Source organism: Rhodococcus sp. NPDC058639, from assembly GCF_042717545.1.
Classification (GTDB): Bacteria; Actinomycetota; Actinomycetes; order Mycobacteriales; family Mycobacteriaceae; genus Rhodococcus.
In genome coordinates, this window is record NZ_JBHXRF010000003.1 from 1 (window position 1) to 56650 (window position 56650).

Consider the following 56650-nt stretch of genomic DNA (forward strand, 5'->3'; position numbering starts at 1 on the left):
ATCCACCAAAAGCGGATGATCGCACCAAAATAATTGGCACTGACATTCATCGGCACACTGTTGAGTTCTCAAAGAACACGCACACACCATCACTCGCAAGTTTCTCAACTTGTTCGATCCGGGGTTTGTTGTCCCACCGGGTTCCTCATCGGCTCCCTGGGGGCGAACACCAACCTTACCAGAAGATTGTGTGTCGTGTAAACGTGCAGGCGCCTTCGTCCAACCTCGTTTTCCCAGTCCCTCAGGTCCGGGTCGGTGTCCGTGTCGCTCTGACTTGAACTAAGTTACGCGACGATGAACTGCCCTGCAAATCCCCTGGTCAGCGACCATCCGAGGGAAGAAACCCCAGGTGAACGGACGTTGCGGCTACCCCGCACACCGAGATCTTCAATCGTGACGCCGGACACATGCCGCGCTGCGCCTCATCCGCGCAGGAGAGTGGGCTCGCCGGCCCCGACACGCTCGATGTTTCCGCCCAGCTCCTGCATGATTTCCACGAACCTCGGGTAGCCACGATCGATGTGGTAGACGTCGTGCACTTCGGTCACCCCGTCCGCGCAGAGTCCCGCAAGCACCAGTCCGGCCCCTGCACGGATGTCCGACGCCCATACCGGAGCGCTCGACAGTTCCTCCACCCCGCGGATCACCGCGTGGTGTCCGTCCGTCCGCGCGTCGGCGCCCAGACGCACCATTTCCTCCACGAAGCGGAACCGCGCCTCGAAGACGTTCTCGGTGATCATCGACGTGCCGTCCGCCACCGCGGCGAGCCCGATGGCCATCGGCTGAAGATCGGTAGGGAAACCGGGGTACGGAAGTGTCGCGAAGTTGACCGCCCGCGGACGCTCCCTCTGGACAACGCGGAACCCGTCCACGAGCGGAACGACTTCGGCGCCGGCTCCCCGCAGCTTGTCGAGCACGAGCGCGAGGTGCTTGGGATTGACTCCGCGCACCGTCAGATCCCCGCGCGTCATCGCCGCCGCGATCCCCCACGTTGCCGCAACGATGCGGTCACCGATGCAGCGATGACTCGTCGGCGACAGGGCCGGAACGCCGGAGATTCGGAGCGTCGTGCTCCCTGCCCCGGTGATCCGGGCGCCCATCTGGACGAGCATGGTGCACAGGTCCACGATCTCGGGTTCACGCGCGGCGTTGTCGATGGTGGTGTCGCCCTTTGCGAGGACAGCAGCCATGAGGATGTTCTCCGTGGCACCGACGGACGGGAAGGCCAGCCGGATCGTCGCGCCGTGCAGTTCGTCCGCCTCGGCAACGACGCAGCCGTGCTCGATGGTGCTGTGCGCCCCCAACAGACGGAGACCGGACTGGTGCATGTCGAGCGGACGGGAGCCGATCGCGTCTCCACCCGGTAGGGCGACCACCGCGCGGCGGCACCTCGCGACCAAGGGCCCGAGAACACAGACGGAGGCGCGGAACTGCTTCACCGCGGCGAAGTCCGCGTGATAGGACGGCTGGGCCGGTGTCGTGATCCGTACCTCGTCACCGTCGAGTTCGACCTCGCAGCCGAGGCCCCGCAGGACCTCCGCCATCAAGGGCACGTCGAGGATGTCTGGACAGTTCGTAATCGTCGTGGTGCCCTCGGCGAGAAGCGCGGCAGCCATCAGCTTGAGCACGCTGTTCTTGGCACCACCGACGACGACATCACCAACGAGCCGGTTTCCCCCGGTGACAAGAAAGCGTTCACTCACAACGACACAGCCTAACGTCGTGTCTGTCTCTACAGCCGAACCGGTACCGTGGCGGCCATGGCAGTGCACCTCACCAGGATCTATACCCGTACCGGAGACGACGGTACGACGGGCCTCAGTGATTTTTCCCGGGTATCGAAGAACGACCCGCGATTGATCGCCTACGCCGATTGCGACGAGACGAACGCGGCGATCGGGGTGGCACTCGCACTCGGTTCTGTCCCGGAGCGGCTCGTTCCCGTGCTGCAGCAGATCCAGAACGATCTGTTCGACGCGGGCGCCGATCTGTCGACGCCGATCGCGGAGAACCCGAAATACCCGCCACTGCGTATCACCCAGCCGTACATCGACCGGCTCGAGGCGTGGTGCGACGAATTCAACGAAGAGCTGGGACCGCTCGATTCGTTCATTCTTCCGGGCGGAACCCCGGCGGCCGCGCTGCTGCACACCGCACGCACGGTGGCGCGCCGGGCAGAACGTTCGGCATGGGCCGCGGTGGACGCCGCACCCGAGACCACGACGGTCTTGCCGGCGAAGTACCTCAACCGCTTGTCGGATCTGTTGTTCATCCTCAGCAGGGTCACCAATCCGGAGGGTGACGTCCTGTGGAAGCCCGGAGCGGGCGCGTAGGTAGGTCGATCTAATAGGGACGGCGGCGCTGCGAGCGTCCCGACGGCCTGGACTCCACCCAGGACAGGAACGCCGTCTTCGCGCCGCTGTCCAGAGCGATCTCATAGGATCGGTCGCCGTCGACGATCTCGAGGATCACGATGTCCTCGGTCATGATGTCCGTCTCCGCTGTCGTGGGGTGCCGGCGCGAACGCACCTCGATGCCCTGGCGGGAAATCCGGGTATCCGGCCCGGGGCGCAGACTCGAGAGCTTGTAGAAGGCGAGCGTCTCCTCGCCGTAGCGGATGATCCCGTGGCGCCATCCGGCGCAGTCACTGCGCGGGAGAATCCTCACGATCGCGGCGGTGCCCCCTCCGCGAAGGGAAAAGGCACGATAAACGAGAGCCGCGACGGCAGCCGCAAGCAGCACCACAAGGATGATGAGAACAATCAATCCCAGTGACACTGCTTGTCGGCTCCGTCGCGGCTCTTCGTTGTGTATTCCGACGATCAGGCCCGTTCGACGGCCCGCAGGCGGCCCTTGGCCGCTGCGACTGCCGCCTCGTCCTGACTTTCGGTCAGGGTCGACTTCGCTGCCTCGACGTCGATGTGTTCGGCAAGAACGGCCGCTTCGGCGAGAACCGTCACGGTCGTGGCGGTCACCGAAAGGAATCCGCCGTCGACTGCCATGACGATACGCTCCCCGTCGACGGTCTTGACCGACACGACACCGCCCTCGACGAGCTGGCCGAGGACCGGCTCGTGTCCGGGCATGACGCCGATTTCGCCTTCGGTGGTCTGGGCGGTGACGAGAGTCGCCTCTCCCGACCAGACACGCTCCTCGACGGCAACGATGTCTACGCGCATCTCAGCCACGCCGGCCTACTTCCCGGAGATCTTCTTGGCCGCGGCCTCGACATCGTCGAGTCCACCGCAGCTGTTGAAGGCCTGCTCCGGAAGGTGGTCGAACTCGCCCTTGCAGACGCGGTCGAACGCCTCGATGGTGTCGCTGAGCGGCACGACCGAACCGGGCTGACCCGTGAACTTCTCGGCAACGATGAAGTTCTGGCCGAGGAACTTCTGAAGACGACGGGCACGGTTGACCGTGACCTTGTCCTCTTCGGAAAGCTCGTCCATACCGAGGATGGCGATGATGTCCTGCAGTTCCTTGTACTTCTGAAGGATCCGCTTGACCTCGTTGGCGACACGGAAGTGATCCGCGCCGACGATGCCGGGCTCGAGGATGCGCGAGGTCGACGTCAGCGGGTCCACAGCGGGGTAGATACCCATCTGCGAAATCGGACGCGAGAGCTCGGTGGTCGCATCGAGGTGCGCGAACGTGGTGGCCGGCGCCGGGTCGGTGTAGTCGTCGGCGGGGACGTAGATCGCCTGCAGCGAGGTGATCGAGCGACCACGCGTCGAGGTGATGCGCTCCTGGAGCTCACCCATCTCGTCGGCCAGCGTCGGCTGGTAACCCACGGCCGAAGGCATACGACCGAGAAGGGTCGACACCTCGGAACCGGCCTGGGTGAACCGGAAGATGTTGTCGATGAAGAGCAGCACGTCCTGGCCCTGCACATCGCGGAAGTACTCCGCCATGGTCAGTGCGGACAGGGCGACGCGCATACGCGTGCCCGGCGGCTCGTCCATCTGGCCGAAGACAAGGGCGGTGTCCTGGAGGACGCCCATCTCTTCCATCTCGAGGTGGAGGTCGGTGCCCTCACGGGTGCGCTCGCCGACGCCGGCGAACACCGACGTACCGGAGAACTCACGCGCGATACGGGTGATCATCTCCTGGATCAGAACGGTCTTGCCGACACCGGCGCCACCGAACAGACCGATCTTGCCGCCCTTGACGTACGGGGTCAGCAGGTCGATGACCTTGATGCCGGTCTCGAGGATTTCGGTCTTGCCCTCGAGCTGATCGAAGGCCGGGGGCTTGCGGTGGATGCCCCACTGCTCACCGTCGCGACCCGTTCCGGGTGCATCGAGGCAGTCGCCCAGGGCGTTGAAGACGTGGCCCTTGACGACATCGCCGACCGGCACGGAGATCGGGCGGCCGGTGTCGGTGACGGAGGTGCCGCGCACCAGACCGTCGGTGGGCTGCATCGAGATCGTGCGGACCAGGTTGTCGCCCAGGTGCTGCGCGACCTCGAGGGTCAGGGTCTTCGCCACGGACGGCAGAGTGACCTCTGCGTGCAGGGCGTTGAACAGTTCGGGTACGGCGCCACGCGGGAATTCCACGTCGACGACGGCGCCGATGACGCGGACGACGCGCCCGGCAAGGGCCGACGCCGCTCCGGCGTTTTTGTCGGTAACTGCTGCGGTCATTGTGGTTCAGTCACTTCCTGCACTCGAGGCGAGCGCACCGGCACCGCCGACGATCTCGCTGATTTCCTGGGTGATCTGGGCCTGGCGGGCCTGATTCGCCTGACGGCTGAGGGTGTTCACCAGATCCGTGGCATTGTCCGTCGCGGCCTTCATCGCCGTACGACGGGCAGCCGACTCGGAGGCCGCGGCCTCCAGCAGCGACGCGAAGATTCGCGTGCCGATGTACTTCGGCAGAAGCGCGGACAGAAGCGTCGACGCCTCGGGCTCGAAGTTGTAGTCGGCCGTGGGTCCCTCGGATTCACGATGACCGTCGCTCAGCATGTCCGAGCCCAGTTCGATCTCGTCCTCGGTGACACTCACCTCGAGCGGCGCCATGCGGCGCACCTCGGGGATCTGGGTCAGCATGGACACGAACCGGGTGTAGACGATGTGCAGCTCGTCGACGCCCTCGATGGTGCCTTCGCCGTTGGGGGCGGGCACCTCGGAACCGGATCCGGCCATGAACAGCTCGACCAGGTGCCGGCTCGCCTTCGCGGCATCCGTGTAACGGGGTTCCTGCGAGAAACCTGTCCAGGCACCCGCGACGGGGCGCTCACGGAAGGTGTAGAACGACAGGCCCTTACCGCCCAGCACGTACAGCACGGGCTCTTTGCCCTCGCTGACGAGCAGCTTCTGCAACTCCTCCGCCTCCTTCAAGACGTTGGAGTTGTAACCACCGGCCATACCGCGGTCGCTGGTCACGACCAGCACTGCGGCACGCTTCGGGTTCTCGCGCTCGTTGAGCAGGGGGTGATCCAGCGACGAGGACGCGCTGGCCAAATCCGAGAGGACCTGGGTGATCTTCTCGGCGTACGGCTTCGATGCCGCCACTCGGGCCTGGGCCTTCGTGATACGCGACGTCGCGATCAGTTCCTGCGCCTTGGTGATCTTCTTGGTCGAGTTGACCGACTTGATCCGCGAGCGCAGCTCACGCAAGTTCGCCATTCGTCGATCACACTCCCTTCACTGGACGCTGGGTCATGGCCGCCCCGCTCACTTGCGGACGGAGGTGCGCTTGACGGAGACCTGTTCCTGCGTGACCTCGTCGGCGTCGAGAGTCTCGCCCCCGTCGTTCACGACACGGCTGCCGTCGGAATCGAGGAAGCCCTCCTTGAACTTGGCGGTCGCGACGTTGAGGGCCTCGATCGACTCGTCGGTCAGAGCCTTGCCACCGGCGATCTGCTCGTAGACGCCCGAGGCATTGCGGTGCAGATCCTCGAGAAGTTCCCGCTCGAACCGGCGGACATCGCCGACCGGGACGGAGTCGTAAACGCCTTCACCTGCAAGGTAGATCGAGATGATCTGATCCTCGACAGCGATAGGCGAGTACTGATCCTGCTTGAGAAGCTCGACGAGTCGCTGTCCACGCTCGAGCTGCGCCTTGGACGCGGCATCGAGATCGGAAGCGAAGGTCGCGAACGCCTCGAGCTCGCGGTACTGAGCGAGTTCCAGACGCAGGGAACCGGAGACCTTCTTCATGCCCTTGGTCTGCGCGGCGCCACCGACTCGGGAAACCGAGATACCGACGTTGATCGCCGGCCGGACGCCCTTGTTGAAGAGGTCCGACTCGAGGAAGACCTGACCGTCGGTGATGGAGATGACGTTGGTCGGGATGTAGGCCGAGACGTCGTTCGCCTTGGTCTCGATGATCGGCAGAGCCGTCAGCGAGCCGCCACCGAGCGCGTCGGACAGCTTGGCCGAACGCTCCAGCAGACGCGAGTGCAGGTAGAAGACGTCACCGGGGTACGCCTCACGTCCCGGCGGGCGACGCAGCAGCAGCGAGATGGCACGGTATGCCTCGGCCTGCTTGGTCAGGTCGTCGAACACGATGAGGACGTGCTTGCCCTGGTACATCCAGTGCTGGCCGAGGGCCGAACCGGTGTACGGGGCGAGCCACTTGAAGCCGGCGGAGTCGGAGGCCGGAGCTGCGACGATGGTGGTGTACTCCATCGCGCCGTTCTCCTCGAGGGCCTGCTTGACGCCCGCGATGGTGGAGCCCTTCTGGCCGATCGCGACGTAGATGCAGCGCACCTGCTTCGACGCGTCGCCGGACTCCCAGTTGGCCTTCTGGTTCAGGATCGCGTCGATGCAGACCGCGGTCTTGCCGGTCTTGCGGTCGCCGATCACGAGCTGGCGCTGGCCACGCCCGATCGGGGTCATCGCGTCGATGGCCTTGATGCCCGTCTGGAGCGGCTCCTCGACCGGCTGGCGCTCCAGCACGGAAGCGGCCTGCAGCTCGAGCGCACGGGTCTCGTCGGCTTCGATGTCGCCGAGGCCGTCGATCGGCTGACCGAGCGGGTTCACGACGCGTCCGAGGAAGTTGTCGCTGACCGGGACGGACAGAACGTCGCCGGTCCGCTTGACTTCCTGGCCTTCCTGGATGGTCTGGTAGTCGCCCAGGATAACGGCACCGATTTCGGTGGCTTCGAGGTTCAGGGCCACGCCCAGAACGCCGCCGGGGAATTCCAGCAGCTCGTTGGACATCGCCGACGGGAGGCCGCTGATGTGCGCGATGCCGTCACTGGTGTCGACGACCACGCCGACCTCTTCGCGGGAGGCCTCCGGGGAGTAGCTCGCGGTGTAATTGTCAATCGCGCTACGGATCTCGTCGGAGGAGATCGTCAGCTCCGCCATGTTCTTCCTGCTCTCGGTATCAGGTCTTCGGAAAGATCTATGTGTGTGTTCGGAAGTGGACTACGTGAGGCTCTTGCGCACTGCCGCGAGTCGACCCGCAGCACTGCCGTCGATGACCTCGTCGCCCACCCGGACGACCAATCCACTGAGAAGCTCGGGATCGACCTCGACGTGCACCGTCACGGCCTTCCCGTAGATACGGCCCAGGGTAGCGGCGAGCCGCTCTTCCTGCGTCGCATCGAGGGGTGCCGCGCTCTGGACGTGCGCAACGGCACGATCGCGCTGGGTTGCGGCGAGCGCCGACAGTTCGTCGAGCGTCTCGGCCGGCGGCTTGCGGAGCCGACCGACGGCATGAACCGCCAAGGCTTCGGTGATCGCGGTCACCTTGCCGTAGAGCAGACGTGACAGCAGCTCCCGCTTGGCCGTAACCGTGGTGCTGCGGTCGGAAAGTGTCCGCTCGAGGTCCGGGTTACCGGCCACGATGCGTCCGAGGCGGAAAAGCTCGTCCTCGACGGTGTCGAGCTGGTTCTGGTCCGCTGCCGCCTTCAGCAACGCCTCACGACCGAGCTGGACGAGAGAGTTGGTCAGGTCGGACTGTGCCGACCAGTCCTGCCCCGCCGCGGCTTTGACAGTCGCGAGGGTCGAGGCCGAAACCTTCCCCCCGAAGACCTGCTCGGCCAGCGTCACCCGAACAGCGACCGGGGCCGAGGCGTCTGCCAGCGCGCTCCGGAGAGCACGGTGGCTGTCGAGCGCCTCGACCACCGAGAACAGTTCGGAACCGGCCTGAGCCGCAGCGGCAGTCGCGGCACCCGAGCCCAGGGCGGACTGCAACGCGGAACGCGTATGAGCGAGTGCCTCACGGCTTGCTGCGTACATGGTGCTCACTTTCCGGATGCAGAGTCAGCGCTGAGGGAGTCGAGTTCGTCGAGGAATCGATCGATCGAGCCGGCACGCTTCACATCGTCGGCGAGTGCCTCGCCGATGATCTTCTCGGCGAGATCCACCGAGCTACGTCCGAGATCGGTGCGCAGTTCGGCCACGATCTGCTGGCGCTGGGCCTGCAGCTGGTTGTGACCTGCAGCGACGATGCGGTCGCTCTCTTCCTGGGCCTGTGCCTTCATGTCGGCGATGATCTGCTGGCCCTGCGTACGGGCCTCTTCACGGATCTGCGCCGCCTCGGTACGGGCTTCGGCGAGCTGGGCACGATACTGCTCGAGCGCGGCCGCAGCCTCTGCCTGAGCTTCCTCTGCCTTCTTGATGCCGCCTTCGATCAGCTCCGAACGCTCGTCGAGAACCTTCTGGAACATCGGAAGTACGAACTTCCAGAAGACGATGCCGACGATGATCAGGGCGACGAGCGACCAAACGATGTCGTATGTCGCGGGCAGCAGGGGATTGGGTGTCTCCCCTTCCGCTGCCGCGAGAATCAGGATGCTGTCAGCCATGGTTGTCGTCGAATCAGAAGATGAAGCCGGCGACGATACCGATCAGCGCCAGTGCCTCGGTGAATGCGATACCGAGGAACATGGTGGTACGCAGCTGACCGGCCATCTCGGGCTGGCGAGCCATGCCCTCGATCGCCTTACCGACGACGATGCCGATGCCGATGCCGGGGCCGATCGCAGCGAGGCCGTAGCCGACCGCGCCGAGACCCTTCAAGGTGGTCTCCGACTGGGCGAGGACGTCTGCTGCCTGAAGCGCAACGCTCATTGGTGTTCCATTCCCTTTCTTGTGGCCCGGCCCCGGGGATCGGCGACCGAGTCAGTCTGTGTGTAGAGATGTAGGTCGTGCAGTTCGGGGAGCTAATGCTCTTCGGCGTGCAGCGCCAGATCGATGTACACCGCTGTGAGCAGCGCGAAAATGTAGGCCTGCAGGACGATCACCAGAAGCTCGAAGAAGGTGAACGCGACTCCGCCGATGAGCGAACCGATACCGAAGAACCTCATGATGCCGTCGGAGTCGAAGAAGAAGAACTGCGTGGCGCTGAAGAACAGCACCAGCATGATATGTCCGGCCAGCATGTTCGCCATGAGACGAATGGTGAGGGTGAACGGCCGCAGCAGGAATGTCGAGACGAACTCGATCGGGATCACCAGAAGGTGAAGAGCCGGCGGCAGGTTCGGAATGACGACGCTGCTCTTGACGTAACGGAAGAACCCGTACTTCTTGATGCCTACGTAGTTGAAGACGACGTAGGCGAGCGCAGCGAGGACGATCGGCATGCCGATTCGCGCATTCGACGAGATGTTGAGGAAGGGGATGATCGAGGTCAGGTTGAGCCCGACCACCAAGAAGAAGATGGTGACGATCACCGGCAGGAACCGGCGCCCCTGCTCTTTGCCGAGGATGTCCTCGGCAATGTGGATACGAACAAAGTCGAGCATGATCTCGGCGACGTTCTGCACGCCTCGCGGCACGATCTTCGGACTCCGCATGGCGAAGAAGAAGAAGACCGCGACGAGCAGTGCGACGACGACGCGGATAAGCATCAGTCGATCCATCTCGAAGGGGGTGCCCTCGAAGAGGATTGGCGGTGGGAAAAAATCAGCAAGTGACGGCGCGTGGAATTCTCCGGCTGCCAAGGTGGTGACGCTCAGCGCTCTCTCCCGTAGTCGGCCGCAGGCATTGCCGTCTGCGGTTCGATCGGACATTGACGATCCAACAAGTCGACCAGGTCGGCTCGCGTATTCGCCAGTGTTCCGAACCGCCGAAGCGGTCCCGCGTCCTGCCGGTGTCGGCGACTCTCGTCGACTCGGCGGTCATTGAACACGACCGCCTATGAAGTCACAACCGCGTGCTCGGCCGAGGCCCTCGCGTGCAGTGTCACCTTCGTGAAAACCACACTACCAACTGCTCTACGACAGTGCGTAGGTGGGTACCCTACCCGCGGGTAATTGACACACGTATCTACTACTGGTCGTCGTTTCCGGTGCCGCCCGACGGCTTCGGGTCGACGTAGAGCGCGCGCTGGGACACCACGCCGTACGTTTCCGCTCCGAGCACGATCACCAACGCCAGGACGATCGTCAGGACGAGCGCGTTCCGGTTGTAGAAGTCCAGCGGATCGAGCGTCGCCATCACCACGATGGCGAGGATGAGCTTGAGTAGCCACGTTCCTAGCAGTACCGCGCCCGCGGTCATCGCCGGGAGTTTCGCGGTCAGCAGCACGCCGAGCGCGGTGAACAGGATGAACCCGCCACCGACGGCCGCACCGATCAGCGCTCCCCACAGGCCGGGCGTTCCCGCGACGAGCACGGACACGATCGACGCCACGACGGCCAGCGCGAGCAGTCCGAGTGCGCCGTACCGGACGGCCGCGCGCATGGGTGCCGACGCGTCGGGCAGGGTGGGCAGGGAGCGTTCGGGTTCGGGAAGATCCGGGGAGGTCACAGTAATCGAGCCTAACGGACCCAGCGGAAGCGCTTCGGCGGTGCATCCCCGTCACCGTCGTGATGCCGCAGCGATGGGACGGCGGTCACCACGAGCGCGAACAACAGGCCGGCGGCCGTCATCAGCACGACCACCCTGCGGTCGAGCAGCGACGAGCCCACGGCTCCGAAGGCCAGGACGCCGACCCACAAGTAGAGGAGCAGCACCACACGCCGATGCGAGTGGCCGATCTGCAGCAGCCGGTGATGCAGGTGCATTTTGTCCGGGCTGAACGGGCTCACACCGGCGCGCGTGCGCCGGACGATCGCGAGGAGGAGGTCGAGAATCGGGATGAACATGACAGCGCCGATCAGGATGAGCGGCGACAGGAGACCGAGAAGGTCGCGGGAACCATAGGCACTGAGGGGAATTCGACCCGACGCGCTGGTCGAGATGGCCGCGAGCATCAGGCCGATCAACATCGACCCCGAGTCCCCCATGAAGATCTTCGCGGGCTGGAAATTGAACGGCAGGAACCCGAGGCACGCGCCCGCCAGCGCAGCCGCGATCAACGCCGGCGGATACGCCGAGACGTCACCGCCCTGATCGAGCAACAGTCCCACCGAGAACACACAGATCGCCACCGCGGCGATCAGTCCGAGACCGGCCGCGAGGCCGTCGAGGCCGTCGACGAAGTTCATCGCGTTGATCATCACGGCGGCCACCGCGACCGTGATGAGACCCCCTTGCAGCTGGTCCAGCACGAGCGTGGAACCGCTGAACGGGTCGTAGATCACGATCCAGCTCACGCCCATCACCACCAGCACCCCGGCAGCGGTCACCTGACCCACGAACTTGGTGAGGGCGTCGAGTCCCCACCGGTCGTCGATGATGCCCACGAGCACGATGATCGACGCCGCCACCAGCGCGGCGCCCATTTCGGTGGTGTACTCGAAACCTCTGGTCAACGCCGGTAGATGCTGCGCGAAGACGATGCCCGCAACGAGTCCGATGTACATCCCGACCCCGCCCAGACGCGGCGTCGGTGTGACGTGCACGTCACGATCGCGAGGGATCGCCACCGCACCGAACTTGATCGCGAGGATGCGGACCACCCCGGTGGCGAGAAAGGTCACCACCGCAGAGGTGAGAAGCACCAGAAGCAGTTCCCTGATGGGTACGCCCGCGCCACGTCCCGCCTGCGCGAGCAGTACGACCGCTGAGTCGGCTGAAGTCACGTGCTCCGTTCCCCCGCCCGCTACTCCCCGCCGGAGCGCAGGCGTTCGGGATCATCGCCGAGAACCTCGGCGACCTCCTCGGCCGACACCGCGCCTTCGCGCAGGATCCGGGGGCGGTCACCGGTGAGATCGACGATCGTCGACGCGACGCCGTGTTCGGCCGGCCCTCCGTCGAGATACACCCCGACGGATTCCCCGAGCTGTTCACGCGCCTGACCGGCGTCCGTGGCGGGCGGGCGACCGGAAATGTTGGCGCTCGACACCGCGAGCGGTCCGACCTCGCGCAGCAACTCGAGGATCACCGGGTGCAGCGGCATGCGCAGCATCACCGTCCCGCGGGTGTCGCCGAGATCCCACGCGAGCGACGGTGCCTGATGCACCACCAGGCTGAGGCCGCCGGGCCAGAACGCACGGATGAGTTCGCGGGCTTCGGGGCGCACATTGCTGACGAGGCCGTCGATCGTCGTCCACGATCCGACGAGGATGGGCACCGGCATGTCCCGTCCGCGTCCCTTCGCCCTCAGCAGCGCGGAGACCGCGGAACTGTCGAATGCGTCGGCTGCGAGGCCGTACACCGTGTCGGTGGGCACGACGACGAGGCGTCCTGCCTTGAGCGCGCCGCGCGCCGCGTTCAATCCGGCGGCGCGCGAATCTGGTTTGTTGCAGTCGTACACGGTGCTCACGTCCTCATCCTTCCACTAGCGCTCGAGTATTCCGACGCGGGGCTCGGCGCCCGGGCTAGCCGCTCGCCGAGGAACGGACTGCCGCACGACTCGCTTCGACGTCGGTCGGCACCCGGTGCGCGACCACGAATCGGGGCTTGCCCGCCAGGTCGTAATGCTCGACTACGTCACCGAAGACGCGGCGCTGCGCGAACAGCTCGGCGACGAGCATGCCGTTGGTGTCGTCGTGTTCCACCGCCGCCGCTCCCCCGATTCGCAACCAGCGCGCGATGTTCGAGATCATCGGTTTGATGACGGACAGCCCGTCCGGGCCGCCGAACAACGCAGAATGCGGGTCGTGCTCGGCGACTTCGGGTTCGAGGACGGTTCCCTCGGGGATGTACGGCGGGTTGGACACCACGATGTCGACAGCGCCCTCGAGCGCGGCGAGCAGGGTGCGGTCGGTCACGTCACCCTGGTGCAGCACGATCGGCGTGTCGCCGTCGTTCGCACGGGTCTCGGCGTTCTGCCGCGCCCAGGCGAGCGCCCGCGGTTCGAGTTCCACGGCGTGCACGACGGCATCCGGCCGGGCATGGGCGATTGCGAGCGCGAGCGCGCCCGATCCCGTACACAGATCGAGCACGACGGGATTGCGGCGTCCGTGGCGTTCGAGAAATGCCAGTGCCCAACCGAGGAGCAGTTCCGTCTCGGGCCGGGGTACGAACACGCCGGGCCCGACAGCGAGGTCGATCTCGCCCATCGGCGACGTGCCGAGGATGTATTGGAGGGGAATGCGCTTGGCGCGCTGGTCCACCATCGCGCGGTAGGCCTCGATCATGGCCGAATCGACGAGGGGCACGAGCCCGAGCCGGCCTCGCTCGATTCCGAGCAGGTGCGCGGCAAGCAGTTCGGCGTCGACACGCGGGCTCGCGACACCCGCTTCCTCGAGCACCGACGCTGCTTCGATGATGGCCAGGCGCAGGGGTTGACGACTCACGCAGTACAGCGTGCCATGCTCACGGCCGGTCCGATGCCACGAGGTCCCCCACGCATACCTCGCACAGGGGACTCGCCACCGACGCAGCGGGGCACGCGCTTATTCGGCGGCGAGCCGGGCCTGCCGGTCGGCGGCCGCGAGCGCGTCGAGAAGCGCATCCATGTCTCCGTCGAGCACAGCGTCGAGGTTGTGCGCCTTGTAGCCGATGCGGTGGTCGGTGATGCGGTTCTCGGGGTAGTTGTAGGTCCGGATGCGCTCGGAGCGGTCGACGGTGCGCACCTGGCTCGCACGACCCGCCGAGGCCTCTGCGTCCGCTGCTTCTTCGGCTGCGGCCTGCAGGCGCGCGGCGAGAACCTGCATCGCGCGGGCCTTGTTCTGCAACTGCGACCGCTCGTTCTGGCACGTGACGACGATCCCGGTCGGCAGGTGAGTGATCCGGACGGCGGAGTCGGTCGTATTGACGCCCTGTCCGCCCTTGCCGGACGAGCGGTACACGTCGATGCGCAGATCGCCCTCGTCGATCTGCACCTCTTCCACCTCGTCGGGTTCGGGATAGACGAAGACGCCGGCCGCGGAGGTGTGCACGCGGCCCTGCGATTCGGTGACCGGGACGCGCTGCACCCGGTGCACCCCACCCTCGAACTTGAGCCGTGACCATACGCCGTCCCGCACGTCGGTCTTCGACTTGATGGACAAGGTGACGTCCTTGTAGCCGCCGAGATCCGAATATGTCGCGCCGAGGACTTCCACACGCCAGCCGGAGTTCTCGGCGTTGCGGGTGTACATGCGCGCGAGATCGGCCGCGAACAGAGCGGACTCCTCGCCGCCCTCCCCGGACTTCACTTCCAACACCACGTCGTCCCCGTCGTGCGGATCGCGGGGCGCGAGGAGATCGGTGAGCGTGCGGTCGAGTTCGGCGACCTGCTCTTCGAGTTTGTTCACTTCGTCGGCGAAAGCGGAGTCGTCGGCGGCCAGTTCGCGAGCGGCTCCGAGGTCGTCGCGTGCGGCCGTCAACTTGGTGTACGTGGCCATGACCGGGGCGAGCTCGGCGAACCGCTTCCCTACCCTGCGCGCAATCGACGGATCGTTGTGCAGCGCCGGGTCGGACAATTGCTGTTCCAGACCCGCGTATTCGGCCAGGATGTCGTCGATGGCCGACGGCTTGGTCTGCCCCGCCATGGGTCGCTCCGCTCTGTGATGCTGTGTGCTTCGGTGCCGTGCGCCTGCTTCGGTGCTGCGGCGCTCGACGCGTGTGTATCGAGGGGTGCCCGGCCGCGCCGGTACACCGGTGGAACAAAAAAGCCGACGCCCGGCCTGTGACGAAGACAGAACCGGGCGTCGGCGTGACAGCTAGCTGTCGGCGTCGGCCTTCTTGGAAGGACGCTTGCCGTAGCGAGCCTCGAAGCGGGCGACGCGGCCGCCGGTGTCGAGGATCTTCTGCTTGCCGGTGTAGAACGGGTGGCACTTGGAGCAAACTTCGACGGTGATCCGTCCCGACTCCTTGGTGCTGTGCGTTTCGAACGTGTTGCCGCAACCGCAGACGACGGTTGTCGCCACGTAGTTGGGGTGGATTCCTGCCTTCATGGTGTCCCTTTCGTGGCCGCCGGGTCGCCTTCGCGGATCGAAGACGTGAACCGGAGCCGGACTGAGCCGTTCGATTATGCCAAACACCTGGCCCCGGGAAAAATTCCCGGGCCCCGATGTCAGTCTTCCAGAGCTCCCGGGGCGGTCTTCGCGACCGTCATCAGGAACTCGATGTTCGTCTTGGACTTCTTGAGCCGATCGATGAGCACATCGATCGCCTGGTGAGAATCCAGACCGGAGAGCACGCGGCGCAGCTTGTGCACGACCGCAAACTCGTCGGGGCTCATGAGGAGCTCGTCCTTACGAGTGCCCGACGGATTGACATCCACCGCCGGGAACACGCGACGCTCGGCGATCTTGCGATCGAGCTTGAGCTCGGCGTTACCCGTGCCCTTGAACTCCTCGAAGATCACAGTGTCGCCCGTGGAGCCGGTCTCCACCATCGCGGTGGCGATGATGGTGAGCGACCCACCGTTCTCGATGTTGCGTGCCGCACCCAGGAACCGCTTCGGCGGGTACAGCGCGGTCGAGTCGACACCACCCGACAGGATGCGTCCCGACGCGGGCGACGAGTTGTTGTACGCGCGGCCGAGGCGAGTGATCGAGTCGAGCAGCACGACGACGTCGCGTCCCATTTCCACGAGGCGCTTGGCGCGCTCGATCGCGAGTTCGGCCACGGACGTGTGGTCTGACGGCGGACGGTCGAAGGTCGAGGAGATGACCTCGCCCTTCACCGAGCGCTGCATGTCGGTGACCTCTTCGGGGCGCTCGTCGACGAGCACCACCATGAGGTAGCACTCGGGGTTGTTGACCGCGATCGCGTTCGCGATGTCCTGCAGGACCGTCGTCTTACCGGCCTTGGGCGGCGAGACGATGAGCGCGCGCTGTCCCTTGCCGATCGGCATGACCAGGTCGATCACACGAGTGGTCAGGATGTTCTGCTGCGTTTCGAGGCGCAGTCGCTCGTTCGGGTACAGCGGTGTGAGCTTGTTGAACTCGGGACGATGCTTGGCCGCCTCGACGTCCCCACCGTTGACCGTGTCCAGACGCACGAGCGGATTGAACTTCTGGCGCTGGCTGCCGGCCTGCTCACCCTCGCGGGGCACACGCACGGCACCGGTGATGGCGTCGCCGCGGCGCAGGCCGTTCTTCCGCACCATGTTCATCGACACGTAGACGTCGTTGGAGCCGGCCAAGTAGCCGGAGGTCCGGACGAACGCGTAGTTGTCGAGCACGTCGAGGATGCCCGCGACGGGCTGGAGCACGTCGTCCTCGCGGATCTCGGGCTCACGATCGGCACTGCCGCCGCCTTCGCCGCGCTCGCGTCCGCGACGGCGCTCGCGGAAGCGACGCCCACGACGGCCGCGGCCGCCTTCCTCGTCGTCGCCCGCCCGGTTGTCCTGACGCGGACCGTTGTTGCCGTCACCCTGGCTGCGATCACCCTGGTCACGATCGTTCCGGTCACGGTCCTGATGGCGGTCGTTCCGGTTGCGGTCGCCCTGGTTGCGATCGCCTTGGTTGCGATCGCCTTGGTTGCGATCACCCTGGTTGCGATCACCTTGGTTGCGATCGCCTTGGTTGCGATCACCTTGGTTGCGATCACCTTGGTTGCGATCACCCTGGTTGCGATCGCCCTGGTTGCGATCACCCTGATTGCGATCGCGCCGGTTACCACCGTCACCCTCGGAGCGGTCCTGCGACTTGTCACGAGAATGACCGTCGCCGCGCTCCTGAGAGTCGCGGTCGTGGCCTTCGGACGCCGGTGCGCCGGCATCGGTCTGACCCTGCTCGTTCTGATCCGCGCCGCGACGGCCGCGTCGGCCGCGTCCACGCCGCGGTCCGTCGGACTCGCCTTCGGAATCTGAACCGGTCTCGGCGTTGCGCTCCGGCTTCGTGTCGGTGGCGACAGTGCCGGTCTCGGCAGGCTTGTTGCCCGCAGGCTCGGTGCCGGCGACCGGAGTCACGGCAGCATCATCCTGCGCGGCGGCGCGGGCACGGCGAGCACGCGCGGGGCGAGCCGAGGCGTCGTCGGACGTCTCGGTCGCGGGCTGTGCTGCAGCGGGGGCGGGCTTGGCGCCTGCGCCCTGCCGCTCCTTGATCGCAGCGATGAGATCGCCCTTGCGCATACCCGAGGTTCCCTTGATACCGAGTTCCGCGGCGAGAGTCCGCAACTCGGCGAGCACCATGCCCGACAGGCCGGTTCCGCGCCGACCGGCGCGAACCGGAGACTGTGCGGAATCTCCGGCCGGACCTCCGGCAGACTCGGTGGTGTCGGGAGCGGATGTGGCGATCAGGTCCGTATCTGTCACGGAGATCCTTTCCTTCCCTCGTTGCTCTACGCAGAGCCGAGGGTTCGTTCCGCAGATCAGTTCCTTGCACTGAGCTGGGATTGCCGTACGAGTTCATGAATCGAACGGTCGGCACGTCCGCCACCACACCGATCCGGTGGGTGCGGCCTGGCCCTCCCCCTGAATCGGGAGCAGGTGAGGATAGACCCGGGATCGACGCCCCATGGAGCTGGAGTGAGTGTCCTGGAGAATCCGGCGACTTCGGACGCACGACGTGCGGACTTCCCACAGGATAGCGACGAACTGGACGCAGGGCAAGAATCGACGCGCGCACAGCAGCGCGCGGTGTGACACGAACCGCGTCAGTCGACCTGCACTCCCTCGGCCACGTCGAGAGGAAGGACAGTGAGGTCGTCCGCCTCCGCCGCAGCCCGCAATTCGTCGGGGAACGGCTCTGTGGTCAGCGCGAGCACAGTGGGGCCGGCACCCGAGACCATGGCGGGAATCCCGGCAGCGCGCAGTGTGGTCACCCACTTGGTGGTCAGCGGCAGCGCGGGAGCACGCTGGGCTTGGTGCAGCAGATCCTCGGTGGCCGCCATCAGCAGATCCGGCCGCTCGGTCAGGGCGACCACCGCCAGGGCGGCGCGGCTGACATTGAACGCCGCATCGCGGTGCGGAACGAGGGCCGGAAGCAACCCGCGCGTGTGCGCGGTCGACGAGCGAACCGACGGCACCAGGGCGACGGCCGTGATGTCGGGGTGCACGCTCAGCGACACCGCGCGGAACCGCCGCTGTTCGCAGCCGTTGTCGAGTTCGCTCCACGAGACGACCGCACCACCGAGCACACTCGCCGACGCATTGTCGGGATGCCCCTCGAATTCGGAGGCGAGCTGAACGAGCTGGGCGTCGTCGAGCACCCGCTCAGGCGCGACCTTGCGCACCAGACCGTTGGCGGCGGCGAGTCCACCGACCGCAGCCGATGCCGACGACCCCAGGCCGCGGGAGTGAGGAATCACATTGCGGCACACCACGTCGAGACCGTCGGCCCAGATGCCCGCCGCTTCGAGACCGCGCTCGACGGCGCGAACCACGAGGTGCGACGGGCCCCACGGGACCTCTTGGGCACCTTCCCCTTCGACGCGCACGTCGAGACCGGAACCGGTTGTCGTCACGGTGATCTCGTCGTAGAGCCCGAGTGCGAGGCCGAGGCAGTCGAACCCGGCCCCCAGGTTCGCACTCGAAGCGGGAACCCGGGCGGTCACCGAGACCCCTACGGGCAGCGTTTGCGTCATGTTCTGATTCCCAACAGAGGAAGGCGTGGCGGTCAACTCAGACCAACTCGAGCGCCGACGCCACTGCGACGGGGTCGACCGAAATCGGCTCGACGACGGGAACGTCGCGCAGCGCGGTGTCCGGGTCCTTGAGACCGTTGCCCGTCACCGTGCACACCACTCGAAGCCCGCGCGGCAGCCATCCGTCCTTGGAGGCCGCGAGCAAGCCGGCGATCGACGCTGCCGAGGCAGGCTCGACGAAGATCGACTCGGACTTCGCGAGCAGGTGGTACGCCTCGAGGATCTCCTCGTCCGTGGCCGCGCGGAACGCACCGTTCGACTCGTCCTTCGCGGTGACCGCACCGTTCCAGGACGCGGGCGCACCGATCCGGATGGCTGTGGCGATCGTCTCGGGCTCCTTCACCGGGTGTCCGAGCACGAGCGGGGCGGCACCGGCTGCCTGGACACCGAGCATCCGCGGCTTGCGCGAGCTCAGGCCGTCCGCGAAGTACTCGGAGTAGCCCTTCCAGTACGCGGTGATGTTGCCTGCGTTGCCCACGGGCAGCACGTGCACGTCGGGCGCATCGCCGAGTGCGTCGACGATCTCGAACGCCGCGGTCTTCTGGCCCTCGATACGAACCGGGTTGACGGAGTTGACGAGCCCGATCGTCGGGAACTCGGCGGTGGTCTTGCGGGCGAGTTCGAGGCAGTCGTCGAAATTGCCCTCGACCTGAACGATCTTCGCGCCGTGCATGACTGCCTGTGCGAGCTTGCCCATCGCGATCTTGCCCTGGGGCACGAGTACTGCGCAGCCGATCCCGGCGCGCGACGCGTACGCCGCCGCCGACGCCGACGTGTTGCCGGTGGACGCACACAGCACCGCCTGCTTGCCGGTCGCGAGCGCTTCGGTGACGGCCATCGTCATGCCGCGGTCCTTGAACGACCCCGTGGGGTTGAGGCCCTCGACCTTGATGTACACGTCGCACCCGGTGATCTCCGACAACCGGGGGGCTGGGAGCAGCGGCGTCCCGCCCTCGCACAGCGTCACCGTCTTCCAGCCGTCACCGATCGGGAGTCGACTGCGGTACGCCTCGATCAGCCCGGGCCACGGGGTGTGCACGGGAGCAGTGTTTTTTTCGACCGCACTCATTCGGCGGATCCCTCCAGTCTCAGGACGCTGGTCACAGCAATAACGGATTCGAGCTTGTCGAGCGCGGCGATGGTGTCCGCCAGCGCCCGATCGGTGGCGCGGTGCGTGAGCACCACCAGGCGGGCGCTTTCTGCGGCACCCTCCTGTCGCACGGCGGAGATGCTGACGCCGCGGTTCGCGAACTCGGCAGCGACGGCCGAGAGCACACCGGCACGATCGGCGACCTGCAGATTCACGTAGTACCGCGTCACGATGTCGCTCATCGGGGCGATGTCGAGCTTGGCGTATCGGGACTCGCGCGGTCCGCGGCCGCCATGCACACGGTTCCGGGCGGCCATCACGACGTCGCCCATCACGGCGGACGCGGTCGGGGCGCCGCCTGCTCCCTGGCCGTAGAACATGAGCCGTCCCGCGGACTGGGCCTCGACCACGACCGCGTTGAACGCACCGCTCACCGTCGACAGGGGATGCTCGCGCGGTACGAGCGCGGGGTACACCCGTGCCGAGACGCGGTCCTTGCCGTCGGGATCGGAGACCCGTTCGCAGAGTGCGAGCAGCTTGATGGTGCAGTTCAGGGCACGGGCGGAGGTGAGGTCCGCTGCCGTGATGGTCGAGATGCCTTCGCGGTATACGTCGCTGGCGGTCACGCGCGTGTGGAACGCGATCGAGGCGAGGATCGCGGCCTTGGCCGCGGCGTCGTAGCCCTCGACGTCGGCGGTGGGGTCCGCTTCGGCATACCCGAGGCGGCCGGCCTCGGCGAGTGTCTCGGCGTAGTCGGCGCCCGTGTCGTCCATCGCGGAGAGGATGAAGTTGGTGGTGCCGTTGACAATGCCGATGACGCGGTCGACCCGGTCACCCGCGAGCGACTGCGTCAGAGGGCGGATGACGGGGATCGCACCGGCCACCGCGGCCTCGAAATAGAGGTCGACGTTGTGCGACTCCGCGGCTTCGGCGAGTTCGCCCGTGTACGCGGCGAGCAGCGCCTTGTTCGCGGTGACGACCGACTTACCGGCGTCGAGTGCCGCACGCACCAGAGTGCGGGGCAGTTCGATTCCGCCGATCAGTTCGACGACGATGTCGACGTCGTCGCGCGTGATCAACGCTTCGGCGTCGGTGGTGAGAAGTTCCGCCGGCACGCCCCGGTCGTAGGACAGGTCCCGCACCGCGATTCCTCGCAGTTCGAGCGGGGCGCCGATGCGCTCACGGAGGTCCGAAGCATCATCACGGATGATCCGCACGACCTCGGCTCCCACCGTGCCGTGGCCGAGCACCGCTACACCGACGGGGCGCTGCCCCGGTGCATCGGTCACCGTTGAGTTGGTCACTCCGTAACCTCCAAGCTGAGCAGATCTTCGACGGTTTCCCGACGTAGCAGGACACGCGAGACGCCGTCCTTGACAGCCACGACGGCGGGACGAGGCAGCAGGTTGTACCTGCTGGACATCGAGTAGCAGTATGCACCCGTCGCCGCTACCGCCAGTAAATCACCGGCGCCCACGTCGCACGGCATCCACGCGTCGCGAATCACGATGTCACCGCTCTCACAGTGCTTGCCCACGACGCGTGCGACGACGGGTTCCGCGTCGCTCACCCGCGAGACGAGCCGCGACTCGTACTCCGCCTGGTAGAGCGAGGTGCGGATGTTGTCGCTCATGCCGCCGTCGACGCTGATGTAGCGGCGGGTGTGGCCCGTCCCCACTCCGACGTCCTTGACGGTGCCCACCTCGTACAGGGTCACGGTGCCCGGGCCGGCGATTGCACGTCCGGGTTCGACGGCAATCGTCGGTTCGGGCAGGCCGGCGAGGGCCGACTCGTTGCGCACGATGTCGGTGAGCTTCGCCGCGAGGTCCGCGACCGGCGGCGGGTCGTCGCTCGGGATGTACGAGATGCCGAGACCACCGCCGAGATCGACGATGCTCATCTGCGCGGTCTTGTCCAGGCCGAACTCGGCGACGGCGTCGCGCAGCAGCCCGATCACGCGATGCGCGGCGAGTTCGAATCCGTCGACGTCGAAGATCTGCGAGCCGATGTGGCTGTGCAGCCCGACGAGACGGAGGTTGCCGGTGGTGAACACCCGGCGGATCGCACGCATGGCCGCGCCACCGGCGAGCGACAGACCGAACTTCTGGTCTTCGTGCGCCGTGGAGATGAATTCGTGGGTGTGTGCCTCGACACCGACGGTGACCCGGATGAGGACGTCCTGCACGACACCCAGCTCACCGGCGATCTCGTCGAGGCGGTCGATCTCGGCCATCGAGTCGAGCACGATGTGTCCGACACCGGCGCCCACGGCGCTTCGCAGTTCGTGCACGGACTTGTTGTTGCCGTGCATGGCAATCTTGTCGGCGGGAAAGCCGGCGTGCAGCGCGACCGCCAGTTCACCGCCGGACGCCACGTCGAGCGACAGCCCCTCCTGGTGGACCCACCGCGCAATCTCGGTGCACAGGAATGCCTTCGACGCGTAATGCACCCGTGCCGTCGGGCCGAAAGCCTCGGCGATCTCGCGGCACCGCGACCGGAAGTCGTCTTCGTCGACGACGAACAGCGGCGTGCCGTACTTCTCGGCGAGGTCGGTGACAGGCACTCCCGCGATCTGCAGGACACCGTCGTCGCCGCGACTCGCGTTGCGGGGCCACACGTGCGCGTGCAGCTTGTTGAGTTCACCCGCGTCACGGGGACGTTCGGCGAGGGTCGGGGCGTGGGGAATCTCTGCGTGCCGGGGCCCAGCGGGGTGCGCGTTCACATCCGCTCCGGAGCGGAGACGCCGAGCAGTCCGAGGCCGTTGCCGAGCACCTGGCGCGCCGCGGCGCACAGCGCCAGGCGCGCGGTGTGCAGGGCGCCGGGTTCTTCGTCACCCTGGGGCAGGATGCGACAGGCGTCGTAGAACCGGTGGTAGGTGCCGGCGAGTTCCTCGAGGTAGCGGGCCACGCGGTGCGGTTCGCGCAGTTCGGCGGCCTTGGCGAGGACACGGGGGTACTCGCCGATGGTGCGGATGAGGTCGCCCTCGCGCTCGTGGGTGAGCAGCGACAGGTCGGCGCCTTCGGTGCCGAGCCCGAGGTCGGCGGCGTTGCGTGCGATCGACGACAGCCGGGCGTGTGCGTACTGCACGTAGTACACCGGGTTCTCGCTGGTGGTGCTCGTCCACAGCTCGAGATCGATGTCGATGCTCTGATCGACCGAGGAGCGCACGAGCGCGTAGCGGGCAGCGTCGACGCCGATCGCCTCGACGAGGTCGTCCAGGCTGATCACGGTGCCTGCCCGCTTGCTCATCTTGACGGCCTCGCCGCCGCGCACCAGGTTGACCATCTGACCGATGAGGACCTCGACGGTGTCGGGATCGTCACCGAACGCGGCGGCGGCCGCCTTCAGCCTCGCGATGTAGCCGTGATGGTCGGCGCCGAGCATGTAGATGCACAGGTCGAAGCCTCGCGACCGCTTGTTCTGGAAGTAGGCGATGTCGCCGGCGATGTAGGCGGCGTTGCCGTCGGACTTGATGACGACGCGATCCTTGTCGTCTCCGAAATCGGTGCTCTTGAGCCACCACGCGCCGTCCGAGAAGTACAGGTTGCCGGACCCCTTGAGCGTCTCGACCGCCTTCTCCACCGCTCCGGATTCGAACAGCGAGTTCTCGTGGAAGTAGACATCGAAGTCGACCCCGAATTCGTGGAGGGTCCGCTTGATATGGGCGAAAATCAGCTCGACACCGATCGAGCGGAAGACCTCGTCGCGCTCCGCGTCGGGCAGATCCAGCACGTCCGGGCGCTGCTTCAGCACTTCACCGGCGATGTCACCGATGTACAGACCGGCGTATCCGTCCTCCGGGGCGGGCTCGCCGAGCGCCGATGCGATCAGAGACCGCGTGAAGCGGTCGATCTGGGTGCCGTGATCGTTGAAGTAGTACTCCCGCGTGACCTCCGCACCCTGCGCGGTGAGGATCCGGCCGAGCGCGTCACCGACGGCGGCCCAGCGGGTGCCACCGAGGTGGATCGGTCCGGTGGGGTTCGCCGAGACGAACTCGAGATTGATCTTCTTGCCGGCGAGGTCGTCCCCGGCGCCGTACGCGTCGTTCTCGTCGAGGACCTTCGCGACGATTGCCCCCTGCGCGTCGGCAGCGAGGCGGATGTTGAGGAAGCCGGGACCGGCGACGTCGGCCGAGTCGATCCCGTCGGCGGCGGTGAGCGCCTCGGCGAGCCACGTCGCGAGCTCACGGGGGTTGACTCCGGCCTTCTTCGCGACCTGCATGGCGACATTGGTCGCGTAATCGCCGTGCTCAGGGTTGCGCGGGCGTTCGACGGTAAGGGTCTCGGGAAGGACGGACACGTCGAGACCACGATCGGCGAGGACGGTCGCGGCGGTTCCGTGGAGCAATTCGGCAAGGTCGGAAGGAGTCACAGGTGTTCATCCTATTGGCTCGTCCGAAGGGCCGCCGACGCTCCCCCATAGCCGACGCCGGGGCCGCTGTCACCGCGACGCCCGTAGAGTTGTCTTTGCGTGCGCGCTTCGGCGGCTCGCATCTTCTTTGTCCGCCCGTCGAAAGAGCAACCAGCGATGCCCAGCGGTTCTGTCAGTGGTGGGTCCGGTAACAAGAAAACCGGAGCCAAATCGTCGAAGGCCATCCAGGCCGCCAAGAAGCAGAGCCGCGGTTCGCGCGGCGTGCCCTCCCAACGCCAGATCCCGTGGGTGATGATCGGAGGCGTCGCTGTCGTCGTCCTCCTGATCGCGGTCATCGCGGTGAGCGTCGTGCCGAAATACCAGAATCAGCAGGAGATGGCGGCGTGGTCGCCGTCCGAGTCCAATCAGGATCCCTCCTCGGCGATCGACGGTGTCGTCACGGTCGACTACGAGGCGGGCCAGCACGTCGACCCCACGCAGCGGGTGGCGTACGACTACTCGCCGCCGTTCGGTGGGCCGCACGACTCGGTGTGGGCAACCTGCACCGGCACGGTGTACGACCAGCCCGTCCGGACCGAGAACATGGTGCACTCGCTCGAGCACGGTGCCGTGTGGATCGCCTACAACCCGGATCTGGTCGACGACGCCGCGCGCGACGCACTCGCAGCCAAGGTCGACGGCCGCACCTACACGATGATGTCGCCGTACCCGGGTCTCGATTCCCCGATTTCGTTGCAGTCGTGGGGTCACCAGCTCAAGGTCGACAGCGCCGATGACGAGCGCATCGACCAGTTCATCGCCTCGCTGCGCCTGAACCAGTACGCCTATCCCGAGGTCGGCGCCAGCTGCTCGACGCTTCCCGCGTCGTTCGATCCCGCGAACCCGCCGCCGTTCGATGCCTCCGAGCCCGGCGCGGATGCGGTCCCGATGGATGGCGGCACCGTCGACGGCACCGAGCAGATCCCTGCCGGCGGTGCCGGACAGTTCCCCACCGACATGCAGGTACCGGCCGGGAGCTGATCATGAGCGACGTCACTGCCGACCCGACCGAACAGAGCACCGACCGCGGGCACGGGCGCTTGTTTCTGGCGCTCCTGACCGTGGCTGCTGTCGCCGTGGGATTTCTCGCCGGGTTCCTCGCACGGATCCCGCTCGAGGACCGCGCGCCTGCGACACCGGCAGCGGATTCGGTCGACGTGGGGTTCCTGCAGGACATGTCGGTGCACCACAACCAGGCGATCGAGATGGCCGCGGTCGCGGTGACTCGGTCCGAGGACAACCGGGTGCGCAGCCTCGCGTACGACATCCTGACCACCCAGCAGAATCAGGTCGGTCAGATGCAGGGCTGGCTCAGCTTGTGGGGTCGTCCGCTGCTCCCGGTCGGCGACTACATGACGTGGATGGCCGAGAGTGAGGGACACAGCCACGGGTCGGACGCTGCTGCGCACGCGGCGGGCGGGGCGAGCAGGATGCCGGGCATGGCATCGTCCGAGGAGCTCGCCGCACTGCGCGCGGCACGCGGCGCCGAACTCGATGTGCTGTTCCTCCAGCTGATGCTGCGCCATCACCAGGGTGGCCTGCCGATGATGGAGTACGGAGCGCAGTACGCGAGCACGGACGTGGTGCGCAACATCGCCCAGAAGATGGTCGACACCCAGCAGGGTGAATCCGAGTTGATCACGTCCATGCTCACCGAGCGCGGCAGTCGACCGTTGCCGATGAACTGATCATCGTCGGCGCCTCGGACCTGGATTATCGCGCTGACCTGCGGATGTGGAGTTGAGCGCGCAATGCGCTAGGCTAGCTCCGCACCGCCGGTCAGCCGGTGGGCCCGGATTGCCCTCGTAGCTCAGGGGATAGAGCGCTTGCCTCCGGAGCAAGAAGTCGCAGGTTCGAATCCTGCCGAGGGCACCACCACGACGGCCCCGCTTCGTTTTCGAAGCGGGGCCGTCGTCGTTCTGTCGCCGGGTGGCGGCGTGTTTCGTCAGGCGCGCGCGAACCGGGCCGGATCGGTTCCGGGCAGTCGGCGGACCCGGCCTCGTTCGATGAGCTGCCGCACGTGCGCGGACCCTTCCGCGAGTGCCATCTTCTTGCCCTGCATGGGCGTCTCGTCCCACGGCCGGTACCAGCGCATCCTCGACGTGGCCTCCCAGAGCGTGAGTTCTTCGTCACCGAACGCGTCGTAGAGGTCGTCGAGGCGCTGGTCGTGGTGCGCGATGAGTTCCCCGGCCCTGCGGGGCAGGTCGTCGATCTCCTGGCGGTGCGCGGGCAGGGTCCGCCGGACGGGCAGCGTCGACACGGCCCGCAGCGAGTCCAGATATTCGCCGAGCGCATCGCGCTCCGGAAGCGGGAAGTCGAATTCACCGACGTGCGGGGTGGTGGTGGCAAGCACGTGATCTCCGCTGAACAACACGCCGTGGTCCTCGAGAAGGAAACACGCGTGGCCCGCCGTGTGACCCGGAGTCAGGACGGTGCGCAACGAGCGGCCCGTCAGGGGGATCACCTCGTCCGCCGCGAGTTTGCGGTCGGGAAGGATGTCCGGGCGGCCGGGAGGGTAGACCACCGATTCCAGATGCCGGTCGATGTCGGATTCGGGCGCCCCGGCGCGGCGCAGCAACTCCGCCTCCTCCGCGCTCCGGTCGGCTCCCGAGGTCATCGCTTCGAGATGCGCGAAGTCTGCATCGTTCATCGCGACCCAGCACCCTGACGCCTCGCGGATTCTGCCGGTGAGTCCCACGTGATCGGGGTGGAAGTGGGTGACGACCACGCCTTCGACGTCGGTCACCGACAACCCGGCGACCGCCAGCCCGTCCTGCAGCGCCGCCCAAGACCTGTCGTCGTCCCATCCGACGTCCACGAGGACCACACCGCCAGGGGATTCCATCACGTAGACCTGGGTGTCTCCGACGGGCAGGTCTGCCACCGGGACCGGTACGACATGTATGCCGTCACCGATATCGCGTGCTTCGGTCATCCGTGATTCCTCCCAAAGAAATGTGACTTCCGATCGAAGCTACACAAAAGATTCAACTATTTTGAGGAAGGGGTTCGATGATCGCCACGATCGAACGGATCTCCCCCGCCGGAATTTCGAAGTGCTCGGTGACCGACACGGACGTCTCGGATGTCGGACCCGCCGCGACATCGAGCACGAAGCGTGCGACGACGCTGTGATGCCACTCGTGGAACTGCAGGTCGCGCACCCTCCGAATCGGCAGATATTCGGCGCCGTGTTCGAGGCGATGGCGGATCTCCTCGCCGCTGTCACCGGTGCGCTGCCCGTTCTCCACGCGCCACGCATCTGCTGCGAGACGCACGTCCGTGGCGTCGTGCCGGATGAGGGATCGGATGTACGCACGGGCCATCGCCACCCGCGGGCTCTCGCCGGGCGCGGTGGCGTGCTCGGCGAGCGCAGCCATCACTGCCGGCGCCCAGTCGGCGCGACAGATCACCAGGTCGGGCAGGTACGGGTGCGGGCGGTTGTATTCCAGTGCGCTCCCGTCGATCCGGGCACAGTGCAGGCCCGCGGCCTGTGCGACCGCGACCGGCGCCGCCGAGTCCCATTCCCACTGGCCGCCCGCGTGGATATAGGCGTCGGCCTCTCCGCGGACCACCGCCATCGCCTTCGCGCCGGCCGATCCCATCCGGATCAGGTCCGCACCGAGGTCGCGTGCGAGGTCGAACACGAACGCGGGTGGCCTGCTTCCGCTGATGACGATGCGGGGGCGCCGGCGCATCGGGCGCGGTACCGGCGCCGCGTCGTCGGTGCTGTGTACGACGCCGATGGCCGGTTGCGCGACCGCTCCCGCGGTGAGCCCCTTACCGGCTTCCCACAGTGCGACGTGCACCGCCCAGTCGCTGTGGCCGGGCATACCGTATTCCTTCGAGCCGTCCAGGGGGTCGACGATCCAGACTCGGTCCGCGTCCACCCGGGACGGATCGTCCGCGGATTCCTCGGAGAGCACCGCATCCCCCGGGCGCGCCGCGGCGAGCCGCTCGAGGATGTAGGTGTCGGCCGCGTGGTCGCCGCGACGGCCCAGCTCACGACCACCGAGGGCATCACCCTCGATCGCGCGCACGGTCAACAACAATTCTCCTGCGCCTGAGGCAATCTCGGCAGCGAGCCGGGCGTCTTCGTGGTGGGCGTCGTCGGTCATGCCGTCAACAATTGCACGACGAGCGCCGCCTGGGCTGCCGCGGTGCCGTCACCGGGGCGCAGGACCAGTTCCGGAGCCCGGGGCGGTTCGTACGGGTCGTCGATTCCGGTGAACCCGGTCAGCTCCCCCGCCCGGGCGCGCGCGTACATGCCCTTGGGGTCGCGGGCTTCGCATTCCGCCAGCGGAGTATCGACGAACACCTCGACGAACGGAATGCCGGCGTCCTCGTGCTGCTGCCGGATGCGTTCGCGGTCGGCTCGGTACGGACTGATGAGCGCGCAGATCGCGACGAGACCGGCGTCGGCCATCATCTGAGCGACCGCTCCTACGCGGCGGACGTTCTCCGCCCGATCGGCCGGACCGAACCCGAGATCGGAATTGAGTCCGTGCCGCAGGTTGTCACCGTCGAGGCGGTAGGCGGGGATGCCCTCCGCGATCAGGCGGCGCTCGAGTTCGACGGCCACCGTGGACTTTCCCGACGCGGACAGCCCGGTGAGCCACACGGTCGCACCCGATCGCCCCCGGTCGGCGCGCTCGACTTCCGCCGAGTGCCACACCACCCCCGCATCACCGAGAGTCGGGCCGGTGATCATCCCGGCTGCGACGGTGTTGCCGGTCCTGTCGTCGACGAGTACGAAACTGCCGGTGGTCCGGTTGCGCCGGTACGGGTCGAACAGCAACGGTTGCTGCGTTCGCAGTTGCACCCGCCCGATGTCGTTGAGAGCCAGGGACGTGGCCGTCTCGTCGCGGTGCAGGGTATCGACGTCGAGCCGGTAGTCCAGACGTACCACCCGCGCGGTGACGGACCGGGTGGTGTGCAGCAGGACGTAGCGGGCGTCCGGGTCGAGCGCGGCGCGGTCGCCGAGCCAGCACACCATCGCGTCTATCTCGTGTCCGACGAGGGGCCGGTTGTTGGGCCTGCACAGCATGTCGCCACGGCCCACATCGAGGTCGTCCTCGAGGTCGATGCACACCGCGGCGCCCGCGTACGCGTGATCGAGCGCCGTGCCGCCCGGTCCCCAGATGCTTCGCACGTGTGTGCCGAAACCGGAGGGAAGCACCACGACTTCGTCTCCGGGCGCGAATCCGCCGCCCGCGATCGTCCCGGCGTATCCGCGGAACCCGGGACGATCGCCGCTGCTGCCCGGTCGGATCACGTACTGCACGGGCAGGCGCGCATCGATCAGGTTGGTGTCGGATGCGACGTGCACCTGTTCGAGGTGGTGCAGCAGCGAAGTCCCCTCGTACCACGGCATGTTCGCCGTCCGGGACACGACGTTGTCGCCGTGCAGCGCGGAGACGGGAACGAACGTGAGATCGGGAATGTCGAGTTTTGTTGCGAACTGCCGGAATTCGTCGCACAGTTCGTCGTACCGCTGCTGCGACCAGTCCACCAGGTCCATCTTGTTGATGCACAGGACCACGTGGCGCACGCCGAGCAGGCCGGCGAGGAAGGCATGGCGGCGCGTCTGGCGGACGATGCCGTTGCGGGCGTCGACGAGGACGAGCGCGAGATCCGCAGTGGACGCGCCGGTGACCATGTTCCGGGTGTACTGCTCGTGGCCCGGAGTGTCGGCGATGACGAACGTCCGGTTCGCCGTGGCGAAGTATCGGTAGGCCACGTCGATCGTGATGCCCTGCTCCCGTTCCGCCCGCAGGCCGTCGGTGAGCAGCGACAGGTCGGCGCGGTCGGCACCGCGGTCGTGACTGGTGCGGGTCACCGCGTCGAGCTGGTCTTCGAACACCGCCTTCGAGTCGAACAGGAGCCGTCCGATCAGGGTGGATTTGCCGTCGTCGACGCTGCCGGCGGTGGCGATGCGCAGCAGACCCGGCATCAGAAGTAGCCCTCTTTCTTTCGGTCTTCCATTCCGGCCTCGGAGATGCGGTCGTCGGCGCGGGTCGCACCTCGCTCGGTGACGCGGCTCGCCGCGACTTCGACGACCACCTCGTCTGCCGTGGTGGCCGCGGATTCGACGCATCCGGTGCAGGTCGCGTCGCCCACTGTCCGGAATCGCACCATGGTGTCACGGGGGGTTTCGCCCGGCAGCAGGGTGAGGAAACGGGTGTGCGCGAGCAGCATTCCGTCTCGCTCGACCACCGGACGCCGGTGGGCGTAGTACAGGGACGGCAGGTCGACGCGCTCGTCCCGGATGTATCGCCAGATGTCGAGTTCCGTCCAGTTCGACAGCGGGAAAACCCGGACATGCTCGCCCACGCGGTGCCGGCCGTTGTACAGGTGCCACAGTTCGGGACGCTGGGCCTTCGGGTCCCACTGCCCGAACTCGTCGCGCAGGCTGAAGACGCGTTCCTTCGCGCGCGCCTTCTCCTCGTCGCGGCGGGCGCCGCCGAACACGGCGTCGAATCCTCCGTCCCTCAACGCCCGCAGAAGCGTTCCGGTCTGCAGTCGGTTACGACTCGCGCGGGGCCCGTCGTCCTCCACGGCTCGTCCGGCGTCGAGATCATCCTGCACCGAGGCGGTCACCAGGCGAACTCCCTGTTGCGCGACCGTCCGATCGCGGAACTCGATCACCTCGTCGAAGTTGTGTCCGGTGTCGATGTGCAGGACGGGGAACGGCGGCGGTGCCGGCCAGAACGCCTTCGTCGCGAGGTGGAGCATCACCGCCGAGTCCTTGCCGCCGGAGAACAACAGCACGGGTCGTGCGAAGGTTGCGGCGACCTCGCGGAAGATGTGCACGGACTCGGCTTCGAGTGCGCCGAGCAGGCTGAGCTCGTAGGACGGGTCCCGACGTGCACGGTCCCCGGGTGGTCGTCGCGGCGGCACCGTCGTCATCGTGCGCTCCCAGCCCGGGGTTATCGGTCCATATTTGTACCGAAGCGGTCGAAAAGGACTGCCACAGAATAGAACGAGTTTCAATTCGTGGTCAACGCCCGGATCTCGCTGTCCACGCCCGATCTCGCTACAGACGCCGGCCCCCGAGGTCCACGGTGACGGCCTCGGCGGCTCTGAGCAATGCCGATCCGCATCGCTCGACCTCCGCGCGGTCGACCTCCCGTTCGAGATGAAGTGCCAGCACGAGCGACTGATGACCGTCCGGGTCGAAGGCCGGCGCGGCGATCAGGTTGACGTGATGTGCGCGGTCCGCGTCGAGATCGGCGGGCAGCAGCACTCGTTCGCCCGGACTCGACACCAGTTCTGCGAGCATTTCCCGCAACTCGGGGGCCAGGTCGTGTGACACCACACCGGCCATCAACGCGTAGAGGCGCCGGCCGCCCCGGGTGAGCGACTCGACGAGATAGCCCGTACGGCGGCACTCCTCGATCACACGCTGCAGGTGTGCCCGATCGACGGACACCGGCAGGGTCGGTTCGCGCCGCAGCCACCGCTCGATGCGTTCGTCGGTATCCCACAGCACGTACATCAGCCCGACCGGCGGCGCGAAGGGGTAGACCTCCCCCACTCGGGCGGCCGCCGCGGCGCCTGCTCCCCCGACCACGTCGAGGATCGCGATCCGGTCGCCGACCACCGCCGAGGCTGTACACATCACGCCGAACTCCGAGCTCAGGGCAGCCAAGTGGCGGTGTGCGACCGGTCCCGACGCGAACCCCCGCTGCGCGGCCCGGCCCGCGACGATCAGCGCCGGGCCGAGGCCGTAGGACTTGTCGGCAGGGTCACGGATGAGGTAACCCGCGTCGGTGAGTGCGGTGAGGATGCCCAGGCAGGTCGGCTTGCTCAGCCCGAGTTCGCGCGCCAGTTCCGAGAGTCCGAACCTGAGACCCGGCCGGGCGACGAGATGATCGAGGACCTGCACGACACGCTCGGTGGGCGGCGAGCGGCGAGCGGTACCCGGCGGGGGCACTCCGATCCCCGCTTCGCCGCTGTCACTGCGACGAACCATTGACCCCTCCCTGGAACACGTTCTATCGTCGGCGCACCGGAGACTACCGCAGCGGTACATATATGGACCACAGGAGACCGACGTGCTCACCGATCCACTCACCGCGGCGATAGCCGAGGCCGAAAAAATCGTCGCCACTGCCCCGCACATCCGTACCGAGGCCGATCTCACCGAGGGCTACGGCTACCTGGCCGGAGGGATCGCCGCCTGTGTCCATGCCACGTGGGCGTACAGCAGCACCCATCCGGTGTTCATCACCGGCACCGGCCCGTACGCGAAGATGGGCCTCGACAACCCGGACACCCTGTACTGGGGCGCGGCGGTGCGCGACAACGCCGAATACGTCGTCACCGGGCGTCGCGGCACCACATGCGACCTCAGTTTCCAGGTTCTCGCGGGCAACTACACCGACGCCGCGGTACCCGGCAACGTCACCGCCTTCGACGACCGCGCCCTGCGCATCGAGGACGACGGCAGTTTCGAAGTCCGGTTCGGGCCCGGGCCACGCGATCCCGACCGCAACTACTTCACGCTCGCGCCAGGATCGTCGCAACTCGTTGTCCGCGAGGTCTACAGCGACTGGACGCAACGACGCGGCACCCTGCGCATCGACCGCCTCGACACCCTCGGCACGGCACCTCCCGAGCCCACCCGCCAGGACGCGGTGACCCGGTACGAACGTGCCGGTCGCGCCCTCGTCTCGCGAGTGAAGACGTGGCTGCAGTTCCCCGAGTGGTTCTACCTGAAGCTTCCGGTCAACACCGTCACCGAACCGCGGCGGACACCGGGCGGACTCGACACCCAGTACTCGTCGGTCGGTCATTTCGACCTGGCCGACGACGAGGCGATGGTGTTGACCCTGCCCGCGACCGACGCTCCGTATCTGGGCTTCCAGATCGGAAGCCTCTGGTACATCTCGCTGGAGTACATCCATCACCAGACATCGCTGAACAACACTCAGACGCAGGTCGATCCGGACGGGATGGTCCGGATCGTGGTGTCGGCCCGCGATCCCGGCCTCACCAACTGGGTGGAGACTCTCGGGCGCAGCCGTGGCATCCTGCAATTCCGCTGGCAGCGGCTCGATCGCGAGCTTTCTCCTGCGGACGGACCGGTGGCACAGGTCGTCCCGTTCGACGAACTGCCCGGCGCGCTGCCGTTCCACGAGTCGAACCGCATCACCCCCGAGGACTGGGCCGCGCGCATCGCGGCACGACAGGGCGCGATTGCGGATCGGATGCTCGGATGAGCACCGCCGGGTTGTTGAAGGATCGCGTCGTCGTCATCTCCGGTGTGGGGCCCGGTCTGGGCAGCACTCTCGCCCTGCGATGCGCGTCGCACGGTGCCGACGTCGTCCTCGCGGCCCGCACCCGCGAACGGCTCGAGAAGGTGGCTGCGGAAGTGGAGGCGCTGGGACGTCGCGCTCTGCCGATACCGACCGACATCACCGACGACGACTCCGTCTCGGAACTGGTCGAAGCGGCAGAAGGCGAGTTCGGTCGCGTCGACACCCTTGTCAACAACGCATTCTCCGTTCCGTCGATGAAGCCGTTGGCGAGCACCGATTTTCAGCAGATCCGTGACAGCGTGGAGCTGACGGTGCTCGCTGCGCTGCGGCTGACCCGGTCGTTCACGCCCGCCCTCGCCGACTCGGACGGTTCGGTCGTCAACATCAATTCGATGGTCTTGCGTCATTCCCAAGAGCGTTACGGCAGTTACAAACTCGCCAAGTCGGCACTGCTGGCGATGTCGCAGTCCCTCGCCACAGAACTCGGACCGCAAGGAATACGCGTCAATTCGGTTGCCCCGGGGTACATCTGGGGCCCGACCCTTCGAGGGTACTTCGAGCACCAGGCCGGGAAGTACGGCACCACCGTCGAGCAGATCTACGAACACACCGCCGCGGCCTCCGACCTTCGGCGCCTGCCGACCGCCGAGGAGATCGCGGACACGGTGATCTTCCTGGCGTCACCGATGGCGTCGGCGATCACCGGGCAGTGCATCGACGTCAACTGCGGCGAATACCACCACTGAACGGGATATGAGATGAGCGAACGCACCACCGTGGGCACCACCGACGACCTGCATGCCTCGGCGACGCGCTTGACGGGCCTGACAGATTTCGGTGAGGACGAGTACCTCGAGGCCCTCGAGATACTGCTCGAGTCGTACGCGCGGGACGAAGCGCTCACCCCGCTCGGCAGCAAGATGTCGCGGGTGTTCCTTCGTGGTGCGCTGGTCGCGCGTCTGCTCTCGGAAGCCGCCTGGGCGCAGCATCCCGAGCACCTGGACGTTCCGGTCACCCGCCCCATCTTCGTCACCGGCCTGCCTCGCACCGGCACCACCGCATTGCATCGCCTTCTGGCGGCCGACCCCGCACATCAGGGCCTCGAGATGTGGCTCACCGAGATGCCCCAGCCCCGGCCACCCCGTGAGACCTGGGAACAGGACCCGGTATTCGCGGGAATCGAGGCCGGATTCGCCCAGCACCACGTGGAGCACCCCGAGTTCATGGGTGTGCACTACATGTCGGCCGGGGAGGTGGAGGAATGCTGGCAGCTGCTCCGTCAGTCGTTCCGGTCGATCTCGTACGAATGCCTCGCGAATCTTCCGACCTACTCGCGCTGGCTCGCCGGGCAGGACTGGACCGGCGCCTACGCCCGGCACCGCAAGAACCTCCAGCTCATCGGCCTCCCCGACGCGGACAAACGCTGGGTCCTCAAGAATCCGAGTCACCTGTTCGCCCTCGACGAACTCCTCACCGTCTACCCCGACGCACTGATCGTGGTGACACACCGCGACCCCCGGACGGTGATTCCCTCCGTGTGCAGCCTCGCGGCGCACGCCACCGAGGGATGGTCCGAGGCCTTCACCGGTGAGACGATCGGCCGCAGCCAGCTCGACCTGTGGGCACGCGGTTTCGACGACTTCACCCGGGCACGCGCCCGCCACGACCCTGCCCGATTCGTCGATGTCGACTACCGGGATTTCGTGGCAGACCCGTTGGGCAGCGTGGGCGCCCTGTACGACCGGTTCGGCATCCCGTTCACCGCCGGCGCCGAACGCGCGATGGCATCGCTGCACGACGAGAGTCGCAGCGGAGCCAGGAAACCTGCCCATCACTACGCGCTCGAGGAGTTCGGGTTGTCGGTGCAGGACGTCGACGAGCGATTCCCCTCGTATGCGTACCGCTGAGCCTGTTCCACAAAGCCGACCGGCCCCCGGTGTGCCCTTCCTACCTGCGCGTTCCCGCATGGGATGATGGACACATGCCCGCACCGCTCCCCCTCGATCCCATCGCCGAAGCCCACCGTCAATGGGTCGCTCACGGCTGGGGCGAAGTCGCGGACGGCATGGCCGCGGTGACCTCGGTGATGCGGGCGCAGCAGATCATGATGGCCCGCGTCGAAGAGGTCCTCAAACCGTTCGGTCTGACCTTCGCCCGGTACGAACTGCTGACACTGCTGCATTTCACCAAGGCCGGGGCGCTCCCCATGGCCAAGGCCAGTGCGCGTCTGCAGGTGCATCCGACGAGCGTGACCAACGCGGTCGATCGACTCGAGGCCGCGAGTCTCGTGCGACGCACCCCGCATCCGAGCGACCGGCGCGCCACGCTCATCGAACTCACCGACCACGGTCGCGCGCTCGCGATAGAGGCCACCGAAAAACTCAACACCGAAGTGTTCGCGCGTCCCGGGATCCCGTCCGAGCAGATCGACACGCTGCTGAGCATCCTCGCGACGATGCGCCACGACGCAGGCGATTTCGACACCGGAGGCACGCCCTCGAAGTGGTGAGCGCCGCACGGTCCGGCCGCACGAGAAACGCCGCCTCTTCCTCAGGGAAGGGGCGGCGTTGTCGTTCTCGCTGCGGTCTAGGCGTGCTTGAAATCGGGCGTGCGCTTTTCGACGAAAGCCGCCATGCCTTCCTTCTGGTCGGCGGTGGCGAACGTCGAATGGAACACGCGCCGTTCGAATCTCACGCCTTCGGCGAGAGTCGTCTCGAACGACCGGTTCACCGCTTCCTTCGCCATGATCGCGGTCGGCAGCGACATCGATGCGATGGTCGTGGCAGCGTCGAGAGCGACGTCGAGCAGTTCGTCGGCAGGGACGACCCGCGAGACGAGCCCGGCGCGCTCGGCTTCCTCCGCGTCCATGTTGCGTCCGGTCAGGCACATGTCCATCGCCTTGGCCTTGCCCACCGCGCGGGTCAAACGCTGTGAGCCGCCGATGCCGGGGATGACACCGAGCTTGATCTCGGGCTGGCCGAACTTGGCGGTGTCGGAGGCAATGATGAAGTCGCACAACATCGCCAGCTCGCAGCCACCGCCGAGTGCGTAACCCGACACGGCCGCGATGATCGGGGTGCGAGCGGACGACAGCCGGTCCCAGTCCGAGAAGAAGTCCTCGGCGTACACCTCGGAGAAGGTCTTGGGCGCCATCTCCTTGATGTCGGCGCCGGCCGCGAAGGCCCGCTCCGAACCGGTGAGCAGAATCGCCCCGATCTCACGGTCGGCGTCGAGTTCTTCGACCGCCGCGACCACTTCGCGCATCAACTGGCTGTTGAGTGCATTGAGCGCCTTGGGCCGGTTGAGCGTGATGATGCCGACGCGGCCTTTGCGCTCGAGCAGGATGGTCTCGAAATCGGTCACTTGCTGTCCTCTGCGTTCGAGCGGTCACGAATGTCGTTGATGATGGCGGAGAAATCGAGCCCGCCACCACCACCGGTGTTGAACCGATGATAGAGCTCGGCGGCACGGAGGCCGAGTTCGGCCTCGACCCCGTTGGAGCGCACCGCGTTCGACGCCAGACCGAGATCCTTGTCCATCAGGGCAGCGGCGAAGCCCGGCTGGTAGTCGTTATTGGCCGGGGTCGTGGGCACCGGGCCGGGAACCGGACAGTTGCTCGTCAGCGCCCAGCATTGACCCGAGGCGTTGGACGCCACGTCGAACAGCGCCTGATTCTCGAGTCCCAGTTTCTCGCCGAGTACGAACGCCTCACTGATCGCGATCATCGAGACGCCGAGAATCATGTTGTTGCAGATCTTTGCAGCCTGGCCGTTGCCCGAACCGCCGCAGTGCACCACCTTGCGGCCCATCACGTCGAGGAGCGGCTGCGCGGCTGCGAAGTCCTCCTCGGTTCCTCCGACCATGAAGGCCAGCGTGCCCGCGGCGGCACCGGCCACACCGCCCGACACCGGGGCGTCGATGGCACGATGGCCGGCGGCCCGTGCACGACCGGAGGCGTCGCGTGCATCGGCGACATCGATCGTGGAGCTGTCGACGAAGAGCGTGTCGGGCTTTGCCGCTCCGAGGATTTCGTCGTACAGATCGAGGACGAGCGTGCCGTTGGGCAGCATGGTGATCACGACATCGGCAGCGGGGACGGCCTCGACCGCGGACCCGACGACGGTGATGCCGTTCTTCGCTGCTTCCTCCTGCGCGGCGGGTACCGGGTCGTACCCGGTCACCGAGTACCCCGCCTTTGCGAGGTTCGCGGCCATCGGCCCACCCATGTGGCCGAGACCGAGGAAGGCGACGTTGGGGAGTTCACTCATCGGTCGTTCTCCTTCGGAGCGGCGAGCCCGAGTTCGAGGTCGCCGAGCGGCTGGAAGTATGCGTCGACGTCGGAAGCGGTGACATCGGCGAGGGTCGCGGGCGACCAGTGCGGAGTGCGGTCCTTGTCGACCACCTGGGCACGGATGCCCTCGACGAGGTCGTGCGACGTCAGGGACGCGGACGACACCCGGAATTCCTCGTTCAGTACCTCTTCGAGGCTGCCGAGTTGCCGTGCGTGACGAAGCGAACGCAACGTGACCTTCAGAGCGACCGGTGATTTCCCGAGGATCTGCTCGGCGGCGGTGCGAGCCTCGGGAACGTCACTGCTGCGCAGGCGTTCGACGATCTCCTCGACGGTGTCCGCGGAGTACGCGGCGTCGATCCAGTCGCGTTGCGCGAGCAGAGCCGAATCCGGTGCCGGCTGGGAGTATTCGGCGAGCGCGTCGTCGACCGAGCCGGTCTCGAGTGCTGCGACGAACTTGTCGAGGGCGTCGGACGGCACGTAGTGGTCGGCGAAGCCGAGTGCGATGGCGTCGCCGGCCTTCATCCGGCCCGTGGTCAGCGCGATGTGGGTGCCGATCTCGCCGGGTGTCCGGGAGAGCAGGTAGGTCCCTCCCACATCGGGGACGAACCCGATGCCGGTCTCCGGCATCGCGATCGTCGAGCGTTCGGTGACGACCCGGACGTTGCCGTGCGCGGACACCCCGACGCCGCCACCCATCACGATGCCGTCCATGATCGCCACGTACGGCTTGGCGTAACGGCCGATGGCGGCGTTGAGGATGTACTCGTCGCGCCAGAACTCCTGGGAGCCGGTGCCGCCGTCACGTGCGTCGTGATAGATCGACACGATGTCGCCGCCGGCGCACAGCCCACGCTCCCCCGCACCACGAAGGACGACGGCGCGGACCGAGTCGTCGGATTCCCACGCCTGGAGCGTCTCCGCCATCACGCGCACCATGTCGTGGTTGAGCGCGTTGATCGCCTTGGGTCGGTTGAGGGTGATGCGTCCCAGTCCGTTCTTCGCCTCGACGAGGACCTCGGGTTCGTGCCCGGTCATTGCGCTCCGTTCTGCGCCGCGGCCACCACGCTGCGCGCGACGACCACCCGCATGATCTCGTTTGTTCCTTCGAGGATCTGATGCACGCGCAGATCGCGCACGATCTTCTCGATCCCGTACTCGGCCAGGTAACCGTATCCACCGTGGAGTTGCAGCGCATCGTTCGCGACCTCGAACCCGGCGTCGGTGGCGAAGCGCTTGGCCATCGCGCACAGTTCCACGACATCCGGGGCACCGGTGTCGAGGGCGTCGGCGGCCCGCCACAGCAGAGTTCGTGCCGCTTCGAGTTCGGTACGCATGTCCGCGAGCCGGAACTGCAGCGCCTGCGAGTCGAGCAACCGGTCACCGAACGCCTTGCGTTCGGCGAGGTAGGCGACCGTCCGGTCCAGCGCGGCCTGGCCGCCGCCCACGGAACACGCGGCGATGTTGAGGCGGCCGCCGTTGAGGCCATGCATGGCGATACGGAATCCGCCGCCCTCTTTGCCGAGGAGATTCGCGGCCGGCACGCGCACGCCGTCCAGGATGACCTGGCGGGTGGGTTGCGCGTTCCAGCCCATCTTCTTCTCGTTGGCACCGAACGACAGGCCCGGCGTGTCCTTGGGGACGATGAACGCCGAGATGCCGCGCGCGCCGGTGTCGCCGGTGCGGGCCATCACCACGTACACGTCGGATGTTCCTGCGCCGGAGATGAACTGCTTGACTCCGGTGAGCACGTAGTCGTCCCCGTCGCGCACCGCCTTGGTGCTGAGCGCGGCGGCGTCCGAGCCGGCGCCCGGCTCGGTGAGGCAATAGCTCCCGAGGTGTTCCATCGAGCTCAGCTTCGGCACCCAGCGGTGGCGCTGGTCGTCGTCACCGAACTTGTCGATCATCCACGTGACCATGTTGTGGATCGAGATGTACGCGGCGATGGACGGGCACCCCGTGGCGAGCTCCTCGAAGATGCGGACGGAATCGAGGCGGCGAAGCCCCGATCCGCCCACGTCCTCGCGGACGTAGATTCCGCCCATGCCGAGTGCCGCGGCTTTGCGGAGCACGTCGACCGGGAAGTGCTTGTTCTGGTCCCATTCCACCGCGTGGGGTGCCAGATACTCGGAGGCGAAGTCGCGGGCGGTGTCGCGAATCGCCTTGTCGTCGTCGGTGAGGGTGAACATCGGCGTACCGCCTAGTCCATCGTCGGAATGACGAAGTGGTCGGTGTCCGCGACGTGAGCGCCCTCGATGTCGCCTTCCTTGACACCGGACGGCCAGCGCTGCGTGACGGTCTTGGTCTTGGTGTAGAAGCGGAAGGCGTCCGCCCCGTGCTGGTTGAGGTCGCCGAAGCCGGACGCCTTCCAGCCACCGAAGGTGTAGTACGCGATCGGAACCGGGATGGGAACGTTGACGCCCACCATGCCGACCTGGACGCGGGTCGTGAAGTCGCGGGCGGTGTCGCCGTCGCGGGTGAAGATCGCGACGCCGTTGCCGTACTCGTGCTCCGACGGCAGACGCAGCGCCTCCTCGTAGTCGCGTGCGCGCACGACGGTGAGCACGGGACCGAAGATCTCTTCCTTGTAGATCGACATGTCGGTGGTGACCCTGTCGAAGAGGGTCGCGCCGGAGAAGAAGCCGCCCTCGTTGCCTTCGAGCACGAAGCCGCGGCCGTCGACGACGAGTTCGGCGCCTTCTTCGACGCCCTGGGCGATGTAGTTGTGGACGCGGTCGCGGGCGGCGGCCGTCACGAGCGGACCGAAGTCGGCCTTCTCGTCGAAGCTCGTCCCGATGCGGAGTTCGGCGATGCGATCCTGGAGCTTGGCCACGAGCCGGTCGGCGGTCTCCTCACCGACGGGGACGGCCACCGACAGCGCCATGCAACGCTCGCCGGCCGAGCCGAATGCGGCACCGACGAGCGCGTCCGCGACCTGGTCGAGGTCGGCGTCGGGCATGATGACCGCGTGGTTCTTCGCGCCGCCGAAGCACTGGGCGCGCTTGCCGTTCTTCGCGGCGGTCTCGTAGATGTACTGGGCGATCGGGGTCGACCCGACGAACCCGAGGGCCTTGACCCGGGGATCCTCGAGCAGCACGTCCACGGCTTCCTTGTCGCCGTTGACGACGTTGAACACGCCGGCGGGCAGTCCGGCTTCGAGGAAGAGTTCGGCCAGACGCAGCGGCACCGAGGGATCGCGCTCGGAGGGCTTGAGGACGAAGGCGTTGCCGGACACGAGAGCCGGAGCGGCTTTCCACAGCGGAATCATGGCCGGGAAGTTGAACGGGGTGATGCCCGCGACCACACCGAGCGGCTGACGCATCGAGTACACGTCGATGCCGGTACCGGCGGATTCGGTGAATTCACCCTTGAGCAGGTGCGGAGCGCCGAGCGCCACTTCCACGACCTCGAGGCCGCGCTGGATATCACCCTTCGCGTCGGGAATCGTCTTGCCGTGCTCGCTCGACAGCAACCGGGCGAGTTCGTCCATGTTGTCCTGGGCGAGTTGCAGGAAGCGCATCAGTACGCGAGCCCGCTTCTGCGGGTTCCACGCCGCCCATTCCTTCTGTGCGATTTCGGCGTCGGCGATCACGTTCTCGACTTCGGCGCGCGTGGCGAGCGGAACACGCGCCTGGACTTCGCCGGTGTTGGGGTCGAAGACGTCGGCGAAACGGCCGGATGTGCCGGCGACGTGCTTGCCGCCGACGAAGTGGGTCAGTTCTCGAATGCTCATGCGCGAACCCGTCCTTTGCTCGATAGTGGTGGCTGCGTCGTGGCAGCCGTGAGGAACCCGAAGTCTTCGCTCATCCTATAGTTGGAAGTCCATGTATGTCCAGGGTCACACCCCGTCCGCTACGCTCCGCATCATGAGCCGCCGGCTGAGGCACAGCACCGATGTGCTCGGATTCCTGCTGCTGTGGGCACTGGTCTCGCTACTCGCGTTCTCCCCCGCACTCCCGGGAGACACGCTCGGCTCGCTACTGGCCGGTGTTTTCGTCACCCTCGTCGTGATCGCTGCGCACACCGTCCGGCGCACCGACGATCTGTTGTTCGGACTGTCCCGCACCCCTCGCGGACCCACCGTGGCGGAACAACGGCTGCGCGGCGCGTTCCGGCGGCAATCACGTCCCGATACCCCTGGGCGCCCGCGTCCGCGAGCGCCCGGCGCCGGTGCAGGGGCCGCGACGTCTCGCTTCGCCTGACCGGTCCCTGCTTCCTCGCGACCGCACCCCTCACGAGGAAAACCGGGAGTCCCTGTGCCCATATCGTCCCAGCGCGCCTCGGCACGGCGCGATAGTCACGTTCTCTCCGTCCGCGACGCGGAACGCCGGTTCGGCGACCTGCTCGTGTTCACCGCCGTCGATTTCGACGTGGCCGCAGGGGCATGCAGCGCGGTCACCGGCGCGAACGGTGCCGGGAAATCCACGCTGCTGCGGTGCCTGGTGGGCGCTGACCGTCTCGATCGGGGCACCGTCACGATCAACGGTTCGGCGGCCGACGAATCCTCGGCGGCCCAGCGTGCAGCGGTCGCATCCGTGGTGGGCGACGTCGCCACGTTCGCACATCTGACGGCCCACGAGCACCTGCAACTCGTCGCCCTCGCCCACGGAATGCCCGACCCCGCAGGTCTGGCGAGCCGAACGCTGTCCGACGTAGGGCTTTCGGGCGCCTCCGACCAACTGCCCGTCACGTTGTCCGGCGGCCAGCGCCGCCGGTTGGCGCTGGCATCGGTCTTCGTCCGGCCTCGGCGGTTGCTCGTGCTCGACGAACCCGAACACCATCTCGATGCCGCCGGACGAGCGTGGCTCGCCGAGCGGATCGCCGACGAGAAGAATCGCGGATGCGCGGTCGTCATTGCCTCGCACGACCCGGACCTGGTGGCAGCGGTCGCCGACGACACCGTGGACGCCGACTCGTGGCGCTGACCGAACAGGCTCCGACGATCACCGGCGCCCACGCGCTCCGGAAGGCGAGGCGGCGGTTCGGCCGTGTCCACGCGCCCCGTACCGACCGGGCCGGCACCGTAGTGCTGTCGGCACTGGGTGCCTATGTCGTCTCGGGTCTCGTGTGGTGGGGTGCCACTCGTCCGCCGACCTCCCTGATCGGGTCGCTCCACACCACCGCCGGTCGTAGCTGGGATGCCACATCCTGGAACCCGGGCTGGGCCTGGGTGGTCGGCGCAGCCCTTCTGGTCGCGGGCATCGCCGCCGCACGCGCGCTCGGACCTCTGACCGCGAGCACGGAACGCGCCTTCTGGTTGTTGTCCACCCCGGTGGACCGGGCCTCGATGCTCCATCCCGGCGTCGTGACGGTGTTCGCCGCCGGAGCATGCGCGGGGGCGGCCGGTGGACGGCTGGCTGCGTTCGCCGGAACGGTGGAGCAGCGGCCACCCCTGACCGCGTGCGGGGCGGTGCTCGGGCTCGGCGTGGCCGCCCTCGCGCTCCTCGTCCAAGCGCGGGTCCTGCCGACTCGCACTCTGCCGGTCGTGCAGATCCTCACCGCCGCACTGGGAGGAGCAGTCGCGGCCGTGTGCGCGACGGGAACAGTCGTGCCGGTGTTCGGGACCTGGCCTCCGGCGGCGGTCGTCGCGCCGCCCGCCCTTGCGATGTGTTGCGCCGCCCTTCTCCGCTGCGGCCGCATCACGGCGGCGGAGTTGAACGAGCGCGCCGAGATCACCGCGGCAGCCCGCACCTCCCTGATCGGACTGGACCCCACGCTCGTCGTCCGCGTCCACGACGCAGGCGCCTGGAAACGTGTCGCGGCTCGGCGCTCACGGGCGTTGCCACCCGGCCGGCCTCGCGCACTCGTCCGCGCCGACCTGCTCCGGAATCTGCGCCGTCCGTCACCGTTCGCGACGACCGCCGTCGCCGTCTGCGCGGCCTGGGCGCTGGGCGCGACGACACAGCCGGTCGTGGCGGGCTGGGTGCAACTGTCGGCCGTGTACGCCGCGACGCTGGTGTTCAGCACCGGATTACGTGACCTGGCGAGCAAGCCGGACCTGCGAGCGATGCTCGGTGCCGCGGATCGTGACCTGTACCGGCCGCTGATGGTGGTTCCGGCGTGTGCCGCCGCTGCGGTGACGGCGGTGACGGCTCCGGTGACGGGCTGGTCGCCGTCCGTGTCCGCGATCGTCGCTGCGGGAGCCTGCGTCGCGGTCTACCGACTGCGGACCCGCCCCGCCACCGAGTACGACGGACTCGTGCTGGAGACCGCCGTCGGCCAGGTGCCCCTCGACCTGATCCGGCAGTGGATGCGTGGGCCGGACAGCCTTGTCGCTGCGGGACTTCTTCTCGCATTGATTCTTTGAGAACTGCGCCGACGACTCCGGCGCCGTCGTCAGCGCAATCGGCGGTAGAGATCCTCGAGATCGGTCATCGCGCGGATCACGACGGCTTCGTCCGTGCCCCCCGCCCGCAACGCGCGACGGAGCAGCATCGGGTCGAGGTCTTCGATCGCGGGCCGGAACCGTTCCGCGGGCAGATCGGGGAGTTCGGTGTCTTCACCGTAGAAGTCACCGGTATCGGTGGCGGCGGCGTCGTCGACACCACCGATCAGCGTCGTGAGATCCACTCCGCGCAGGGCGAGCACCGCAAGCGGCTTCTCGTCGATGTGTTCGGCAAGGAGGTACGCAACTGCTGCGGCGTGCTTGCAGGGCCAGCCGTCGTCAGGGCAGGTGCAGTCGAAGTCCAACTCCCCCGCGCGCCGCGGGAGCAGGAGCGAACCGAGTTCTTCGGGGAGCACCCCTCCGGCCAGTCGCGCCAGCATGCCCGGGGAAGCCCGGACCTCCCGGATCAGTTCGTCGATCGCATCGTCGTCGAGCCGACGCACGGTCACCGTCGAGGTGAACGGGCGCAACTGACTGCCCTGGACCTCGCCGACCGCGGCACCGGGCTCGATGCGCATCGAGACCACCTGCCCGGACCGCGCGTACGCGCGACCCCGCGTCAGCCGGGCCTTGTCGGCCACCTGTTCCATGGTCGAGATCAGTTCCTTCGACCACCAGCTACGGCCGATCGAACCGCGTTTGGTGCGGGTCTCGACCCTGTTGTCGAGCGCCATCAGTCACCCACCGCTTCATCGCCGAGGGACAGCAGGGAATGCAACTGGTCGGTGGACAGCTCGGTGATCCAGTTCTCCCCCACGCCGATCGCGAGATCAGCCAGTTCCTGTTTCCCGGTCAGCATTTCGTCGATTCGTTCCTCCACGGTGCCGACGCACACGAGTTTGCGCACCTGCACGTTCCGCTGCTGGCCGATGCGGAACGCGCGGTCGGTGGCCTGGTTCTCCACCGCCGGGTTCCACCACCGGTCCAGATGCACGACGTGATTGGCGGCCGTCAGGTTCAGACCGGTGCCGCCCGCCTTGAGGGAGAGCAACATGATCGGCGGACCGTCGTCTCCTTGGAACCGGTCGACCATGTCGTCGCGCTTCGACTTGGTCACGCCCCCGTGCAGGAACGGCACCTGCGTCGCGAACCGTTCGGCCAGATACGGTGCCACGAGTTCGCCGAACTCACGGAACTGCGTGAACAGCAGGACTTTCTCGCCTTCGGCCAGCACCGACTCCACGATGTCCTCGACCAGTCCGAGCTTGCCCGAACGGTGCCCACCGCGTCGCAGCACGGGCGACCCGTCACCGAGATAGTGCGCCGGATGGTTGCACACCTGCTTGAGCCTGGTCAGCGCCGCGAGGACAGCGCCCTTGCGCGCCATGCCTTCCTTGTCGCGGATCTTTCGCATCATGTCGTCGACCACCGCGCGGTAGAGAGCAGCCTGCTCGGCCGTGAGGTTGGCCCGGACCGTCTGTTCGAACTTCTCGGGAAGGTCGGAGATCACGTCGGGGTCGGTCTTGACGCGCCGCAACACGAACGGCGCAGACAACGCGCGCAGTCGCGCGGCCGCCACCGGGTCGTGGTCGCGTTCGATGGGCACCGCGAATCGCGCGCGGAACGATGCGGCACTGCCGAGCAACCTCGGGTTCGCGAAATCGAGAATCGAGCGGAGTTCTTCGAGGCGGTTCTCCACGGGGGTGCCGGTGAGGGCGATGCGATGCGCCGCCGGGATCGCGCGGGTGGCCCGGGACTGCGCGGTCGCCGTATTCTTCACGTGCTGAGCCTCGTCGAGAACGACACGGCGCCACGGTAGCCCGGCAAGCTGCGCGACATCGCGGGCGGTGATGGCATAGGTGGTCACGACCAGTTCGGCGCCGGCGACAGCCGTCGCCAGGGCTTCTCCCCGCAGTCGCTGTGCGCCGTGATGAACATAGACACGCAGATCCGGGACGAAGCGCTCGGCCTCGCGCTGCCAGTTGCCCACCACCGACATCGGGCACACGAGCAGTGTCGGAGCACCCGCGGTTCCGGTCTCGCGTTCGTGCGCGAGCAGTGCGAGCACCTGCACGGTTTTGCCGAGTCCCATGTCGTCGGCGAGGACCGCGCCGAGTCCCAGCCGGCTCATGAACGCGAGCCACTCGAGACCGCGCTGCTGGTATGGGCGCAGTTCTGCCACCAGTCCGGCCGGCGGTGCGATCTCCTCGGGCTGAGCTTGGCCGTCGAGCAACGTCTCGACCCAGCCGGACGCAGCGATATCGGTGACCTCGACCGGTGGGGCGTCGTCCCCCGTGAACTGTGCGAACAGCGACCCCAGCGTGGCGTCGCGTTCGGAATGCGCCGTGACGTAGCGGGCGGCCCGTGCGAGTGCCTCGGCGTCTGCCCGCACCCACTTGCCACGCAGCTTGACCAGGTCGCTGTTCGCGGCGACCAGTTCCTCCATCTCGGTGCGGGTGAGCAGCATGTCGCCGACTGCGAGTTGCCACTCGTACGACACGATCGCGCTCATACCCACGACGCTGTCGTCGGCGCTGACGGGCGCGACCGGCGAGTCGACCTGCAGCCGCAGCGACGGATCGACCGTCGCCCAGGCCCGCGGCAGCAGAAGGGCGACGCCCGCCGCCTGCAGCGCACGCGCGCCGTGTTCGACGAGGTCGATCACGACCGGGGTGGGCAGCAGGAGGTCGAGGGTATCGACGTCGCGCGGGACGTCCTGGAGTCTCGGGTAGGCGGTGATCGCGGCGCCGAGCTTACGGATGGCGATCTGCAGAAGGTGCGGATCGGTGCCGTCGACGGTCACCGGCACGGGCGCCTGCCCCTCGGAGCGCAGGCAGACTTCCAGCCGCCACAACGCGGCCACGCCGATGTCGGCGTCGTCGTCGGTGTCCTCCGGTTCGGCGAGACGCAGCACGAGGTCGGGTTCGTACCCGGCGAGGCTCGCGCGCCATTCGTCCAGCGCATCGGCCATCCGCTGCGTGCCGCGGGGGTGCGGGCGGCCCTCCGCGAGCGCCGCGACCAGCGGATGCAGCGACGTCGACGAGCCGTGCAGAGCGCGGACGATCGGGTCCGTCAGTTCTTCGCACATGTTGTCGAGCAACGCCGACGGGCGACCGAGTTGACGCTGCACGGGAGGCATCGCCGCGGCGAGTTCGGCAGACCACGCCCGGTTCTTCTCCCCGCCGAGCAGTTGCCATCGCGCCCACCATTGCTTTTCGGCGCGGACGAGTTCGGGGGCCACGCGACCAGCCTGCGCCCAGCGTTCGATGCCGCGAGCCACGTGCGCGAGGTACCGCAGGTCACCCGCGACGCCACTCGGGCGTCGCGGGAGATCGAGGAGGAGGGTGGCGGCGTCGGGTGGTGCCACTGCCACGGCGGGAAGGACTCGCGGCTCGGTGTCACCCGGGAGCGTCAATTCCACGCGGTGCCGGAACGGCCGGTCGATCCATCGCCGCAGGGCCGACGGCAACGCCTCGTCGTCGGCGTCGACCGCGGGATCTCGCCACAGCATCAGGCCTGATCCCGGTGACCACAGCCCGTGCAACATGCCCTCCATGGTGCCAGCCGCGCCAGGACGGCTCATGGCAGGGTTCTCGCTTTCGCACCGCAACTGCCGGTCGGGCACCGAACGCATGGAGCACACTGGTCGGTACACATCCGAAGCCACGAGGAGCCGCGATGTCCATTCTGGTGCAGGTTCTCGAACAGACGCCCAGCACTCGCACGCCGTGGGAACAGGTGAAGTACGGGTTCGTCGATTGGGATCACGTGACCACGCTTCGTCTCGACGGGCGCTGTGGGGTGTGGCTGGACGGCACCAGGACCGGCGAGTCGCACCGGCTCGCGACGACCGCGTCGTCGCAGGAGGCGATCTTCTTCCTTCTCAACGTGTTCGGCAAGATCGCGGAGTGCTCGGAGGCGGGCGGGTCGTGGATCGTCGGACACGACGGGGCCACCGTCGGATCGATCAGCGCTGCGCGTTTTCCCGCATCGGGCGACAACCGGCCGTCGATTTAGCCGGCGTCCTCGAATTCCTCGGCGTCGAGGCAGACCCGCGCCAGATCGTCGAGTGGGAGCGCCAGTGCGCGTGCCAGTGCCGCGACGGTCACGAATCCCGGGGTCGCCAGCCTGCCGGTCTCGATCTTCCGCAGCGTTTCCGGAGAGATCCCCGCGGATGCGGCGACGTCGGCGAGAGTGCGGTCGCGCCGTGCCTCACGGAGGAGCCCGCCGAGCCGTTTACCGGCGGCGAGTTGTTGCGGTGACAACGGGAGACGCACCATGAAGACCAGCGTATCGAAGTCACGTCGACCGACGGGTCCGGTATGAAAATACCGGACAACGGTCCGGGTCTGGTATTTTAATACCGCGATTCAGAACCCTTTCCGGAAGGACACGTGCAGTGCTCGAACTGAAAACCCCGCGTGAGATCGACGCGATGCGCACCACCGGCGCGTTCATCGCCGATCTCGTGGACGATCTCGCGCAGAGAGCCGCACCCGGCGTCAACCTCCTCGACCTCGAGCACCGGGCGCGGGACCTGATCGCCGAGCGCGGCGCCGTGTCCTGCTACTGGGACTACGCGCCGTCCTTCGGGCGTGGTCCGTTCCGCAACGTCATCTGCCTGTCGGTCAACGACGCGGTGCTGCACGGACTGCCGCACGACTACGTGCTGCAGGACGGGGACGTGCTCAGCATGGACATCGCCGTCTCGATCGACGGCTGGGTCGCCGATTCCGCACGCACCGTCGTCGTCGGAACCGAGCGGCCCGAGGATCGACGTCTCATCGAGTCCACCGAACGCGCACTCGCGGCGGGTATCGCCGCCGCCCAGCCGGGCAACCGACTCGGCGACATCTCCGCGGCCATCGGAGCGGTCGCCGCCGAATACGGCTATCCCGTCAACACCCAGTTCGGGGGCCACGGCCTCGGCCGCACCATGCACGAAGACCCGCACGTCTCCAACACCGGCCGCGCCGGACGCGGCCTCGTCCTGCGCCCGGGCCTCACCCTCGCGCTCGAACCGTGGTGGACACCGACCACGGACGAGATCGCCTTCGACCCGGACGGCTGGACCATCCGTTCCGCCGACGGCTCCCGCACCGCGCACAGCGAACACACCGTGGCGATCACCGACGACGGTCCGCAGGTTCTCACCGCACCGGCCGACCGGTAGCCGCCTGTCGGTGCGCGCTGCCACGATGCCGGGGTGCCGGGGGGACGCGCAACGAAGTGGTGGATATGGGTCGTAATGGCGGCCATCGGGATGTCCTGGTTCCGGAGCGTCTCCGATCCGGCCGACGACCCGGTGCCCGGCAGCCCGCCGCGAGGGCAGATAGCGGCACTGCTCGGGCAGGTGACCGTGTGGCCGGACCGGCCGCGGGAAAGCGGATACGAGCGCGGGTGCGGGCCAGGAGAAGGGTGCGTGTTCGGCCCAGCGTGGTCGGACGACCACCCCGGTGAGGGCGGTCACGACGGGTGCGACACGCGGAACAACGTACTCGCACGCGACCTCCGTGAACCGGCGTTCCGTCCGGGCACCGACGCGTGCGTCGTCGTCTCGGGAACCCTCCACGATCCGTACACCGGTGCGCGCGTGGATTTTCGCCGTTCCGAGGCACGCGCCGTGCACGTCGACCACATCTATCCGCTCGCGGCTGCGTGGGATTTCGGCGCGGCACGGTGGCCGGCCGATCTGCGCCGGCAGTTCGCCAACGACATCACGTACAACCTCGTCGCGGTGGACGGGCCGGCCAACGAGGACAAGAGCGACCACACCCCCGCGCAATGGATGCCGCCCGCCGCGGGATACCGGTGCTGGTTCGCCGGCCGATACCTCACTGTCGCAGTGCGATACGGACTACCGATCACTTCCGGCGACCATCGCGCGCTGGCGGACGCCGCCGGGTCCTGCCCCGATCCGTGACAGCGACATGCTCCCTCGGCCGCGGCGTCGACTCCGGCGACGCCGGGCGATCACGCGTCGGTTATGCCGGGAGATTCTGCGGAATCCATTCCGGATCACGCTTTTCCATGAAGGCGCGCATGCCTTCTCGCGGTTCGGGCGACGTCTCGAGTGACCCGAACATCGTCTGATAGTCGAACTGCCCGTACCGCTCGTTGAGCATGCGCTTGACCTGGGCGCGCGCAAGCGGAGCAGTCTGCAGCACCTCGCGTGCCGCGGTCAGCGCGGCCTCTCGCAGTTGGTCGTGCGGCACCACGCGTGAGATCACACCGAGCCGCAGCGCCTCCGCGGCGTCGAAGCGCCGCGCGGACAGGATCAGGTCACGCGCCGCCGCGATTCCGACATGGGCCGGCAGCGCCGCCGCGAACGTCGCGTCGGGGATGCCGCGCAGCAGTTCGGGGACGCGGAAGGTGGCCCGTTCGCTCGCCACGGCGATGTCCGACATCATCGCGACAAGCAGTCCCCCGGCCTGGCAGATGCCGTTGACCGCCGAGATCACCGGCGCGCGGCTGTCCCGGATGGTCAGGAACGGCACCACATCGTTGCCGGCGAGGCCGTCGGGCAGGTCGTCGCCGGGTTCGGACCGGCCACCGAGGTCACCGCCGGGCGCGAAGACGTCGTCGACGCCCGTGATGATGAGCGCCGCGAGGTCGGGGTCGCTGTTGACCAGCCGAACCGCGCGTTTGAGGCCGTAGTACATCGCGGGGGTGAACGCGTTCCGAGCCGCGGGCCGGTCGATGGTGCACCAGCCGATCGCGCCTTCCCGCTCGAATCTCAACCCACCGGCACCGAGGTCGTCTCCCATGGCCGCAGCATATACGATTCTCGCGAAAAGAGAATGGCGTGTTCATGTGTTGTCGTGGCGGCGTCGAACACCACCACTACGGTGGAGGGATGCTCTCCCGCATCACCAAGGACACCCGGCTGTGCATCTCCCTGTCGGGCCGCCCCAGCAATATCGGAACCAGATTCCACAACTACCTGTACGACGAACTCGGACTCGATTTCGTCTACAAGGCCTTCGCACCCACGAATATCGAGGACGCGGTCGCCGGGATCCGAGGGCTCGGTATTCGCGGCGCGGGGGTATCGATGCCGTTCAAGGAAGCGGTCCTGCCACTCGTCGACGTCCTGCACGATTCCGCACGCGCGATCGAGTCGGTCAACACGATCGTCAACGACGACGGCATCCTCCACGCATACAACACCGACTACCAGGCGGTGACCGATCTTCTGGCGGCCCACGCCGTCGACTCCTCACTGCCGGTGACGATCACCGGCAGTGGCGGTATGGCGAAAGCGGTCACGGCGGCGCTGCGGCACAGCGGTTTCGCCGAGGGCGTCGTGGTAGCGCGCAACGAACGCACCGGCCGCCCTCTCGCCCGTAAGTACGGGTACGACTGGCGTGCGGACGCCTCCGCGACACCTCCGGGCCTGCTCGTCAACGCCACGCCGGTCGGCATGGCCGGTGCACCGGAAGCCGACCGCCTCCCCGTCCCGGAGGAGGTCGTCGCCGCTGCCACCGTCGTCTTCGACGTGGTCGCGGTGCCGCCCGAGACGCCGCTCGTCCGGTTCGCCCGCGAGCAGGGCATTCCGGTGATCACCGGCGACGAGGTGATCGCCCTCCAGGCAGCGCTGCAGTTCGCCCTCTACACGGGAGTCACACCGACCCCGGATCAGGTTCGGCGCGCGTCCGAGTACTCACGGTCCTGACCACGACCGCTCACCCCCGGCGGCCGTGGTCAGGCGCGGTCGCTCAGATGGTGCCGACTGCTTCGAGCCCGTCGAGCACGACGTTCGCCGCCTCGAAGGCCACGTTCATCCCGAGCCGGGTGAGGTCGTGGGTGGCGGGGTCCTGGAGTCCGAAGTTGTTGACCCACGCCGCTGTTCGCGCCGACTGGAACATGAAGGTGGTCGTCTCCGTCTCGCCCAGGAGGTCACCGGCGAACCACCCGGTGAAGAACGGCTGCAAATCCGTGCCGTAGATGGCCTCGAACTCGTCGGCGATGACGGGCGCGGCATCGATCAGGGCACCACCGAAGGTGTAGAAGTCCCGGGTGTGCTCGGGCGTGGATCCGATGGTCACGAGCGCCTCGGGGAAATCGATCACCAGGTGCGCGACGATGGCGCCGAGCAGAACGCGGCCCGGGCTGCGGTCACAACGCTCGGTCCCGGCGAGTGCCTCGGCCCAATGCGCCGCCGGGGTACCGCCGGTGACGTACTCGTGCAGATTCGCCAGATACAGCCGCACGACCTCCACCGCCAGCGCATTCGCCCACTCCGGGTCGTCGTAGATGCCGGAGTTCAGCGTCGGCTCCGTGAGCGCGAGAATCTCGTCGAACGCGAGGACGAAGGTGCCGCGGTAGTCGTCGCTACGAGCGAGCACCTCCCGCAACGCGGCGATACGGGACCGGGCGTCGTCGAAGGTCTCGATCCCGGCGGGATCCGTGAGCGCAGCGATGTCGGCCGTGGGCACCGCGGACACACAGGCAGACGGAGCGGCGGCCGCGGGCGCTGCCGACACGGCGGGCGCTCCGGCGACCGCAGCCGCGACGGCTGCCGCACTCAGAGACAAGGCAAGACTTCTGCGTGCGAAATGCGTCATTGTTCCGAATTTACACAGATCTGTATCAAGGTACGTTCACGTGTCCCACGTGCCGCGCACCGAGATGTCGGGCGGGTGCGCGATACCCCCACACCAGCGGAATCTAGCCGCCGGTCGCCACAGGTCGCCGAGGATCGGCCGCCCACTGCGACCACGAACCCGGATACATCGCCGCGTCGATCCCGACGATCGCCAGTGCCGCGATCTCGTGGGCCGCGTTGATGCCCGAACCGCAGTAGACGGCGACGTCGCCACCGGTGACGCCAAGCCTTTCGAAACGTGCCGCGAGCTGATCCGGCGGGCGAAACGACCCGTCCTCGCGAAGATTCTCTGTGGTAGGCGCACTGACCGCGCCCGGAACGTGTCCCGCCCGGCGGTCGACGGGTTCTTCGTCGCCGCGGAACCGGGCCGACGACCGCGCGTCGAGCAGAACTCCGTGCGACGGGAAACGTGCGACTTCGTCCGGGCCGAGGGTCGGCAGGTGCCCCGCGCTCAACGACACCGTCCCCGGGTGGGGGCGTTCCCCGGGACCCGCGGCAACCTTGTGGCCACCCGCGGTCCACGCCGGCAACCCACCGTCGAGCAGGCGGACATCCGTCAGCCCTGCCCAACGCAGCAACCACCACGCGCGAGCGGCCGCGAGACCTCCGAAAGCGTCGTATGCGACGACCGGGTCACCGTCGGAGAGGCCCCAACGTCGTGCCGCCTGCTGCAGGCGTCCGATATCGGGGAGCGGATGGCGGCCGAGTTCCAGGGAGGGCGGATCCGCCAGTTCCGAGTCGAGGTCGACGTAGACCGCTCCGGGGATGTGCCCCCGGTGGTACCGGTCGATGCCGTGGGTTTCCCCGAGCGCCCACCTCACGTCGAGCAGCACCGGTGGCTTCCCGATGTCGATCAGGTGCGCCAGGTCGAACGCCGAGATGAGCACGTTGGTGTCGGGCATGTCTCGATCCTGGCACGGAACACGAGCGCTCCGCATCACCCACGCGCGATCCGGCAGAATGCCGATCCGTGACCGAATCCCCGCCGGACGCCGCAGCGACGCCGACCGGCGGCACCGCACCGATATCGCGGCCGATCACAGCGGGAATCGTGACCGCCCTCGTCGGTTTCACCAGTTCGTTCGCCGTCGTGCTCACCGGCCTGCGCGCGGTCGGCGCCTCCCCCGCGGAAGCCGCCTCGGGTCTCGCCGCACTGTGCCTGACCCAGGGTCTGGGCATCCTCTGGCTGTCGCGCCGGTATCGCACCCCGATCACGCTCGCGTGGTCGACGCCCGGCGCGGCGCTGCTCGCCGGTACCGGCGTCGTGGCGGGAGGCTGGCCCGCGGCGGTGGGCGCGTTCGTCGTCGTCGGCGCGGCGGTCGTGCTGACGGGACTCTGGCCGCTGCTCGGACGACTGATCTCGTCCATCCCCACCTCCCTCGCGCAGGCGGTGCTCGCCGGCATCCTCGTCCCCCTGTGCCTGGCACCGGTCACCGCACTGGCCGACTCCCCCGCGGTGATCGCACCGATAGCGCTGGTCTGGCTGATCCTGCAACGCGTGCGACCCCGATGGGCGGTACCGGGCGCGTTCGCAGCGGCGACGGTGGTGATCGTCGTGCACCTCGTCCGTACCGGGACCTCCGTCGCGCCCACCGAACTTGCTCCCCGACTCGAATTCACGGCACCGGCCTGGACGTGGCAGGCACTGCTGGGAATCGCCCTTCCGCTCTACATCGTGACGATGGCCTCGCAGAACATTCCGGGCACCGCGGTGCTGAATTCGTTCGGGTACCGGACGCCGTGGCGTGCGGCGATGACGGTGACCGGGCTCGGCACGGTGATCGGTGCTCCCGCAGGTGGCCACGCCGTCAACCTGGCAGCCATCAGTGCTGCGCTCGCCGCCGCACCCGACGCGGACCCGGACCCGCAGCGCCGCTGGGTGGCAGCGTGGTCCGCGGGCTGGTCGTACCTGGTGCTCGCGCTGTGCTCGGCCGGCCTTGCCGCTCTGGTGGCGCTCGCACCCGCGGGTGTCGTCGAGACCGTGGCGGGGCTGGCGCTGCTGGCAACCCTCGGCGGCGCCCTGTCCGCCGCCCTCCGCGACGTGCACGATCGCGAGGCCCCGGTCGTCACATTCCTGGTCGCGGCATCCGGATTGTCGATATTCGGCGTCGGTTCTGCATTCTGGGCGCTGTTGATCGGACTTGCCGTCCGGGGAGCACTATCGTCGAGGAGTGAGCAACAGTCAGCCGACGAGACCCACCGCGCAACCTGATCCGGAGCACTTCCCGGTGCTCTGGCCCATGCAGACACGGTGGGCAGACAACGACCACTACGGCCACGTCAACAACGTCACCTACTACTCGTACTTCGACTCCGCGGTGAACGGCTGGCTCATGGCCACGACCGGGGTCGACATCCGGGAACTCGACGCGATCGGTGTGGTTGCGGAGACCTCGTGCCGCTACCTCGCCGAACTGTCGTTCCCCGACCGACTCCAGGTCGGTCTCGCTGTGGAGCGGCTCGGCACGCAGTCCGTCACGTATTCGCTCGCCATCTTCCGCGAGTCGGAAGGCTCGTTGCAGCCCGCCGCGACCGGCCGTTTCGTGCACGTCTACATCGATATGCAGACCCGGCGCCCGGTGCCGATTCCCGAACAGATCCGCAAAGCGGTCATGCAACTGGTCACCTCGACCGCGACGTAGGACCCCACCGCGCAGTCGCGTACCGCTGCCGTTATCGGGCTCCGGCCGCCCGCCGAAGGAGCGGTGCGGTGCGGTGCGGGACGAGTTCGCGCATCACGAGCGACATGTCGGTGCGCTCGACGCCCGGAATCCCGAGAATCCGCTCCGCCAGCCGATAGAGATCGTCGGCGTCGCGCGCCACGATCTTCACGGACAGATCGATCGGACCGGTCACCCCGTACACCTCGGTGACCTCGGGAATCTGTGCCAGTTCCTCGACGACGGCGTCGAGCCGGTGCTGGTCGACCTGGGTGGCGACGTACGCCGCGAGCGGATACCCGAGCGCGACGGGGTCGACGCGGCGCTCGAACGAGGCGAGGATCCCTTCCGAGTCCCACCGGCTCAGCCGCGCCTGGACCGTGTTGCGCGAGAGTCCGAGTCGCTGCGACAACTCCACTCCGGTCGCTCTCGGCGTGCGAGCGAGCTCGAGCAGCAAACGTGCGTCCGTCCCGTCCAGACTGGTCATTCTTCGCAGTGTGCCACTCCGAACCGCCCCTCGACCGTGCTTCCTGCACACTCCGCAGCGCATCGATTGCGCACTCGTCCTACGAGTGGATCATGTGAGGTACACCACTCACATTCCGGCGCGGCCCACCCGGCTCACCCGGACAGCACCCACGAGGTGACCCGATGGTTGCTCCCACGACCCACCCGGTCCAGTTGATCCAGCCCGACGGGCGACGCGTCCACAATCCCGACTACAGCAGGCTGGTCGCCGATATCGGACCTACCCGACTCCGCGATCTCTACCGCGACCTGGTCGTCGTCCGCCGTCTCGACAACGAGGCGATCGCGCTGCAGCGCCAGGGCGAACTCGGCCTCTGGGCGCCGATGACCGGCCAGGAGGCCGCACAGGTCGGCTCCGCCCGGGCACTCGAAGCCGACGACTACGTCTTCACCAGCTACCGCGAGCACGCCGTCGCGTGGTGTCGTGGCGTCGACCCCGCCGACATGACCACCCTCTGGCGCGGCTGTGCCCACTCGGGATGGGACCCGGCCACCGTCAACATGACCAACCCCGCCATCGTCGTCGGGGCGCAGGGCCTGCACGCGACCGGCTACGCCATGGGAGCAAAGCTCGACGGCGCCGACATCGCCACGATCGTGTATTTCGGTGACGGGGCGACGAGCCAGGGCGACCTGTCGGAAGCGCTCGGATTCGCGGTCGGCTGGGGC

At 67.4% G+C, this 56650-nt stretch carries 56 protein-coding genes and 1 tRNA gene (1 of these 57 cut by a window edge); 18 read left to right on the plus strand and 39 right to left on the minus strand.

Annotated features, from left to right (window positions below):
- Positions 1-422: 422 nt before the first annotated feature.
- Positions 423-1703 (minus strand): UDP-N-acetylglucosamine 1-carboxyvinyltransferase, encoded by a 1281-nt coding sequence (gene murA / locus ACFWU2_RS05860; RefSeq protein ID WP_378602399.1) that lies wholly within the window; start codon positions 1701-1703, stop codon positions 423-425.
- Positions 1704-1760: 57 nt separating this feature from the next.
- Between murA and ACFWU2_RS05865 the strand changes: the two genes are divergently transcribed.
- Positions 1761-2333, plus strand: a complete 573-nt coding sequence (locus ACFWU2_RS05865) for a cob(I)yrinic acid a,c-diamide adenosyltransferase (RefSeq protein WP_378602402.1) — start codon at positions 1761-1763, stop codon at positions 2331-2333.
- A 10-nt stretch (positions 2334-2343) separates the two neighbouring features.
- On the opposite strand, the gene ACFWU2_RS05870 is transcribed toward ACFWU2_RS05865, so the two are convergent.
- From ACFWU2_RS05870 to argS, 21 genes are all read right to left on the minus strand, one after another.
- Complete coding sequence (locus ACFWU2_RS05870; protein ID WP_378602405.1) at positions 2344-2778, minus strand: DUF2550 domain-containing protein; 435 nt, start codon at positions 2776-2778, stop codon at positions 2344-2346.
- Positions 2779-2822: 44 nt separating this feature from the next.
- Positions 2823-3188 (minus strand): F0F1 ATP synthase subunit epsilon, encoded by a 366-nt coding sequence (locus ACFWU2_RS05875; protein ID WP_378602408.1) that lies wholly within the window; start codon positions 3186-3188, stop codon positions 2823-2825.
- A 6-nt stretch (positions 3189-3194) separates the two neighbouring features.
- A complete protein-coding gene (atpD, locus tag ACFWU2_RS05880) occupies positions 3195-4643 on the minus strand; it encodes a F0F1 ATP synthase subunit beta (RefSeq protein WP_072700323.1) in 1449 nt (482 codons plus the stop codon).
- 6 nt (positions 4644-4649) lie between these two features.
- Positions 4650-5627, minus strand: coding sequence for a F0F1 ATP synthase subunit gamma (locus ACFWU2_RS05885; protein WP_378602411.1), 978 nt, complete (start codon positions 5625-5627; stop codon positions 4650-4652).
- 48 nt (positions 5628-5675) lie between these two features.
- Positions 5676-7316, minus strand: a complete 1641-nt coding sequence (gene atpA, locus ACFWU2_RS05890) for a F0F1 ATP synthase subunit alpha (RefSeq protein WP_378602414.1) — start codon at positions 7314-7316, stop codon at positions 5676-5678.
- A 60-nt stretch (positions 7317-7376) separates the two neighbouring features.
- Complete coding sequence (locus ACFWU2_RS05895; RefSeq protein ID WP_378602417.1) at positions 7377-8192, minus strand: F0F1 ATP synthase subunit delta; 816 nt, start codon at positions 8190-8192, stop codon at positions 7377-7379.
- A 5-nt stretch (positions 8193-8197) separates the two neighbouring features.
- Positions 8198-8761 (minus strand): F0F1 ATP synthase subunit B, encoded by a 564-nt coding sequence (locus ACFWU2_RS05900; RefSeq protein ID WP_072700318.1) that lies wholly within the window; start codon positions 8759-8761, stop codon positions 8198-8200.
- Positions 8762-8774: 13 nt separating this feature from the next.
- The gene (locus tag ACFWU2_RS05905) at positions 8775-9026 is read right to left on the minus strand and encodes an ATP synthase F0 subunit C (RefSeq protein WP_378602420.1); all 252 of its coding nucleotides are present in this window, start codon (positions 9024-9026) and stop codon (positions 8775-8777) included.
- Between the two features lie 92 nt (positions 9027-9118).
- Complete coding sequence (gene atpB / locus ACFWU2_RS05910) at positions 9119-9967, minus strand: F0F1 ATP synthase subunit A (protein ID WP_378602422.1); 849 nt, start codon at positions 9965-9967, stop codon at positions 9119-9121.
- Positions 9968-10226: 259 nt separating this feature from the next.
- Positions 10227-10706 carry a hypothetical protein gene (locus ACFWU2_RS05915; RefSeq protein WP_378602425.1) on the minus strand — a complete coding sequence of 160 codons (480 nt, stop codon included), beginning with the start codon at positions 10704-10706 and terminating at the stop codon, positions 10227-10229.
- An 11-nt stretch (positions 10707-10717) separates the two neighbouring features.
- Complete coding sequence (locus ACFWU2_RS05920) at positions 10718-11923, minus strand: glycosyltransferase family 4 protein (protein WP_378602428.1); 1206 nt, start codon at positions 11921-11923, stop codon at positions 10718-10720.
- 20 nt (positions 11924-11943) lie between these two features.
- Positions 11944-12606, minus strand: a complete 663-nt coding sequence (locus ACFWU2_RS05925; protein ID WP_378602431.1) for an L-threonylcarbamoyladenylate synthase — start codon at positions 12604-12606, stop codon at positions 11944-11946.
- Positions 12607-12661: 55 nt separating this feature from the next.
- Positions 12662-13582 carry a peptide chain release factor N(5)-glutamine methyltransferase gene (gene prmC / locus ACFWU2_RS05930; RefSeq protein WP_378602434.1) on the minus strand — a complete coding sequence of 307 codons (921 nt, stop codon included), beginning with the start codon at positions 13580-13582 and terminating at the stop codon, positions 12662-12664.
- Positions 13583-13681: 99 nt separating this feature from the next.
- On the minus strand, positions 13682-14761 hold the full coding sequence (gene prfA, locus ACFWU2_RS05935; RefSeq protein ID WP_169622498.1) for a peptide chain release factor 1: 1080 nt from the start codon (positions 14759-14761) through the stop codon (positions 13682-13684).
- A gap of 171 nt (positions 14762-14932) precedes the next feature.
- Positions 14933-15166, minus strand: coding sequence for a 50S ribosomal protein L31 (gene rpmE / locus ACFWU2_RS05940; protein WP_169622497.1), 234 nt, complete (start codon positions 15164-15166; stop codon positions 14933-14935).
- A gap of 119 nt (positions 15167-15285) precedes the next feature.
- The gene (rho, locus tag ACFWU2_RS05945; RefSeq protein ID WP_378602437.1) at positions 15286-17475 is read right to left on the minus strand and encodes a transcription termination factor Rho; all 2190 of its coding nucleotides are present in this window, start codon (positions 17473-17475) and stop codon (positions 15286-15288) included.
- 341 nt (positions 17476-17816) lie between these two features.
- Positions 17817-18746, minus strand: coding sequence for a homoserine kinase (thrB, locus tag ACFWU2_RS05950; protein WP_378602440.1), 930 nt, complete (start codon positions 18744-18746; stop codon positions 17817-17819).
- Positions 18747-18783: 37 nt separating this feature from the next.
- A complete protein-coding gene (gene thrC, locus ACFWU2_RS05955) occupies positions 18784-19875 on the minus strand; it encodes a threonine synthase (protein WP_378602443.1) in 1092 nt (363 codons plus the stop codon).
- Positions 19872-21200, minus strand: a complete 1329-nt coding sequence (locus ACFWU2_RS05960) for a homoserine dehydrogenase (RefSeq protein ID WP_378602446.1) — start codon at positions 21198-21200, stop codon at positions 19872-19874. The genes thrC and ACFWU2_RS05960 overlap by 4 nt, the downstream gene beginning before the upstream one ends.
- Positions 21197-22618, minus strand: coding sequence for a diaminopimelate decarboxylase (gene lysA, locus ACFWU2_RS05965; RefSeq protein WP_378602449.1), 1422 nt, complete (start codon positions 22616-22618; stop codon positions 21197-21199). The genes ACFWU2_RS05960 and lysA overlap by 4 nt, the downstream gene beginning before the upstream one ends.
- Positions 22615-24267, minus strand: coding sequence for an arginine--tRNA ligase (gene argS / locus ACFWU2_RS05970; protein WP_378602452.1), 1653 nt, complete (start codon positions 24265-24267; stop codon positions 22615-22617). Before argS ends, lysA begins: the two co-directional genes overlap by 4 nt.
- Before the next feature lie 156 nt (positions 24268-24423).
- Between argS and ACFWU2_RS05975 the strand changes: the two genes are divergently transcribed.
- The 3 genes from ACFWU2_RS05975 (at position 24424) to ACFWU2_RS05985 (ending at position 26181) form a co-directional block, all read left to right on the plus strand.
- Complete coding sequence (locus ACFWU2_RS05975; protein WP_378602455.1) at positions 24424-25287, plus strand: DUF3105 domain-containing protein; 864 nt, start codon at positions 24424-24426, stop codon at positions 25285-25287.
- Positions 25288-25289: 2 nt separating this feature from the next.
- Entirely contained in the window at positions 25290-25994 is a 705-nt protein-coding gene (locus ACFWU2_RS05980; protein WP_378602458.1) for a DUF305 domain-containing protein, read from the plus strand.
- A gap of 111 nt (positions 25995-26105) precedes the next feature.
- Positions 26106-26181, plus strand: a tRNA-Arg gene (locus ACFWU2_RS05985).
- A gap of 70 nt (positions 26182-26251) precedes the next feature.
- Here ACFWU2_RS05985 and ACFWU2_RS05990 read toward each other — a convergent pair.
- The 5 genes from ACFWU2_RS05990 to ACFWU2_RS06010 all read right to left on the minus strand — a co-directional run bounded on the left by ACFWU2_RS05990 (position 26252) and on the right by ACFWU2_RS06010 (position 32281).
- A complete protein-coding gene (locus ACFWU2_RS05990; RefSeq protein ID WP_378602461.1) occupies positions 26252-27241 on the minus strand; it encodes an MBL fold metallo-hydrolase in 990 nt (329 codons plus the stop codon).
- 52 nt (positions 27242-27293) lie between these two features.
- Positions 27294-28424: a 3'(2'),5'-bisphosphate nucleotidase CysQ gene (locus ACFWU2_RS05995; RefSeq protein ID WP_378602464.1), complete on the minus strand. Its 1131-nt coding sequence runs from the start codon at positions 28422-28424 to the stop codon at positions 27294-27296.
- Complete coding sequence (cysC, locus tag ACFWU2_RS06000) at positions 28421-30259, minus strand: adenylyl-sulfate kinase (protein WP_378602467.1); 1839 nt, start codon at positions 30257-30259, stop codon at positions 28421-28423. The genes ACFWU2_RS05995 and cysC overlap by 4 nt, the downstream gene beginning before the upstream one ends.
- Positions 30259-31215 (minus strand): sulfate adenylyltransferase subunit CysD, encoded by a 957-nt coding sequence (cysD, locus tag ACFWU2_RS06005; protein WP_378602470.1) that lies wholly within the window; start codon positions 31213-31215, stop codon positions 30259-30261. The genes cysC and cysD overlap by 1 nt, the downstream gene beginning before the upstream one ends.
- Before the next feature lie 127 nt (positions 31216-31342).
- Positions 31343-32281, minus strand: coding sequence for a helix-turn-helix domain-containing protein (locus ACFWU2_RS06010; protein WP_378602473.1), 939 nt, complete (start codon positions 32279-32281; stop codon positions 31343-31345).
- A gap of 82 nt (positions 32282-32363) precedes the next feature.
- On the opposite strand from ACFWU2_RS06010, the gene ACFWU2_RS06015 reads away from it, so the two are divergent.
- From ACFWU2_RS06015 to ACFWU2_RS06030, 4 genes are all read left to right on the plus strand, one after another.
- Positions 32364-33530: a hypothetical protein gene (locus tag ACFWU2_RS06015; protein WP_378602476.1), complete on the plus strand. Its 1167-nt coding sequence runs from the start codon at positions 32364-32366 to the stop codon at positions 33528-33530.
- Complete coding sequence (locus ACFWU2_RS06020; RefSeq protein ID WP_378602479.1) at positions 33527-34315, plus strand: SDR family oxidoreductase; 789 nt, start codon at positions 33527-33529, stop codon at positions 34313-34315. Before ACFWU2_RS06015 ends, ACFWU2_RS06020 begins: the two co-directional genes overlap by 4 nt.
- A 12-nt stretch (positions 34316-34327) precedes the next feature.
- Positions 34328-35476 carry a sulfotransferase family protein gene (locus ACFWU2_RS06025; RefSeq protein ID WP_378602482.1) on the plus strand — a complete coding sequence of 383 codons (1149 nt, stop codon included), beginning with the start codon at positions 34328-34330 and terminating at the stop codon, positions 35474-35476.
- Between the two features lie 74 nt (positions 35477-35550).
- Entirely contained in the window at positions 35551-36078 is a 528-nt protein-coding gene (locus ACFWU2_RS06030) for a MarR family winged helix-turn-helix transcriptional regulator (RefSeq protein ID WP_169622481.1), read from the plus strand.
- A 77-nt stretch (positions 36079-36155) separates the two neighbouring features.
- On the opposite strand, the gene ACFWU2_RS06035 is transcribed toward ACFWU2_RS06030, so the two are convergent.
- Genes ACFWU2_RS06035 through ACFWU2_RS06055 form a run of 5 tightly spaced genes read right to left on the minus strand, consistent with a single transcriptional unit; the run spans position 36156 to position 41593 of the window.
- On the minus strand, positions 36156-36932 hold the full coding sequence (locus tag ACFWU2_RS06035) for an enoyl-CoA hydratase (protein WP_378602485.1): 777 nt from the start codon (positions 36930-36932) through the stop codon (positions 36156-36158).
- Entirely contained in the window at positions 36929-37837 is a 909-nt protein-coding gene (gene mmsB, locus ACFWU2_RS06040) for a 3-hydroxyisobutyrate dehydrogenase (RefSeq protein WP_378602488.1), read from the minus strand. Before mmsB ends, ACFWU2_RS06035 begins: the two co-directional genes overlap by 4 nt.
- Positions 37834-38898, minus strand: coding sequence for an enoyl-CoA hydratase/isomerase family protein (locus ACFWU2_RS06045; RefSeq protein ID WP_378602490.1), 1065 nt, complete (start codon positions 38896-38898; stop codon positions 37834-37836). The genes mmsB and ACFWU2_RS06045 overlap by 4 nt, the downstream gene beginning before the upstream one ends.
- On the minus strand, positions 38895-40049 hold the full coding sequence (locus ACFWU2_RS06050; RefSeq protein ID WP_378602493.1) for an isobutyryl-CoA dehydrogenase: 1155 nt from the start codon (positions 40047-40049) through the stop codon (positions 38895-38897). The genes ACFWU2_RS06045 and ACFWU2_RS06050 overlap by 4 nt, the downstream gene beginning before the upstream one ends.
- An 11-nt stretch (positions 40050-40060) precedes the next feature.
- Positions 40061-41593, minus strand: a complete 1533-nt coding sequence (locus tag ACFWU2_RS06055) for a CoA-acylating methylmalonate-semialdehyde dehydrogenase (RefSeq protein ID WP_378602496.1) — start codon at positions 41591-41593, stop codon at positions 40061-40063.
- Between the two features lie 133 nt (positions 41594-41726).
- On the opposite strand from ACFWU2_RS06055, the gene ACFWU2_RS06060 reads away from it, so the two are divergent.
- From ACFWU2_RS06060 to ACFWU2_RS06070, 3 genes are read left to right on the plus strand one after another with little or no spacing between them, the layout of a single operon-like run.
- A complete protein-coding gene (locus ACFWU2_RS06060) occupies positions 41727-42062 on the plus strand; it encodes a DUF6412 domain-containing protein (protein WP_378602499.1) in 336 nt (111 codons plus the stop codon).
- A gap of 54 nt (positions 42063-42116) precedes the next feature.
- Positions 42117-42785, plus strand: a complete 669-nt coding sequence (locus tag ACFWU2_RS06065) for an ATP-binding cassette domain-containing protein (RefSeq protein ID WP_378602502.1) — start codon at positions 42117-42119, stop codon at positions 42783-42785.
- A complete protein-coding gene (locus ACFWU2_RS06070) occupies positions 42776-44167 on the plus strand; it encodes a DUF6297 family protein (protein ID WP_378602505.1) in 1392 nt (463 codons plus the stop codon). Before ACFWU2_RS06065 ends, ACFWU2_RS06070 begins: the two co-directional genes overlap by 10 nt.
- 29 nt (positions 44168-44196) lie before the next feature.
- On the opposite strand, the gene ACFWU2_RS06075 is transcribed toward ACFWU2_RS06070, so the two are convergent.
- Positions 44197-44919, minus strand: a complete 723-nt coding sequence (locus ACFWU2_RS06075; RefSeq protein WP_378602508.1) for an SWIM zinc finger family protein — start codon at positions 44917-44919, stop codon at positions 44197-44199.
- A complete protein-coding gene (locus ACFWU2_RS06080; protein ID WP_378602511.1) occupies positions 44919-47732 on the minus strand; it encodes a DEAD/DEAH box helicase in 2814 nt (937 codons plus the stop codon). The genes ACFWU2_RS06075 and ACFWU2_RS06080 overlap by 1 nt, the downstream gene beginning before the upstream one ends.
- Positions 47733-47863: 131 nt before the next feature.
- On the opposite strand from ACFWU2_RS06080, the gene ACFWU2_RS06085 reads away from it, so the two are divergent.
- The gene (locus ACFWU2_RS06085; RefSeq protein ID WP_378602514.1) at positions 47864-48202 is read left to right on the plus strand and encodes a hypothetical protein; all 339 of its coding nucleotides are present in this window, start codon (positions 47864-47866) and stop codon (positions 48200-48202) included.
- Here the strand turns inward: ACFWU2_RS06085 and ACFWU2_RS06090 are convergent.
- Positions 48199-48465 carry a helix-turn-helix domain-containing protein gene (locus ACFWU2_RS06090; RefSeq protein WP_169622471.1) on the minus strand — a complete coding sequence of 89 codons (267 nt, stop codon included), beginning with the start codon at positions 48463-48465 and terminating at the stop codon, positions 48199-48201. The two genes, ACFWU2_RS06085 and ACFWU2_RS06090, sit on opposite strands and share 4 nt — an antisense overlap.
- A 119-nt stretch (positions 48466-48584) precedes the next feature.
- On the opposite strand from ACFWU2_RS06090, the gene map reads away from it, so the two are divergent.
- Together map and ACFWU2_RS06100 are read left to right on the plus strand one after the other, a co-directional pair.
- Positions 48585-49358 carry a type I methionyl aminopeptidase gene (map, locus tag ACFWU2_RS06095; protein ID WP_378602517.1) on the plus strand — a complete coding sequence of 258 codons (774 nt, stop codon included), beginning with the start codon at positions 48585-48587 and terminating at the stop codon, positions 49356-49358.
- Between the two features lie 75 nt (positions 49359-49433).
- Entirely contained in the window at positions 49434-50108 is a 675-nt protein-coding gene (locus tag ACFWU2_RS06100; protein WP_378602520.1) for an HNH endonuclease family protein, read from the plus strand.
- Between the two features lie 61 nt (positions 50109-50169).
- Here ACFWU2_RS06100 and ACFWU2_RS06105 read toward each other — a convergent pair whose 3' ends face one another.
- Complete coding sequence (locus tag ACFWU2_RS06105) at positions 50170-50952, minus strand: enoyl-CoA hydratase/isomerase family protein (protein ID WP_378602523.1); 783 nt, start codon at positions 50950-50952, stop codon at positions 50170-50172.
- A gap of 89 nt (positions 50953-51041) precedes the next feature.
- On the opposite strand from ACFWU2_RS06105, the gene ACFWU2_RS06110 reads away from it, so the two are divergent.
- Entirely contained in the window at positions 51042-51860 is an 819-nt protein-coding gene (locus ACFWU2_RS06110) for a shikimate 5-dehydrogenase (protein ID WP_169622468.1), read from the plus strand.
- A gap of 43 nt (positions 51861-51903) precedes the next feature.
- Here the strand turns inward: ACFWU2_RS06110 and ACFWU2_RS06115 are convergent, their stop codons facing one another.
- The gene (locus ACFWU2_RS06115) at positions 51904-52752 is read right to left on the minus strand and encodes a DUF5995 family protein (RefSeq protein WP_378602527.1); all 849 of its coding nucleotides are present in this window, start codon (positions 52750-52752) and stop codon (positions 51904-51906) included.
- 103 nt (positions 52753-52855) lie between these two features.
- A complete protein-coding gene (locus ACFWU2_RS06120; protein ID WP_378602530.1) occupies positions 52856-53695 on the minus strand; it encodes a sulfurtransferase in 840 nt (279 codons plus the stop codon).
- Between the two features lie 68 nt (positions 53696-53763).
- Between ACFWU2_RS06120 and ACFWU2_RS06125 the strand changes: the two genes are divergently transcribed.
- Positions 53764-55005 (plus strand): benzoate/H(+) symporter BenE family transporter, encoded by a 1242-nt coding sequence (locus tag ACFWU2_RS06125; RefSeq protein WP_378602533.1) that lies wholly within the window; start codon positions 53764-53766, stop codon positions 55003-55005.
- Positions 54965-55435: an acyl-CoA thioesterase gene (locus ACFWU2_RS06130; protein WP_378602536.1), complete on the plus strand. Its 471-nt coding sequence runs from the start codon at positions 54965-54967 to the stop codon at positions 55433-55435. The genes ACFWU2_RS06125 and ACFWU2_RS06130 overlap by 41 nt, the downstream gene beginning before the upstream one ends.
- A 31-nt stretch (positions 55436-55466) precedes the next feature.
- On the opposite strand, the gene ACFWU2_RS06135 is transcribed toward ACFWU2_RS06130, so the two are convergent.
- Positions 55467-55940 (minus strand): Lrp/AsnC family transcriptional regulator, encoded by a 474-nt coding sequence (locus ACFWU2_RS06135; RefSeq protein WP_378602539.1) that lies wholly within the window; start codon positions 55938-55940, stop codon positions 55467-55469.
- Positions 55941-56104: 164 nt separating this feature from the next.
- Here ACFWU2_RS06135 and pdhA point away from each other — a divergent pair, with 164 nt between their 5' ends.
- Positions 56105-56650: the 5' portion of a pyruvate dehydrogenase (acetyl-transferring) E1 component subunit alpha gene (gene pdhA / locus ACFWU2_RS06140; RefSeq protein ID WP_378602542.1), read on the plus strand. It continues 555 nt past the right edge of the window; only the first 546 of its 1101 coding nucleotides appear in the window; it begins with the start codon at positions 56105-56107; its stop codon lies beyond the right edge, outside the window.

Bases quoted from the DNA above. Each gene is read 5' to 3' on its own strand.
- ACFWU2_RS05995 (WP_378602464.1), bottom strand. From the start codon at position 28,424: ATGACCGACGACGCCCACCACGAAGACGCCCGGCTCGCTGCCGAGATT.
- ACFWU2_RS06080 (WP_378602511.1), bottom strand. From the start codon at position 47,732: ATGTTGCACGGGCTGTGGTCACCGGGATCAGGCCTGATGCTGTGGCGA.
- ACFWU2_RS06045 (WP_378602490.1), bottom strand. From the start codon at position 38,898: ATGACCGGGCACGAACCCGAGGTCCTCGTCGAGGCGAAGAACGGACTG.
- ACFWU2_RS05885 (WP_378602411.1), bottom strand. From the start codon at position 5,627: ATGGCGAACTTGCGTGAGCTGCGCTCGCGGATCAAGTCGGTCAACTCG.
- mmsB (WP_378602488.1), bottom strand. From the start codon at position 37,837: ATGAGTGAACTCCCCAACGTCGCCTTCCTCGGTCTCGGCCACATGGGT.
- ACFWU2_RS05905 (WP_378602420.1), bottom strand. From the start codon at position 9,026: ATGAGCGTTGCGCTTCAGGCAGCAGACGTCCTCGCCCAGTCGGAGACC.
- thrB (WP_378602440.1), bottom strand. From the start codon at position 18,746: ATGACGCAAACGCTGCCCGTAGGGGTCTCGGTGACCGCCCGGGTTCCC.
- ACFWU2_RS06020 (WP_378602479.1), top strand. From the start codon at position 33,527: ATGAGCACCGCCGGGTTGTTGAAGGATCGCGTCGTCGTCATCTCCGGT.
- ACFWU2_RS05975 (WP_378602455.1), top strand. From the start codon at position 24,424: ATGCCCAGCGGTTCTGTCAGTGGTGGGTCCGGTAACAAGAAAACCGGA.
- ACFWU2_RS06135 (WP_378602539.1), bottom strand. From the start codon at position 55,940: ATGACCAGTCTGGACGGGACGGACGCACGTTTGCTGCTCGAGCTCGCT.
- ACFWU2_RS05990 (WP_378602461.1), bottom strand. From the start codon at position 27,241: ATGACCGAAGCACGCGATATCGGTGACGGCATACATGTCGTACCGGTC.
- atpB (WP_378602422.1), bottom strand. From the start codon at position 9,967: ATGTCCGATCGAACCGCAGACGGCAATGCCTGCGGCCGACTACGGGAG.
- cysD (WP_378602470.1), bottom strand. From the start codon at position 31,215: ATGACGACGGTGCCGCCGCGACGACCACCCGGGGACCGTGCACGTCGG.
- ACFWU2_RS06030 (WP_169622481.1), top strand. From the start codon at position 35,551: ATGCCCGCACCGCTCCCCCTCGATCCCATCGCCGAAGCCCACCGTCAA.
- ACFWU2_RS05865 (WP_378602402.1), top strand. From the start codon at position 1,761: ATGGCAGTGCACCTCACCAGGATCTATACCCGTACCGGAGACGACGGT.
- cysC (WP_378602467.1), bottom strand. From the start codon at position 30,259: ATGCCGGGTCTGCTGCGCATCGCCACCGCCGGCAGCGTCGACGACGGC.
- rpmE (WP_169622497.1), bottom strand. From the start codon at position 15,166: ATGAAGGCAGGAATCCACCCCAACTACGTGGCGACAACCGTCGTCTGC.
- prfA (WP_169622498.1), bottom strand. From the start codon at position 14,761: ATGGCGGGGCAGACCAAGCCGTCGGCCATCGACGACATCCTGGCCGAA.
- ACFWU2_RS06010 (WP_378602473.1), bottom strand. From the start codon at position 32,281: ATGGTTCGTCGCAGTGACAGCGGCGAAGCGGGGATCGGAGTGCCCCCG.
- ACFWU2_RS06060 (WP_378602499.1), top strand. From the start codon at position 41,727: ATGAGCCGCCGGCTGAGGCACAGCACCGATGTGCTCGGATTCCTGCTG.
- atpD (WP_072700323.1), bottom strand. From the start codon at position 4,643: ATGACCGCAGCAGTTACCGACAAAAACGCCGGAGCGGCGTCGGCCCTT.
- ACFWU2_RS06075 (WP_378602508.1), bottom strand. From the start codon at position 44,919: ATGGCGCTCGACAACAGGGTCGAGACCCGCACCAAACGCGGTTCGATC.
- ACFWU2_RS06085 (WP_378602514.1), top strand. From the start codon at position 47,864: ATGTCCATTCTGGTGCAGGTTCTCGAACAGACGCCCAGCACTCGCACG.
- atpA (WP_378602414.1), bottom strand. From the start codon at position 7,316: ATGGCGGAGCTGACGATCTCCTCCGACGAGATCCGTAGCGCGATTGAC.
- ACFWU2_RS06050 (WP_378602493.1), bottom strand. From the start codon at position 40,049: ATGTTCACCCTCACCGACGACGACAAGGCGATTCGCGACACCGCCCGC.
- ACFWU2_RS06025 (WP_378602482.1), top strand. From the start codon at position 34,328: ATGAGCGAACGCACCACCGTGGGCACCACCGACGACCTGCATGCCTCG.
- ACFWU2_RS06115 (WP_378602527.1), bottom strand. From the start codon at position 52,752: ATGACGCATTTCGCACGCAGAAGTCTTGCCTTGTCTCTGAGTGCGGCA.
- ACFWU2_RS06110 (WP_169622468.1), top strand. From the start codon at position 51,042: ATGCTCTCCCGCATCACCAAGGACACCCGGCTGTGCATCTCCCTGTCG.
- ACFWU2_RS05980 (WP_378602458.1), top strand. From the start codon at position 25,290: ATGAGCGACGTCACTGCCGACCCGACCGAACAGAGCACCGACCGCGGG.
- ACFWU2_RS05895 (WP_378602417.1), bottom strand. From the start codon at position 8,192: ATGTACGCAGCAAGCCGTGAGGCACTCGCTCATACGCGTTCCGCGTTG.
- ACFWU2_RS06100 (WP_378602520.1), top strand. From the start codon at position 49,434: ATGGCGGCCATCGGGATGTCCTGGTTCCGGAGCGTCTCCGATCCGGCC.
- ACFWU2_RS06090 (WP_169622471.1), bottom strand. From the start codon at position 48,465: ATGGTGCGTCTCCCGTTGTCACCGCAACAACTCGCCGCCGGTAAACGG.
- thrC (WP_378602443.1), bottom strand. From the start codon at position 19,875: ATGAGTGCGGTCGAAAAAAACACTGCTCCCGTGCACACCCCGTGGCCC.
- ACFWU2_RS06055 (WP_378602496.1), bottom strand. From the start codon at position 41,593: ATGAGCATTCGAGAACTGACCCACTTCGTCGGCGGCAAGCACGTCGCC.
- ACFWU2_RS06105 (WP_378602523.1), bottom strand. From the start codon at position 50,952: ATGGGAGACGACCTCGGTGCCGGTGGGTTGAGATTCGAGCGGGAAGGC.
- ACFWU2_RS06120 (WP_378602530.1), bottom strand. From the start codon at position 53,695: ATGCCCGACACCAACGTGCTCATCTCGGCGTTCGACCTGGCGCACCTG.
- ACFWU2_RS05900 (WP_072700318.1), bottom strand. From the start codon at position 8,761: ATGGCTGACAGCATCCTGATTCTCGCGGCAGCGGAAGGGGAGACACCC.